Source organism: Streptomyces sp. NRRL WC-3605 (genome assembly GCF_001509795.1).
Taxonomy (GTDB): domain Bacteria; phylum Actinomycetota; class Actinomycetes; order Streptomycetales; family Streptomycetaceae; genus Streptomyces; species Streptomyces viridochromogenes.
Map to the genome: position 1 here is coordinate 1 of NZ_LLZN01000049.1, position 56,787 is coordinate 56,787.

A 56,787-nucleotide genomic window follows, 5' to 3' on the forward strand; every position below is an offset into this window, starting at 1 on the left:
CGAGAAGATCGTCGTCACGGCCAGCCCGGACGCGGCCGGGGCCGGGTCCTCCACCGTGACGCCGAAGTCGGTGGCGATGCCCGCCAGGCCGTTCGCGTAGCCCTGGCCGACCGCGCGGGCCTTCCACTGCCCGTTGCGCAGGTAGATCTCCATGACCACCAGCGCGGTCTCGTCGCCGAGCTGCGGGGGAGTGAAGGTGGCGAGGACGGCCTGGTCGTCGGCGCCGCGGAGGGTGGCTGTGGGCTCGATGCCCCGGAAGGTCTGCCCGGCCGCGTCCGGGCTGGCCGTGACGACGATCTTCTCGATGCCGGGGGGTACGGCCGAGGTGTCGACCGTGATCGAGTCCGGGGAGGTGCCGCCGCCGGAGCGGTAGGTCACGCCCGGGCCGGCCGGCTGGTTGTAGAAGATGAAGTCGTCGTCGGAGCGCACCTTGCCGTCGGCGGTGAGCAGCAGGCCCGATACGTCGAGCCGCACCGGGGCGGCGACGTCCACCGTCACGCGCGCGGTGGGAAGAGGGATGTTCGAGCCGGGGGTCATAGCTGTCATGCCGGGTCAACGAGCGAGGTCGTTTTACCGTTCCCTTACCCAGGGCCAAAACGATGGACGCCGGAGACTTTTCTCGCCCCCGCCGCCCCTGCCCGTCCCATCCCCGAGGGCCGCCGCCCCCGGACCCCCGCTTCGCCCCTGGACGGGCCTCGTCCTCACACGCCGGACGGGCTGAACCGGTCAGCCCCGGTTCCGGGGGTGGGCTCGCGCGGTGCGCTCGTTGCCGCGGCGGTAGTTGCCGGTCCAGCGGGCCATGACGAGCTGCGGGTCGGTGGTGGCGACCTCGCCGAGGAAGCGGGCGGCCCGGTCGCCCCGCAGGACGGTGGCGCCGCGGCCGTGGTGGGTGATGTGGACGGTCCCGTCGGGGTGGGCCTCGTACGCGAAGCCGTTCGGTCTGACCATGCCGGGGATGGTACGGGCGCGGGGCGCGGGCTCCTAAGGGTTTTCCCCTGGGCGCCCGGCCCCTTACCCGTCCCCGTCCTGGGGCCGCTGCCGCCCCCGGACCCCCGCTTCGGCCCTGGACGGGCCTCGTCCTCAAACGCCGGACGGGCTGAAATCAGCCCCTCCGGCGTTGGAGGAGCGGGGTCTGGGGCGGAGCCCCAGGAGGATGGGACGTAGGGGCGGCGGGGGCGAGAACCGCTACGGCACCACCACGATCTTGCGGCCCACGCCCGAGGCGAACTGGTCCAGGGCCTGGGGGTACTGGTCCAGGGGGAGGCGGTCGCTGATGAAGACGTCCGGGTCGAGGACGCCGTTGGCGAAGAGTTCCGCCGCGCGTTCGTAGCTGTGCAGGACGGCCATGGACCCCGTGATGGTGATCTCCTGGTTGTAGATCCGGTACGGGTCGATCTCCACCCGGGTCGCGTAGTCGGCGACCCCGAACTGCAGGAACGTGCCGGCCTTGGCGACCCGGCCGAGGCCGTCCTGGATGGCCGCAGCGTTGCCCGTCGCGTCGATCACCAGGTCCCAGCCCTGCGGGCGGTCCAGCTCGTCGGGGGTGGCCGCGGAGGCCGAGACGCCGAGACGGCGGGCGGTATCCAGGCGCGTCGGGTTGAGGTCCACCATGTCGACGCTCGCCGCGCCGGTCCGCTTGGCCAGCTCCAGCATCATCAGGCCCATCGTCCCGGAGCCGTAGATCAGGACGTGGGCGCCGAGGCGGGACTGGAGGACGTCGTAGCCGCGTACCGCGCAGGACAGCGGCTCGATGAGGGCCGCGTCCTGCGTGCGCACGTGCTCGGGCAGCCTGACGCAGTTCGCCACCGGCGCGACCGCGAACTGCGCGGCCCCGCCCGCCGTGGTGACGCCGATCGCCGCCCACCGTTCGCACAGGTTGTTGTGGCCGGTACGGCAGTAGCGGCACTCATGGCAGTACAGGGAGGGGTCGACGGCGACCCGGTCGCCCACGGACAGCTCGGTGACACCGGTGCCGACCCCGACGACCTCGCCCGCGAACTCGTGCCCGGGCACGATCGGCAGCTTCGGCGCGAACTCGCCCTGGAGGATGTGCAGATCGGTGCCGCACAGGCCGCACGCGGCGACCTCGACGACGACCTCGCGCGGGCCGGGCGTCGGGTCGGGGACCTCGGCGACGACGGCCTTGCCCACGGACTCGATGACGGCGGCCTTCATTTCACGGCTCCCAACGACAGGCCCTGGACCAGCTTGTCCTGGGCGGCGAACCCCGCGGCGAGCACCGGCAGGGAGATGACGAGCGACGCGGCGCACACCTTGGCCAGGAACAGGCCCTGGCTGGTGATGAAGCCGGTCAGGAAGACGGGCGCGGTCTCGGCGACGACGCCGGTCAGCACCCGGGCGAACAGCAGTTCGTTCCAGCTGAAGATGAAGCAGATCAGAGCCGTCGCGGCGATGCCCGGGAGGGCGATCGGGGCCACCACGCGGGTCAGGATCGTCGGCAGCCGTGCCCCGTCCACCCGGGCCGCCTCGATCACCGCGACGGGGATCTCGGCGAGGAAGGACTGCATCATCCACACCGCGATCGGCAGGTTCATGGAGGTGTAGAGGACGACCAGCAGCCAGATGTTGTCGAGCATGCCGGTGTTCTTCGCGAACAGGTACAGCGGCAGCAGGCCCGCCACGGCCGGCAGCATCTTCGTCGACAGGAAGAAGAACAAGACGTCCGTCCACTTCCGCACCGGGCGGATCGACAGGGCGTAGGCCGCCGGGAGGGCGAGGACCAGGACGAACAGGGTCGACGCGATCGACGCCACCGCCGAGTTGATCAGTGAGGGCCAGGGGCTGGCGCCGCCGCCCGCGCCGAAGAACTCCCGGTAGCCGTCCAGGGTCAGGGACGCGGCGAAGGACGGAGGGTTGGTCGCCGCGTCCTGCTCGGAGTGGAAGGACGTCAGCGCCATCCAGGCGATGGGCAGGAAGAACGCGATCCCGAGCAGCCAGGCCACCAGGCCGAGGCCCGTTCCCTTGCGGCGGCTGCGAAGTCGTACGGCCACGGCGCTCATGCGCGTGACACCTCCTCGCGGAACAGGGACGACACCACGCGCAGCGCGAAGGTGGCGATGATGATCGAGCCGATGACCACCAGGACGCCGGCGGCCGAGGCGAGGCCGTTCTCATGGGCCTGGTAGAAGCTCTGGTAGACGGTGTAGGGGAGGTTGGCGGTGCCGAGGCCGCCGGACGTGATCGTGAAGACCGCGTCGAAGTTCTGCACGATGTAGATCGAGCCGAGCAGGGCGCCGAGTTCGAGGTAGCGGCGCAGATGCGGCAGCGTGAGGTGGCGGAAGATCTGCCAGTCGCTCGCGCCGTCGACGCGGGCCGCCTCGATCTGCTCGTGATCGCGGCTCTGCAGGCCGGCCAGCAGGATCAGCATCATGAACGGTGTCCACTGCCACACCAGGGATGCCTCCACCGCGAGCAGCGGGGTGTTGGATATCCAGTCCGGCTGTGGGCCGCCCACATAGTGCAACAGCCCATTGAACAGGCCGTACTCAGGGTTGTAGAGCACGTGCTTCCAGAGCAGCGCCGCGGCGACGGGCACCACCAGGAATGGCGCGATCAGCAGGGTGCGGACCACACCGCGCCCCTTGAACCTGCGGTCGAGCAGCAGGGCGAGCACGAGGCCGAGGACGAGGCTGGCCAGCACCACCGCGACGGTGAGGAGCACGGTCGTCCACACCGAGTGGCGCAGGTCGGCGTCGGTGAGGACCTCCCGGTAGTTCTCCAGGCCGGCGAAGTGCCGGGCGTCCGGGTAGAGGGAGTTCCAGTCGAAGAACGAGATGACCAGCGTCGCCACGAACGGCAGCTGGGTCACCACGATCATGAAGATCAGCGCGGGCAGCAACGGGGCCCGGGTCGCCCAGTTGCGGAGCCGGGCGGAGGGCGGACGGGTGGTGCGTACGGATGGCGTGGCCACGGGGGCCGTGGTGGTCGCTGTCATCGCCCCTCGTACTCCTCGGAGATCTTCTCGGCGAGCTGCTGGGACTTCCTCAGGGCCGACTCGACGGACTGGCGTCCGGCGATGGCCGCGCTGATCTCCTGGGAGACCTTGGTGCCGAGGTCGGTGAACTCGGGGATGCCGACGAACTGGATGCCGGGCGCGGGCCGCGGCTGCACCCCGGGATCCTTCGGCCGGGCGCCCTCGATGGACTCCTTCGTCATCTCCTGGAAGGCCGCCGCCTCCGCGCGGTAGTCCGGGTTGGCGTAGGTGGAGGCGCGCTTGCCGGCCGGGATGTTGGACCAGCCGAACTCGTCTCCGACGAGCTGCTCGTAGCGCTTGCCCGACGCCCAGGAGACGAACTTCCAGGCCTTGTCGGGGTTGCGGGAGGCGTCCTGGATGCCCCACGCCCAGGTGTAGAGCCAGCCGGCTGAATCGGTCTTCTCGACGGGCGCCGGGGCGTAGCCGACCTTGCCCTTGACCGGGGACTTCGCCGCCTCCAGGGAACCGGCCGCCGAGGTGGCGTCGTACCACATGGCGACCTTGCCCTGGGTCATGTTGTTCAGGCACTCGGCGAAGCCGGACTGGGCGGCGCCGGACTCGCCGTGCTCACGGACCAGGTCGACATAGAACCTCGTCGCCTTCTTCCACTCGGGGGAGTCCAGCCGCGCCTTCCAGTCCTTGTCGAACCAGGTGCCGCCGAAGGTGTTCACGACGGTCGTGAGCGGGGCCATCACCTCGCCCCAGCCGGGGAGTCCGCGCAGGCAGATGCCCTTCATGCCGGGCTCGGCGCCGTCCGTCCTCTCCGCGAACTCGGCCACCTGCCGCCAGGTGGGGTGCGCGGGCATGGTCAGGCCGGCCTTCTCGAAGACGTCCTTGCGGTACATCAGGAAGGACGACTCGCCGTAGAAGGGCTGGCCGTAGAGCTTGCCGTCGTCGCCGGTGAGGGACTCGCGCATGGGCTTGAGGACGTCCTGCTCGTCGTAGCCGGGGTCCTCGGCGACGTAGGAGTCCATCTCCTTCAGCCAGCCGTTGCGGGCGTAGATGGGTATCTCGTAGTTGGAGAGCGTGGCGACGTCGTACTGGCCGGCCTGGTTGGCGAAGTCCTGGCTGATCTTGTCGCGGACGTCGTTCTCGGGGAGCACGGTGAAGTTGACCTTGATGCCGGTCTCCTGGGTGAAGCGCGGCGCGAGCTTCTGCAGCTCGGTCATCTGGGGGTTGTTGACCATCAGGACGTTGATGGCGTCGCCCCCGGAGCCGGCCCCGCCCGCTCCGGTCCAGCAGCCGGAGAGCAGCGGGGCGAGCAGCGTCCCTGCGGCGGCCGCGGCGAGCGTGGCTCGCGGTGGCCGTCGTCGGCTCTGGGTTCGCATGGATCGCTCCTGGACGTATTGGGTTTATGGGGAGGTAAGGGGCGGCCGGTGGTGTGGCGGTGCCCCTCGGGGAGGTGGGTGGTGCGTCAGACGCGGATGACCTGCGGCCCCATGAGCGCGTAGCGGTGGGCCTCGGTGGACGGGAGCAGCGTGCTCGTGACGATCGTCTCCAGTGCGCCGATGTCGGCGAACCGGCAGAAGCTGACCGCCCCGAACTTGGTGTGCACGCCCGCGAACACCGTGCGGCGGGCGGCGCGGATGGCCTGTGCCTTGACCTCGCTGACCGCCGGGTCGGGCGTGGTGAGGCCGTGTTCGCGGGAGATGCCGTTGGCGCCGATGTACGCCAGGTCGATGACGAAGCCGGCCAGCATCTTGGTGGTCCAGTGGTCGACCGTGGCCAGGGTGCCGGACCGGACCCGCCCGCCGAGCAGGAGCACGGAGACGTGCTCGGCCCCGGCGAGGGCGCCCGCGACCGGCAGGGACGCGGTGACCACGGTGAGCGGCCGGTCGGTGGGCAGGGCCTCGGCGATGAGCTGCGGGGTGAAGCCCTCGTCGACGAAGACCGTCTCGGCGTCCCCGGCCAGCTCGGCCGCGGCGGCCGCGATCCGGCGCTTCTCGGGGACATGGCTGGTGGCGCGGAAGGCGAGCGTCGTCTCGAAGCCGGCGCTCTCCACGGGGTAGGCGCCGCCATGGGTGCGCCGGAGCAGGCCGTGGTCCTCCAGGACCCGCAGGTCCCGTCGCACGGTCTCCTTGGCCACGCCCAGCTCGGCGGCGAGCGCGGTGACGTCCACGGAGCCGTCGCGCCGTGCGGCCAGCACGATCTCGCGCTGGCGGTCCTCGGCCGTTCTCGTACTCATGCCGCCCCTTGCCCTTCGCCGCTGATGGTCCGGCCCGTTCGCCTCCGGAGGAGTCCGGCCGGTGCCCGTTCGGGCCCGGTGGCGTCCCTGGGGGAAAGTTCTACAGCGGGTGTGCGGGCCTGACCAGCTCTGTTGCGCGCCCGATGCTGCCCGCATGTGCCCGTTCGCGGTGCGGTGTGCCCGTCTCGGACCTGCGGGGTTGTGCGCGGCGGCGGGCGGGCCCGTTCGGTGCCCGCCCGCCGCTTTCCGGTCACGTTTTCCGGTCAGTACGGCCAGATCGGGGGGTCGCTGACGAAGTGGCCGCCCAGGTAGGCGTGCGCGATGTTCTCCGGGTCGAGCTCGCCCTGCTCGGCGATCAGCTTCCCGGCGTACGGCTCGGAGTCGTCCCGCGGCTCGTAGCCGAGGGCGCGGGCGCTCGTGAGGTCCCACCACAGGCGGGTGTTGGCGGAGGAGCCGTGGACGACGGTGTGCCCGACGTCCGGCGCGGTCAGGGCCGCGTGGAAGAGCCGCGCCCCGTCGGCGGGGCTCATCCAGACCGACAGCATGCGCACGCTGGTGGGCTCGGGGAAGCAGGAGCCGATGCGCACGGACACCGTCTCCAGGCCGTGCTTGTCCCAGTAGAGCTGGGCCAGGTCCTCGCCGAAGCACTTGGACAGGCCGTAGAAGGTGTCCGGGCGGCGCGGGGTGTCGACGGGGATCAGGGGGTCGTCGCCCTGGGGGCGGGGGGTGAAGCCGACGGCGTGGTTGGAGGAGGCGAAGACGATCCGTCCGACGCCCTCCTCGCGAGCGGCCTCGTAGAGGTGGTAGGTGCCCTCGATGTTGGCCCGGAGGATCTTCTCGAACGAGGCCTCCAGGGAGATCCCCGCGAGGTGGATGATCGCGTCGACGCCCCGCACGGCCTCGCGCAGCGCCTCCCGGTCGGCGAGGTCGGCGACGATCGCGTCCGGCTCGTCCTCGATGGGCCGCATGTCGAGCAGCCGCAGTTCGTAGCCGTACGACGGGAGCAGGCCGCGCATCAGGGTGCCGAGTCCGCCGGCGGCGCCGGTGAGCAGAACGGTGCGGGGTGCGGGCATCCTCGGGCTCCTAGGCTCGGCGCTGCACGGTCGGGGCTCGGGCAGGGATCGCGGCGAGCGATCACCCGACCGCATGCTTGGACCGCATTCACATGCGTGGACACGCTAAGGAGCGGTCGCCGACCGCGTCAAGTCTCCCGCGAAGGGGGCCGATTCGCCGCCGGTCGGGCCGTATGCGCGCTTGACCGGCCTCGATGGCGCTCCTTAGGCTGACGTCGTTCAAGAATATGGACGTGGATCAGAAACGTGACGCTGATCAGAAACGTGAGCGCCTGTTCTAGGGAGAGCCCGTGACGCCAGCCCCTCTCGCCGCACGCCTGAGCCTTCCCGGCGGGCCGCTGTTCTTCCCCGTCACGGCCTACGGCCCCGACGGATCGGTCGACCTCGACACCTACCGCACCCACGTCCGGCGCGGTGTCGACGCCGGCGCGGCGGCCGTCTTCGCCTGCTGCGGGACCGGGGAGTTCCACGCCCTCACGCCCGAGGAGTTCCAGGCGTGCGTCCGGGCCGCCGTCGAGGCCGCCGAGGGGCGGGTGCCGGTCGTCGCGGGGACCGGCTACGGCACCGCTCTCGCCGTCCGCCACGCGGCGCTCGCCGAGGACGCGGGCGCCGACGGCCTGCTCGCGATGCCGCCGTACCTCGTGGTCGCCGGACAGGAGGGGCTGCTGCGCCACTACCGCACGCTGGCCGCCGCGACCGCGCTCCCCGTCATCGTGTACCAGCGGGACAACGCCGTCTTCACCCCGGACACGGTCGTCGAACTGGCCCGCACGGACGGGATCATCGGCCTCAAGGACGGCCTCGGCGACCTCGACCTCATGCAGCGGATCGTCAGCGCCGTCCGCTCCGAGGCGCCCGGCGACTTCCTCTACTTCAACGGCCTGCCGACCGCCGAGCAGACCCAGCTCGCCTACCGTGCCCTCGGCGTCACCCTCTACTCCTCCGCCGTGTTCTGCTTCGCCCCCGAGATCGCCCTCGCCTTCTACCAGGCCCTGCACGACGGAGACGAGGACATGGTGGGCCGGCTCCTGGACGGCTTCTACCGCCCGTTCGTCGAACTGCGCGCCCAGGGAGCGGGGTACGCCGTCGCCCTCGTCAAGGCCGGTGTACGGCTGCGCGGCCTGGACGTGGGGGAGGTGCGGCCCCCGCTGCACGAGCCGGGCGAGGACCACGTCAAACAGCTCGCGCAGCTGATCGAACGCGGCCACACCCTGCTGGACCCGGAGGAGGCCCGGTGAAGGCGTCGGCGTTCGTCTACCCCTGGGACATCGGCGGGGACCCGGAGGCCGCCGGGCGGATCGCGGGGCTCGGCGTGCGGCAGGCGACCCTCGCCTCGGCCTACCACTCCACCCGCGCCCTCACCCCCCGCCACCCCCGCCACCGCGTCGTGACCGCGGACCACGCGGCCGTGCTCTACCCGGCCGGCGCCCGCTGGGAGGGCCGTGAGCTGCGCCCGTACCCGGCGGGCGACTGGGCGCCCGGCGACGCCTTCGGCGAGGCCGCCGCCGCGCTCACGGAAGCCGGTCTGGAGGTGCACACCTGGGTGGTGCTCGCGCACAACTCCCGGCTGGGCACCGAGCATCCGGCCACCTCGGTCGTCAACGCCTACGGCGACCGCTACCCGTGGGCCCCGTGCATCGCGCAGCCCGCCACACGCGCGTACCTCGTCGATCTCGCCGCCGAGGCCGCCGTACGGCCGGGCGCGCGCGGCACCGAACTGGAGTCCCTCGGCTGGTACGGGCTCCAGCACCTGCACGCCCACGACAAGACGGCCGGAGTGGCGCTCGGGGACGCCGGGCAGTACCTGATGTCCCTCTGCTTCTGCCCGGACTGCGCGCGGGGCTACGCGGCACAGGGCGTCGACGCGGACGCGCTGGCCGCCGCCGTGCGCGCCGCCCTCGAGCCGCTCTGGCGCGGCACGGCCGCCGACGAGGGCTGGGCCGGCGTGGAGAAGCTGCTCGGCGAGGAGTACGCGACGGCCACGCGCGCGTGGCGCGACACGACCGCGCGCACCCTCCAGGAGGCCGCGGTCGCGGCGGTCCGCCGGGCCGCCCCCGCCGGGTTCCAGGTGCTGCTGCACGCCGACCCGGTCACGTACCACTGCGGCGCCAACGCCGGCGTCGACCCCGCGCACATCCTCTCCGTCGCGGACGGCGTCGTGGTGCCCTGCGCGGGCGGCCCCCACCTGCTCGCCCCGTTCGCGGAGCAGGGCCGCGCGGACGCGGTCCTCGCCGCGAACCTCCAGGTGGTCGCCGGCATGGGCGGCAGCCCCGGCACGCTCGCCGAGGACGCGGCCCGCGCGCGGGACCGGGGCGCCACCGAACTGCGGCTCTATCACGCCGGGTTGGCGTCGGACGACGACCTGTCGGCGGTGCGGGAGGGGCTCGCCGCGCTCTGACGCAGGAGTGCCGCGCTCGCCGCCCGGACCACGCCGAGGCGGCACCACGACGGCGGCGAGGTGGAGGCGGGCGTCGGCATGCCGCAGGACTGTGCGGCTGAGGCGGGGGCGCGGGCATCGGCAACCGCCTTGGAGCGTGCCCCGGGTCAGTCCTTGTCGTCCTCCGCGGCTCCGTCCGGCTTCGTATGGAGGACCTCGCGGGCCTGCTCGGCGGCGCGGACGAGGCTCTCGGCCACGTACTGCAGGAACCGGCCGACGTTCTCCAGCCGGACGGCCGCCGGGGTGCCGGGACCGAGCACGTCCACCCCCTCGAGGGCCAGCTGCACCTGCTCCTCCAGGGACCGGGCGCTGGCGATCATCGACTGGTACCAGAGGTCGTCGTCGATGACGTACCGCTCGCGCCGGCGTTCGTCGCGCTCCCGGCGCACCAGGGACTGGCTCTCCAGGAAGGTGATCGACTTCGAGACGGTCGCCGGGCTGATCCGCAGGCGCCCGGCCAGCTCGGCCGCCGTCATGCCGCCGGTGTCGCTGGTGAGGAGGCAGACCATCACCCGGGACATCGACTTGGCCAGGCCCGACGCGATCATCACGGTCGTGAACCGCTCCTCGTAGTCGGCGACGGCGTCCGCGTCGCGCCCGTACGGCAGCGGTTCGGACACCGGGCCCGGCGACGCGGCCGGCCGGCGCCGGTGCGCCCGGCGCTCCGCCGCGCGGTGGGCGAGGTCCGCGCGGTACTCGGTGGGGCCGCCGTTGCGCATGACCTCACGGGTGATCGTCGAGGTCGGGCGGTCGAGACTCCTCGCGATCTCCGCGTAGGCCAGCCCGTCCGCCAGCCCCAGGGCGATCCGCTGACGTTCCTGCTGGGTGAGCCTGCCTCCCGGCATCGCGTCCTCCTGGTTCGTGTGTGCAGGACGCCAGCGTAGCGTTCGGGCCATCTCATTGCAACGCCCGTCCCTCTTTCCGTTGCATTGCGGTCAGGTTCGTTGCAACGAAATCGGTCTCCTGAGCTGCGATTACTGGATTGGCATGCAACAAGTATGTTGCCCACTCCGTGAATGCAACGTAGCGTTTCGAGCGTTGGAAACGACAGAACACACCCCGAGGAGAACACCGTGCACACCTTCCACGCCCCCGCCCCGATCGCCCTCGTCCTCGACGTCCCGGCCGGCCGCCTCCAGCTCATCGCCGGTGACCGTGACGACGTCACCGTCGAGGTGCGGCCCGCCGACGCGGCCCGCGACCGTGACGTCCGGGCCGCCGAGCGGATCGACGTCGGCTGCGCCGACGGCGTCCTCAAGGTCACCGCCGCCCCGCTGACCGGCGCCCGCGCCCTGCGCGACCCCGGCTCGGTCGAGGTGACGGTCCAGCTCCCCGCCGGCTCCCGCGTCGACGCCAAGGCCGCCCTCGCCGAACTCCGCGGCGTCGGACGCCTCGGCGACCTCGCCTTCGAGGGCGCCCAGGCCACCGTCAAGGTCGACGAGGCCGAGAGCGCCCGCCTCAGCCTCCAGGCCGGCGACATCACGGTCGGCCGGCTGCGCGGCGCCGCCGAGATCAGCACCCAGAAGGGCGACATCGACGTCACCGAGGCCGTCGGCGGCCGGGTCACCCTGCGCACCGGGCACGGGGCCGTCACCGTCGGCGCGGCCCGCGACGTCTCCGCCTCGCTCGACGCCGGCACCGGCTTCGGCCGCGTCCACAACAGCCTGCGGAACGCCGACGGCTCCGGCGCCGCCCTCCAGATCCACGCCACCACCGGCTACGGCGACATCACCGCCCGCAGCCTCTGACATCCGCACCCGGACCACACAGGGGGAACCCGCTCATGACCGACGCGGCCATCACCGCACACGACCTGCGCAAGTCCTACGGCGACACGACCGTCCTCGACGGCATCGACCTGACCGTCCCCCGGGGAACGATCTTCTCCCTGCTCGGACCCAACGGCGCCGGGAAGACCACCGTCGTCAAGATCCTGTCCACCCTCATCCAGCCCGGCCCCGGCAGCGGCCCGATCCGGGTCGGCGGCCACGACCTCGCCGCCGACCCCCAGGCCGTGCGCGCCGCCATCGGCGTCACCGGGCAGTTCTCCGCCGTCGACGGCCTGATCACCGGCGAGGAGAACATGCTGCTCATGGCCGACCTGCACCACCTCCCCAAGCGGGAGGGACGCCGGGTCGCCGCCGGCCTGCTGGAGCGCTTCGACCTCACCGAGGCCGCCAGGAAGCCCGCGTCCACCTACTCGGGCGGCATGAAGCGACGCCTGGACATCGCCATGACGCTGGTCGGCGACCCGAGGATCATCTTCCTCGACGAGCCGACCACCGGCCTCGACCCGCGCTCCCGGCACTCCATGTGGCAGATCATCCGCGCACTGGTCGCCGACGGCGTCACCGTCTTCCTCACCACCCAGTACCTGGAGGAGGCCGACGAACTCGCCGACCGCATCGCCGTGCTGAACGACGGCACGATCGCGGCCGAGGGGACCGCCGAGGAACTGAAGCGGCTGGTCCCCGGCGGCCACGTCAGGCTCCGCTTCACCGACCCGGCCGCCTACCGGCGTGCCTCCGCCGCGCTGGGCGAGGTCCACCGGGACGACGACGCCCTCGCGCTGCAGATCCCGAGCGGCGGCAGCCAGCGCGAACTGCACGCGCTCCTCGGCCGGCTCGACGCCCTCGGCGTCGAGGCCGACGAGCTGACCGTGCACACCCCCGACCTCGACGACGTCTTCTTCGCCCTGACCGGCGACGCCGTCATCCCCGGACAAGCCAAGGAGACCGCCCGATGAGCACCCTCTCCCTCGCCGTACGCGACTCCTCGACCATGCTGCGCCGCAATCTGCTGCACGCCCGGCGCTATCCGTCCCTCACGCTGAACCTGCTGCTCACGCCGGTCATGCTGTTGCTGCTCTTCGTCTACGTCTTCGGCGACACGATGAGCGCCGGCATCGGCGGCGGCGGCGCCGACCGGTCCGCGTACGTCGCGTACATCGTCCCCGGCATCCTGCTCATGACCATCGGCAGCACCACGGTCGGCACCGCGGTCTCCGTCTCCAACGACATGACCGAGGGGATCATCGCCCGCTTCCGCACCATGGCGATCCACCGCGGCTCCGTGATCGTCGGGCATGTCGTCGGCAGTGTCATCCAGTCCGTGGCCAGTGTGGTCGTCGTCGGCGCGGTGGGCCTGGCCATCGGCTTCCGCTCCACCGACGCCACCGTGCTGGAGTGGGTCGCCGCGTTCGGGCTGCTCGTGCTCTTCGCCACCGCGCTCACCTGGATCGCGGTCGGCATGGGCCTGGTCAGCCCGAACGCCGAGGCCGCGAGCAACAACGCGCTGCCGCTCATCCTGCTGCCCCTGCTGTCCAGCGCGTTCGTGCCGCTCGACGCGATGCCGGGCTGGTTCCGGCCGATCGCCGAGTACCAGCCGTTCACCCCGGCCATCGAGACCCTGCGGGGGTTGCTCCTGGGCACCGGGATCGGTCACCACGGGTGGCTGGCCCTGGCCTGGTGCCTGGGCCTCGCGGTCCTCGGGCACCGCTGGTCGGCGGCCCGGTTCGACGCCGAGCCGAAGTGACCCTGGCGGGAACCCGTCGGAAGCTGTCGATCACCCCTCTGGGACCGGCCGGGAGCCGGTCCTAGCGTGGTGAGCCGTCCAACCGGTCCACGGGAAAAGGCACTTACGAAATGCAGTACGTCGCGCCGATCGGCGTCGGTCTCGTCTACGTCCTCCTGATGTCCCTCATCCGTGAGCCGCACCGGCGCCGCTTCAACGCCGTCATGGTGGCCGGCGCGGGCGCCGCCTACCTGAGCGGCGGCGGGCTGGGCGGCTGGGAGTTCGCGTTCACGGCGGTGGCCACCTGGGTCGCGTACCGGGGACTGGACTCCTGGACCTTCGTGGGTGTCGCCTGGCTGCTCCACACCGCGTGGGACGCCGTCCACCACCTCAAGGGCAACCCGATCATCCCCTTCGCCCACACCTCCTCGCTGGGCTGCGCGATCTGCGACCCGGTGATCGCCCTGTGGTGCTTCGCGGGCGGCAGGACCCCGCGCGAGCTCTGGGCGGGGCTGCGGGGAACGCGGGAGCGGGCCGAGGACCCGGCGGGCGCGGCCGCCCTCACGACGCGCCGACCCCGCCGGGCGGGCACCGATGAGTTCCCCCCGGCGCCGGCGCACCGATGAGTTCCGCCCCCGCCGCCGGTCCACCCTTCACACGATCGATCTGTGAGGAGCCGGCTCATGACGGACACCACGCTCGACCTCGGACCGCAGACGCTGGCGGTCGCCCGTCTCGCCCTGGCCGTCCGCGACGACCAGCTCGCCGCGCCGACGCCCTGCCCGGACCTCGCCGTCCGTCATCTGCTGGGCCACCTGCTCGGCCTGTCCGTCGCCTTCCGCGACGCCGGCCGCAAGGACCTCGGCGTCACGACCGACACCAGCCCGGACTCGGCCGTCCCGGACGTCGGGCCCGGCTGGCGCGAGGAACTGCCCAAGGTCCTCGACGAGCTCGCCGAGGTGTGGCGGGCCCCCGGCCCGTGGACCGGGACGACCCGCGCGGGAGGCATCGACATGCCCGGTGCCGTCGCGGGCGCTGTCGCCGTGGACGAACTGGTGATCCACGGCTGGGACCTGGCCCGCGCCACCGGGCAGCCGTACGACCCCGACCCCGCGGCGGTGCGGGCCTCCTACGAGTTCCTGTGGGCCGCGGCCGAAGAGAACGGCCGGGACGGCAGCGGCATCTTCGGTCCCGTCGTCCCGGTTCCGGACGGGGCGCCCCTGCTGGACCGCGCGGTGGGCCTGAGCGGGCGGAACCCCGGCTGGAGCCCGGCCCGGTAGGAGACCCGGCACTCGGACCCGAGAGCGAGCGAACGCCCCGCCGGTCGTCACCGGCGGGGCGTTCGGCGCTGCCGGGCCGAGGGGGGCTCAGGCCGGCAGGTCCCGGGGCGGGTGGTGGCCGCTCCGTGAAGTCAGATGACGAGAACGGGAGTTCGGTTGCCTCGGCGGCCGCGGACGCGCGGGGAGGTCTTCCGCCGATGCCCTTCCGTAACACGGGGAAAACCTGAAACCCCCGCGGCGGGGGAACAATCCAGCCAGCATCCGCACCGTGATCCTTCGGGCGACGAGGAGTGACGCCATGTCAGAAGCGCAGAAGGTGGACGACCGGGCAGGAGCGCCCGAACCGGGCGTGAACAGCCTCGACCGGTTCTTCCGGATATCCGGGCGAGGCTCCACGCTGTCCCGGGAGATACGCGGAGGCTTCGCCACCTTCTTCACGATGGCCTACATCCTTGTCCTGAACCCCATCATCCTGGGCAGCGCCAAGGACAAGTTCGGCCATCAGCTCGACCCCGTCCAGCTCACCACCGCCACCGCCCTGGTCGCCGCGGTCATGACCGTCATCATGGGCGTCGCCGGCAATCTGCCCCTCGCGCTCGCCGCCGGTCTCGGCCTCAACGCCGTCGTCGCCTTCCAGATCGCGCCCCTCATGTCGTGGGACGACGCGATGGGACTGATCGTCCTGGAGGGCCTGCTGATCTGCGGCCTCGTCGTCACCGGGCTGCGCGAGGCCGTCATGCACGCCATCCCGCAGCCGCTCAAGCAGGCGATCAGCGTCGGCATCGGCCTGTTCATCGCGTTCATCGGCTTCGTCGACGCCGGCTTCGTCAGCCGTATTCCGGACGCCGCGAACACCACCGTGCCGGTCCAGCTCGGCGGCACCGGTGCTCTCGCTGGCTGGCCGATCCTGGTGTTCTGCCTCGGCGTCCTGCTGACGATCGCCCTGCTCGCCCGCAAGGTGAAGGGCGCCATCCTCATCAGCATCGTCACCATGACGGTCGTCGCGATGATCATCGACTCGCTGGCGGACATCAAGAGCTGGGGCCTCACCACCCCCGCCTGGCCCGACAAGGTGGTGGACACCCCCGACTTCGGCCTCCTCGGGCACTTCAGCCTGTTCGGCGCCTTCGGGGAGACCACCGCCATCACCGTGGTCCTGCTGATCTTCACGCTGATCCTGTCGGACTTCTTCGACACCATGGGCACGGTCGTCGGCGTCAGCGCGGAGGCCGGGCTCCTCGACGAGCAGGGCAGGGTGCCGAACCTCGGGCGGGTGCTGCTCATCGACGGCGCCGCGGCGGCCGCGGGCGGCGCGGCCTCGGCGTCCTCCGCCACCTCCTACATCGAGTCGGCGGCCGGCGTCGGGGAGGGGGCCCGCACGGGCTTCGCCAACCTGGTCACCGGGGGTCTCTTCGCGCTCGCGCTGTTCTTCACCCCGCTGCTCACGATCGTCCCGCTCCAGGCCGCCGCCCCCGCCCTGGTCGCCGTGGGCTTCCTGATGATGACGCAGGTCAAGAGCATCGAGTGGGACAGGTACGACATCGCCATCCCGGCGTTCCTGACCATCGCCGTCATGCCCTTCACGTACTCGATCACGAACGGCATCGGCGCGGGGTTCGTCGCCTACGTGCTGATCAAGATCGTGCTCGGCCGGGCCAGGGAGGTGCACTGGCTGCTGTGGGGGACCTCGGCGCTGTTCCTGGTGTACTTCGCCATCGACCCGATCGAGCAGATCCTCGGCGTACGGTGACGCTGCCGTACCAAGGGCTGTCAGCCGCGCAGAGCCGCCTCCATCACCTTCCGGGCCACGGGGGCGGCCAGGCCGTTGCCGCTGACCTCGGAGCGGGCGGCGTTCGACTGCTCCACCAGCACCGCCACGGCGACCTCCTTGCCGTCCGCCTTCGCGTAGGACGTGAACCAGGCGTACGGCGTCTTGCTGTTCTTCTCGCCGTGCTGGGCGGTGCCCGTCTTGCCGCCGACCGTGGCGCCCGCGATGCGCGCGTTGGTGCCGGTGCCGTCCTCGACGACCGTGCGCATCGCCGACTGGAGCTGCTCGGCGGTGCGGGAGCTGACGATCTCCTCGCTCCCCGCGGTGTCGTCGTAGTCCTCCAGGACGTCGCCGCCGCCGTCGGTGATCTGCGCGACCATGTGCGGCGAGACCAGCTCGCCGCCGTTGGCGATGGCGGCCGACACCATGGCCATCTGCAGGGGCGTCGCGGTGACGTCGAACTGCCCGATGCCGGACAGCGCGGTCTGCGCCTCGTCCATGTCCGCCGGGTACACGCTCTCGTACGCCCGCACCGGCACGTCCTGCTTCTCATCGTTGAAGCCGAACTTCTCGGCCATCGCGCGGACCTTGTCCTGGCCCAGGTCGACGGCGACGCTCGCGAAGACGTTGTTGCACGAGTACCGCAGGGCGACACGGAGGGAGGCGTCCTCGCAGGGCGCCGAGGGGTTCTCGTTGGTCAGCTTGCTGTTCGACTGCGCCAGCGGGTACGGGTCCGGGCTGTCCGTCGGGTCGTCCACCGACTCGTACAGGCCGTCCTCCAGCGCGGCCGCCGCGACGACCAGCTTGAACGTCGAGCCGGGCGGCAGCGGCTGGCGCAGCGCGCGGTTCGTCATCGGCTTGTCCGGGTCGCCGGTCAGCTGCTTCCAGGCGTCCGCGTCACCGGTGGTGATCTTCGAGGGGTCGTACGACGGGGTGGAGGCGACCGCAAGGATGCGGCCCGAGGACGGGTCGATCGCGACGGCGGCGCCCTTCTTGTCGCCCAGTGCGTCGTAGGCGGCCTTCTGCACGGCGGGGTCGATCGTGGTGACGACGTTGCCCGGGTCGGACCGCTTGTTGGTCACTGTGTCCAGCACGCCCTTGAGGCGGTTGTCGGTGCCGTCGAGCAGGTCCCGGTAGACGCCCTCCAGCTGCGTGGCCCCGAACGCCTGCGAGCTGTAGCCGGTCACGGCCGAGTACAGCGAGCCGTCCCGGTACGTCCGCTTGTACGCGAGGTCGCCGCCCGTCGTCCGGGCCGAACCGGTGACCGGCTTGCCGCCCACGATGATGTCCCCGAGCGGCGCGCTGTACAGCGCGATCGTGTTCCGCCGGTTGTCCTTGTCGTCCGCGAGGGCCCGTCCGTCGTAGAACTGCACCCAGGTCGCCCTGACCAGCAGGGCGAGCACCAGGAGCAGCGTGAAGACGGAGGCCCGCCTGATCGTCTTGTTCATCCCACTTCCAGGGACGAACGGATCGGGTCCGATCGTTCCATGCGTCCCGATTTCTCATCGGACGTTCATGGAAGGGAGCGGAGCCGCGCCGTCAGTCCTCCAGGTGCAGGACGAACTCGTCGATCTCCGTGCCCCGCGCGTGGGCGAAGCCGCGCGCCTTCGCCGTCACCCGGAACCCGCACTTGAGCAGCACCCGCAGCGAGCCCTCGTTGTCGGCGGCCGCGCGCGCGTACAGCGGGCGCTCGGGCACCTCGTCGAGCAGCCGGCGCAGCGCCGCCGTGGCGATGCCGCGGCCCCAGTACGCGCGGTCCACCCAGTAGGTCACCTCACGCTCGCCGGGCTCCCCGTAGACGGCGGCGCTGCCGACCACGTCCCCGTCGGCCAGGATCGTGCGCGGGACGTCGGAGGAGGCCAGGACGCGCCGCCAGTGCGCGTCGAAGGCGGCCCGGTCGGTCGGATCGGCGGGGGTGAAGGCCGCCATGCGCAGGGCCTCCGGATCGTTCAGCTGGCGGTAGAAGACCGGCAGGTCGCTGTCGTGCACCGGGCGCAGTTCGACGTCCATGACGTCAGAGCCTACGGGTGGCCAGGGTCAGCCGGTCGCGCGCGTCGAACAGCGCGTCCTTCACCAGCTGCTCGTGCGCGGGCGTCAGCCGCGCCACCGGGACCGAGCAGCTGATCGCGTCCCGGGCCGGGGTGCGGTAGGGGATCGCCACGCCGAAGCAGCGCAGCCCCAGCGTGTTCTCCTCGCGGTCGACGGCGAAGCCCTGCTCACGGACCTGGTGCAGCTCCTCGATGAACTTCTCCCGGTCGGTGATCGTGTTCTCCGTCAGCGCGGGCAGCGTCTCCGGGAGCATCTTGCGGACCTGCTCGTCGGAGTACGTGCTCAGCAGCGCCTTGCCGAGGGACGTCGAGTGCGCGGGCAGCCGGCGGCCGACCCGGGTGAAGGGCCGCAGGTAGTGCTGGGACTGGCGGGTGGCCAGGTACACCACGTTCGTGCCGTCGAGGCGGGCCAGGTGGATCGTCTCGGTGGTGTCGTCGGAGAGCCGGTCCAGGGTGGGCCGGGCCGCCGCGACGACCTCGTCGCCGTCGATGTAGGAGGTGCCGACCAGCAGGGCCCGGACGCCGATGCCGTACCGGGTGCCCGTCGCGTCGGTCTCCACCCAGCCCAGCTCGACCAGGGTGCGCAGCAACATGTAGAGGCTGGACTTGGGATAACCGACGGCCTCCTGGACCGCCGCGAGGGAGTGCATGCCGGGGCGCCCGGCGAAGTACTCCAGCAGTTCGACCGTCCGTACCGCGGACTTGACCTGCGCCCCGCCGCCCGTCTCGCCAGCCGCCATCGCCATGGACCCCTTTGTTCGACGAGGATCTGCGGATATGGTCTCCGCAGCATGTTCATCATCAGAGACAGTGTTCAGTATATCGAACGAGCCTCGTGGATGATCGTGCAGATTCATACGTGTGGCAATACAGGTGGAGGGACCCGCGGTGGCAGCAGCACCAGTCTGGAGTGTCGACCCCCGAACCGGGAAGCAGCGTGAACAGGTTGCGGTCGAGGCCACAGCCCACGAGGTGGACACCGCGGTCCGCGCCGCGCACGAGGCGCGCGCCGCCCTCGCCGACCGCACCGTCCGCGCCGCCTTCCTGCGCACCGCCGCCGACCGGCTCCAGGCCGCCGGGGACCGGCTCGTCGAGGCCGCCGACGCCGAGACCGCGCTCGGCCCGGTCCGGCTCACCGGCGAACTCGCCCGCACCTGCTTCCAGCTGAGGGCCTTCGCCGACATCGTCGACGAGGGCGCCTTCCTCGGCGTCGTCATCGACCACCCCGACGACACGGCGACCCCGCCCATCCCCGACCTGCGTCGCTACAAGGTCCCGCTCGGCGTCGTCGCCGTCTACTCGGCGTCCAACTTCCCCTTCGCCTTCTCCGTCGCCGGCGGCGACACCGCGAGCGCCCTCGCCGCGGGCTGCCCGGTCGTCGTCAAGGCCCACCCCGACCACCCCGCGCTCTCCGAGCTGGTCGCCCACGTGCTGCGCAACGCGGCCGCCGAGCACGGCGTCCCGGCCGGCGTCGTCGGCCTGGTGCACGGCTTCGAGGCCGGACTCGAACTCATCCGGCACCCGCTCGTCGCCGCGGCCGGCTTCACCGGCTCGGTGCGCGGCGGGCGCGCCCTGTTCGACGCGGCGGCCGCCCGCCCGGTCCCGATCCCCTTCCACGGCGAACTGGGCTCGCTGAACCCGGTGCTGGTCACCGAGGCGGCGGCGGCCGAGCGCGGCGAGGCCATCGGCACCGGGCTCGCCGGATCGATGACCCTGGGCGTCGGGCAGTTCTGCGTGAAGCCGGGCCTCGTCCTGGTGCCGTCAGGCGCGGCCGGCGACGGCCTGGTCAAGTCGCTGACGGACGCCGTCAGCAACTCCGAGGCGGGCGTCCTGCTCGACCACCGGATGCGCGACAACTTCCTCGCCGGGGTGGCCGAGCGCACGGGGCTGCCCGAGGTGGACTCGCCGGTGACGCCGGGCGCGGGCGGCGAGCACACCGTCAGCGCCGGGTTCCTCACGGTCGCCGCGAGCGCGCTGGCCGAGGAGGGCGCCCACGACGTGCTCCTCGAGGAGTGCTTCGGGCCGGTGACGGTGGTCGTCCGCTACGACGACGAGGCCGAGGCCACCCGGGTGCTGTCCCGGCTGCCGGGCAACCTGACGGCGACCGTCCACCTGTCCGCCGAGGAGGCCGCCGGCGAGGGACGCGGGGCCGCCGTCCTGGCGGAGCTGACGCCGCTGGCCGGACGCGTCCTGGTCAACGGATGGCCGACGGGTGTCGCCGTCGCGCCGGCCCAGCACCATGGCGGGCCCTACCCGGCGACGACCTCGACGTCCACGTCCGTCGGCGGCACGGCCATCGAGCGCTGGCTGAGGCCCGTCGCGTACCAGGGAGCGCCCGAGGCGCTGCTGCCCCCGGAGCTGCGCGACGACAACCCGCTCGGGCTGCCCCGCCGCTTCAACGGCGTGATGGAGGTCTGACGGCCCTGGGCGGTCCTGGGGCACGGGGTCGCGGGGCACGCGGTCTTGGGGCAGAGGGTCCTGGGGCACGGGGTCCTTGGGCACAGGGGCGGGCGCCCGGGCCTGGCGCCTGGAAGAATTCCGCCATGGACCTGGAGATACCCGAACTGCCCTTCCCGCTGCGCACCTACGGCCCCGACGGTCACTGGGCCTACGAGGACGGCATCCTCTCCGGATGGGCCGGCCCGCGGCAGGACCGCTTCGTGCCGCCCACCGGGGAGGCCCTGGACGCCGCCTCCGACGCGCCGCGGCTGCTGGGCGCGCCCGAGGGCGACTTCCAGCTGATCGCCCGGGTCACCGTCGGGTTCGCCGGCGCCTTCGACGCCGGGGTGCTCTACGTCCACGTCGGCGAACGCGCCTGGGCCAAGCTGTGCCTGGAGTACTCCCCGGACGTCCCCACCGTCTGCACGGTCGTCACCCGCGGCCACTCCGACGACGCCAACTCCTTCACCGTGGACGGGAGTTCGGTGTGGCTGCGGGTGAGCCGCACCGGACGCGCCTTCGCCTTCCACGCCTCCCGCGACGGCGAACGCTGGACCTTCGTCCGTCTCTTCACCCTCGGCGACGAGAAGGAGACCGGCGCAGCCCAGGTCGGGTTCATGACCCAGTCGCCGCTGGGGGAGGGGTGTGTGGTGACCTACGACCACCTCGCCTTCCGGCCCGAGTGGCCCAAGGATCTGCGCGACGGGAGCTGACCCGGCTTCCGGCCGCCCGCAACCAGGACCCACGCCGGCCACGTCCCTCGAGGCATGATCCATGACCGAGTCCCGGCGGGCCGCGTGATCCGCCCCGCCCTGCCCGCCGAACTGGGCCACGTCGTCGCCCTGCACGCCCGCGCCCGCGCGACCTACTACCCGGACGGGCTCCCGCAGGACGGCACCGACTGGGCGGCGGCCTGGCGCACCGCCGTCGAACGGCCCGACGGGCGGGTGCTGTGCGTCGTCGAGCAGGGCCGCCTCATCGGCCTGGCCTCGTTCCGCACCCCCGAGGGAGCCCCCGCCGACCTGGTCAAGCTGTACCAGTTCCACGTCGACCCCGATCACTGGCGCCGGGGCGTCGGCAGCGCCCTGCACCGGGCCTGCGCCGAGGAGTGGGCGGCCGACCGCCGCAGCACGGCCGTCCTCGACGTGCACGTGGACAACCGGCGCGCCCAGGACTTCTACGCCCGCCAGGGCTGGCGGCCCGACCCGGACAACCCGCCCGCCGACGGCGACCACCACCGTTACCTGCGCTTCACCGTCCCGGCCGTCTGACCCGAGCGGCGGGGAATGAAACCGGCTGCTTGAACGTTCACCGACCGGGCGGAGGGAGTCTCCGCATCCGCGGAGGGAGTCTCCGCACCCGAACGAACCGGAGAGAGCCTCACCCATGCGCGTCGAGATCTGGAGCGACATCGCCTGTCCGTGGTGCTACGTGGGCAAGGCCCGCTTCGAGAAGGCGCTCGCCGCCTTCCCGCACCGCGACCAGGTCGAGGTCGTCCACCGTTCCTTCGAACTGGACCCCGGGCGCGCCAAGGGCGACATCCAGCCCGTGACCACCATGCTCACCAGGAAGTACGGCATGAGCGCCGACCAGGCGAAGGCCGGCGAGGAGAACCTGGGCGCGCAGGCCGCCGCGGAGGGCCTCGCCTACCGCACCGAGGGCCGCGACCACGGCAACACCTTCGACATGCACCGCCTGCTGCACCTCGCCAAGCGGCACGGCCGCCAGGACGAGCTGATCCAGATCCTGTACCGGGCGAACTTCGCCGAGGAGCGGTCCGTCTTCGCCGAGGGCGACGACCGTCTCGTGGAGCTGGCCGTCGAGGCCGGACTCGACGCAGGCGAGGTGCGCCGGGTCCTCGCCGACCCGGACGCCTACGCCGACGAGGTCCGGGCCGACGAGCGCGAGGCCGCCCAGCTCGGCGCCACCGGCGTCCCCTTCTTCGTGCTCGACCGCGCGTACGGCGTCTCCGGCGCCCAGCCCGCCGAGGTCTTCACGCAGGCGCTCACCCAGGCGTGGGGCGACCGCTCGCCGCTGACGCTCCTCGACACGGGCGACACCGATGACGCTCACGCGTGCGGCCCCGACGGGTGCGCGGTCCCACAGGCCTGACGAAAGCGCAGGTCAACGCCTATACATAAGCGTTGCTTAGATGAACGACGTAAGAAATCGCAATGGACCAGCACGGTCCGCAGGGCTCAGAGTGGGGTCATGGAGACCTTCGAGAGCCTCGTCCGCGCAGAGTTCGCCCCGAAGAACGTCTATCTGAACACCGCCAGCAACGGCCTCCTCCCGGCCCGCACCGTCGCCGCCCTCGACCGGGCCGCGCGGATGCGGGCCGACGGCGTCGCTCTCGGCTCGCTCTACGAGGACGTCGAGGCGGTCCGGGCGTCCTTCGCCCGGCTGGCCGGGGTCCCGGTCGAGCGGGTCGCGCTCGGCGGTTCCGTGGCCGAGTACGGCGCGCTGATCGCCGCCTCCCTGCCCGAGGGCGCCGAAGTCCTCACCGCCGACGCCGACTTCGCCTCCCTGGTGAACCCCTTCCACATGCGCGGCGACCTCAAGGTGCGCTCCGTCCCGCTGGAGCGCCTCGCCGAGTCCGTCCGCCCGGACACCGCGCTCGTCGCCGTCAGCTCCGCGCAGTCCGCCGACGGGCGGCTCGCCGACCTGCCCGCGGTGCGCCGCGCGGCCCGGGCGCACGGTGCCCGCACCTACGTCGACGCCTCCCAGTCGCTGGGCTGGCTGCCGCTGGAGGCCGCCGAGGACGACTTCACCGCCGCCGTCGCCTTCAAGTGGGTGCTGGGCCCGCACGGCATCACGTTCTTCGTCGCCCCGGAGGACTTCGGCGGGCTGACGCCGTTGCTCGCCGGCTGGATCGCCGGAGAGGTGCCGTGGGAGAGCTGCTACGGCCCGGTCCAGGAACTCGCCCGGTCCGCACGGCGGTTCGACATCAGCCCCGCCCTGTTCGGCTTCGCCGGGCTGCGCGCCTCCCTGGACCTGATCGAGCGGCTGGGCGTGGACGCCGTCCGGGCCCACGACCTCGCGCTGGCCGACCGCTTCCGCGCGGGCCTGGAACGCCTCGGGCACAGCCCGGTGCCCGCGCCGGGCTCCGCCATCGTGTCCGTGCCCGGACTCGGCTCCCGGCAGGGCGAGTTGAGCCGCGCGGGCATCGAGGTCTCCGACCGCGCGGGCAATCTGCGCGCCGCCTTCCACCTCTACAACACCGCCGGTGACGTCGACCGGCTGCTGGACGCGCTGTCCGGCTGAGCCCCGCGCACACGGCGACGCGGCCCGCCCCGTACCAGAAGTACGGCCGGGCCGCGTCGCCGCGTGCGCGCGAGAGGTCACCTCACCGGGGTGAAGTCCCTCGCGCCGATGAACTCCGGCCGCCGGACCGGAGCCGCGAAGGGCTCCACGGCGGTGTTCTCCACGCTGTTGAACACGATGAACACGTTGCTGCGCGGGAACGGCGTGATGTTGTCGCCGGAGCCGTGCATGCAGTTGCAGTCGAACCAGGTCGCCGAACCGGCCTTGCCGGTGAAGAGCCTGATGCCGTACTCGGACGCCATCTTGGTCAGCGCCTCGTCGGACGGCGTGCCCGCGTCCTGCATCTGGAGCGACTTCTTGTAGTTGTCCTTCGGCGTCTCTCCCGCACACCCGAGGAAGGTCTTGTGCGAGCCGGGCATGATCATCAGCCCGCCGTTGGTGTCGTGGTTCTCCGTCAGCGCGATCGAGACCGAGATGGTGCGCATGTTCGGCAGGCCGTCCTCGGCGTGCCAGGTCTCGAAGTCGGAGTGCCAGTAGAAGCCGCTGGCCCCGAAGCCGGGCTTGACGTTGATCCGCGACTGGTGGACGTAGACGTCCGAGCCGAGGATCTGCCGGGCCCGGCCCACGACCCGCTCGTCGCGCACGAGGTTCGCGAACACCTCGCTGATCTTGTGCACCTCGAAGACCGACCGGATCTCCTTGGTCTTCGGCTCCACGATGGAGCGCTCGTCCGCGCGGATCGCCGGGTCGTTCACGAGCCGCTCCAGCTCGCGCTGGTAGACGGCGACCTCGTCCGGGCCGATCAGCTGGTCGATGGCGAGGAAGCCGTCGCGGTCCAGGGCCTGCAGGTCAGCGGCCGGGACCGGGCCGGGCGTGTCCGGGGACCCCCAGACGACGGGGTCCTGCCGCGGGGTCGCCACCTCGGTGGCACCGCGGGTCGGGTAGAGATCGGTGACGTGCGTGGTCGTGGTCACGGTGACTCACACCTCCTCGGTGAGCAGCGGGTAGACGCCGTTCTCGTCGTGGTCCTCCCGTCCGGTGACGGGCGGGTTGAACACGCAGATGCAGTGGAAGTCCTCCTTGACCTCGAGCGTGTGCCGCTCGTGGCCGTTGAGGAGGTACATGGTGCCGGGGGTGATGTGGTACTTCTCCCCGGTCTCGCGGTCGGTCAGCTCGGCATCGCCCTTGGTGCAGACCACGGCCTCGATGTGGTTGGCGTACCACATGTCGGTCGTCGTGCCCGCGTACAGGATCGTCTCGTGCACGGAGAAGCCGACCCCCTCCTTGGCGAGGACGATGCGCTTGCTCTCCCAGGTGCCGGACGCCGATTTCACGTGGCGGTCGGTGCCTTCGATCTCCTTGAACGAACGGACGATCACGGTGCTGCGATGCCTCCTAGGTGGTGGTGTTCCCTGCCGGGTACCGGTCAGGCGGTCTCGCGGACGGCGCGGGCGAGGATGCTGAGTCCCGCCTCCAGCTCGTCCGGGGTGATGGTCAGAGCGGGCAGCAGCTTCACGACCTCGCTCTCGGGGCCGGACGTCTCGATGAGCAGCCCGAGCTCGAAGGCGCGGTGGGCGACCCGGCCGGCGCGCTCCTTGTCGTGGAACTCCATGCCCCACACCAGGCCGCGGCCCCGGTACTCCTTCACGTCGGGCAGGTTCTCCTCGCAGATCGCGATCAAACCCTGCTCGACCTGCTCGCCGCGGGTGCGGGTCTGCTTCTCCATCGCCGAGCCGTCGGCCCAGTACGACTCCAGCGCCGCCGTCGCCGTGACGAAGGCGGGGTTGTTGCCGCGGAAGGTGCCGTTGTGCTCGCCCGGCTCCCAGATGTCCAGCTCGGGCTTGAACAGGCACAGCGACATGGGCAGGCCGTAGCCGCTGATGGACTTGGACACGGTGACGATGTCGGGGGTGATGCCCGCCTCCTCGAACGAGAAGAAGGCGCCCGTGCGGCCGCAGCCCATCTGGATGTCGTCGACGATGAGCAGCATGTCCTGGCGCTCGCACAGCTCGGCGAGCGCGCGCAGCCACTCGGGGCGGGCCACGTTGATGCCGCCCTCCCCCTGCACGGTCTCCACGATCACGGCCGCGGGCTTGTTCAGGCCGGACCCCTGGTCCTCGAGGAGCCGCTCGAACCAGAGGAAGTCCTCGACCGTTCCGTCGAAGTAGTTGTCGAACGGCATGGGGGTGCCGTGGACCAGCGGGACGCCGGCGCCGGCCCGCTTGAAGGCGTTGCCGGTGACGGCCAGCGAGCCCAGCGACATGCCGTGGAAGGCGTTGGTGAAGGACACGATGGCCTCGCGGCCCTTGACCTTGCGGGCCAGCTTCAGCGCGGACTCGACGGCGTTGGTGCCCGTCGGGCCAGGGAACATGACCTTGTACGGCAGGTCGCGCGGCCGCAGCACCAGGTCCTGGAAGGTCTGCAGGAAGGCCCGCTTGGCGCTGGTGGACATGTCGAGCCCGTGCGTGACGCCGTCGCGCTCCAGGTAGTCGATCAGTGCCCGTTTCAGGACCGGGTTGTTGTGCCCGTAGTTCAGTGATCCGGCACCGGCGAAGAAGTCCAGATACTCGTGGCCGTCCTCGTCGTACATGCGGCTGCCGCGCGCACGGTCGAAGACAGTGGGCCAGCCGCGGCAGTAGCTGCGCACCTCGGACTCGACGGTCTCGAAGACGCTGAGGTCGGGCTGGGTGATGGTCACGACGAATCGCTCCTCGTGGGGGTGGGGGAGGGGTCAGACGGAGAGGGGACCGATGCGGTACAGCACTTCGGGGTCGTGCGGCCCGTCCGGGAACAGTCCCGCCGGGAACAGCACCTCGCGCTCGAGCGCGGCGCCGTGGCGCTCGGCGAAGGAGGCGAAGAGGCGCTCGGAGGCCGTGTTGCCCGGGGTGATGGTGGTCTCGACGCTCGTGACGCCGTGCTCGCGGTGGACGCGTGCGGCGAGCTGGTCCAGCAGGGACGCGGCGAGTCCGCGTCCGCGGTAGGCGCCGTCCACGGCCACCTGCCAGACGAGCAGGGTGTGCGGGCGCTCCGGCCGCACGTATCCGGTGACGAAGCCGACCGGTTCGCCGCGCTCGTCACGCGCGACGGCGGATGTGCCGGCGAAGTCCCGGCACCACAGCAGATAGCTGTACGACGAGTTCAGGTCGAGCGCCTCGGAGTCGCGGGCGATGCGCCACAGCGCGGCGCCGTCGGCTGTCGCCGGACGGTCGATTTGCAGGTCGGCTTGTGCGGCAGTCATGCAAATTGAATTTACCGAGAGAATTTGAAAAATGCATGGCCGGAAGGGGTTACGTCTATCGTCGGCCTGTGTTATCACGCGGGCGTGAGCAGAGCCGTTCAGCCGCAGAGAATCGCCCGGTTTGCTAGGTTAATACCGGACAAAATGCCTTCGATGTGGAACGTGTCACAGCCATGTAACTTGCGTGGAGCGTGGCCGGAATAACTCTTTCCGAGGTTCACGAAATCTCTGCGTTTAAGGTCCGGGAAACCGGGCAGAAGCCTTAGGTGAGTTGCCCCCGATAAAGAATTCGAGAATTACCCCTGAATTCAGGCTGCATTGATGTCGTCGACAGCTCGCAGAGCCGCCTCCACATCCACCGTCAGCCCCTTCTCGGCCAGCGCGGCCCCCAGCGCCGCGAGGCTGCCGCGGACCACGCCCGCCGTGGCGTCCTTGCCGTAGTGGTTGACCCGGATCATCTCCTTGGCCAGCGCCCCGCCCCCGGCCGCCAGCGGCAGCGCCGGATCGGACGCCAGCGCGCGGGCCACCACCTCGGACGCCTCGACACCGGCCGGCGTCCGCAACGTCGTCGCCACCGGAGCGGCGTCCCGGGCCTCGCGCACATACGGCTCCAGGCCGCCGCCCAGCGCCACGGCCCCCGCCCGGGTGGCCAGCGCCGCCGCGCGGTGCCGCGCCATCACGACGTCCGGGCCGTCCGCCTCGATCCGCTCCACGCACGCCTCCAGCGCCAGCATCTCCAGCTGGGCGGGCGCGTGCAGCAGCGCGCGGCGGCCGCCGTCGATCCACCGCTCCTTCCAGTCCAGGAGCGACAGGTACGACCGGCGCGGCGCCCCGGGGTTCGCCGCCATCCGGGCCCACGCCCGCTCGCTCACGGACACCGCCGACACCCCGGCCGGACCGCCCATCGCCTTCTGCGCCCCGATCACGCACAGGTCCACGCCCCACGCGTCCGGCAGCACCGGCTCCGCCCCGATCGACGCCACGGCGTCCAGGTAGAACAGCGCCCCGTGCTTCCGCACCACCTCGCCGATCTCCGCGACCGGGTTGGTGTTGCCGGTGGCCGCCTCCGCGTGCACCAGGGACACGAAGTCGATCTCCGGGTGCCTCTTGAAGGCGTCATGGATCTGCCGCGCCGTGACCGCCGTGTGGAACGGCACCGCCAGATCGATGACCCGGGCGCCGCAGTCCCGCAGCCAGTCCCCGAAGGTCTGCCCGTACGGGCCGGTGATCACGTTCAGTGCGGTCGTGCCGGGCCCGGCCGTGCCACGGATCGCCCCTTCCAGCGGCAGCAGCGCCTCACCCTGCATGATGACGACGTCCTGCCGGGTCCCGAGCAGCCGTGCCACACGGTCCTCCACCGCGGCGAAACGGGCGGCGGTCAGCGGGGCCAGATCCAGGAAGGGGTGGGTCACGGCGGAACTCTCTTCGCTCTCGGCGCTCCGGCTCTTCACTCCGAAGCCGACCCCACGAGCGTAATCCCGTCGCGTACGGGCACATCTACACCCTGGGCCCCAGCCGGGCACAGCCGTGTCCGCTCCCCACTTCTCAGGTCGAACGGCCCCCAGGCCATCGGTTTGGTTTGAGGACCTCAAACTTCTCCTTATAATCGGAACTCTCAGTTCCCCCACAGGAGGCTCCCCCGTGAAGACGACCTTCGGGCGCCGGACCCGCGTCCTGGCCGCCACCACCGCGACGGCCGGGCTGGTGCTCGTGGCCGGCTGCTCCTCAGGCGACGACGGTGGCAGCGGCACCAAGACCGCGGCCGGTGGTGTCGAGCTCGTCAAGGCGGGCCAGCTGACCACCTGCACCCACCTGCCGTACCCGCCGTTCCAGTCCGAGATCGACGGCAAGGTCCAGGGCTTCGACGTCTCCCTCGTCGACCTGGTCGCGGACGACCTCGGAGTGAAGCAGGCGATCCTCGACACCCCCTTCGAGAACTTCAAGACCGGCGCCTTCCTCAACTCCGGCGAGTGCGACCTCGCGGCCGCCGGCATGACGATCACGGCCGAGCGCAAGAAGAACGTCGACTTCTCCGACCCGTACTTCGAGGCCACCCAGGCCGTCCTCGTCGACAAGAAGAGCGGCATCACGTCGTTCGCCGACCTCAAGGGCAAGAAGGTCGGCGCCCAGGCCCAGACCACCGGCGAGGACTACGCCAAGAGCAAGGGCCTCGACCCGGTCTCCTTCGAGTCCTCCGACGCCGTCCTCAACGGACTGCGCACCGGCCAGGTCCAGGCCGTCGTCATCGACTACCCGGTCGTCCAGGGCTGGCTGAAGGACAAGGCCAACGCCGACGCCTTCCAGGTCGCCGAGCAGATCAACACCGGCGAGCAGTACGGCTTCACGGTGAGGAAGGGCAACACCAAGCTGCTCGCGGCGGTCAACAAGGCGCTCTCCGAGGCCAAGGCCGACGGCACCTACAAGAAGCTGTACGAGAAGTGGATCGGTCCGTACGACGAGTCCGCCGCCTCTCCGTCGCCCGCCGCCTGACCCCGATGAGCGGCACAGAGGTACCACTCCAGCCGAAGAGGAAGGGCCTGACCCGGCGGCAGAAGCGCAGCCTGTCGCGCGGCGTCCAGTACGTCGTCTTCGTCGCGGCCGTGATCGCCTTCGCGGTCGCGGCCGACTGGGACCGGCTGAAGAACCAGTTCGCGCAGGGGTCCATCGCCCGGGAGATGTTCCCGGACGTCATCACCCTCGCGCTGAAGAACACCGTGCTCTACACGGTGTCCGGCTTCGTCGTCGGACTCGTCCTCGGCATGGTGATCGCGCTGATGCGGCTGTCGTCCGTAGGGCCCTACCGCTGGCTCGCCGGCATCTACATCGAGATCTTCCGCGGCCTGCCCGCCCTGCTGATCTTCATCTTCATCGGCGTCGCCGTGCCCCTGGCCTTCCCCGGCACGCAGATCCCCGGCGGCACGTACGGCAAGGTCGCCCTCGCGCTCGGCCTGGTGGCCGCCGCCTACATGGCCGAGACGATCCGGGCCGGCATCCAGGCGGTGCCCAAGGGGCAGATGGAGGCCGCGCGCTCGCTCGGCTTCTCGCCCGCCCGCGCGATGATCTCCATCATCATCCCGCAGGCGTTCCGGATCATCCTGCCGCCGCTCACCAACGAACTCGTCCTGCTGTTCAAGGACTCCTCGCTGGTGCTGTTCCTCGGGGTGACCCTGGAGGAGCGGGAGCTGTCCAAGTTCGGCCGCGACCTCGCCAGCCAGACCGCCAACTCCACGCCGATCCTGGTCGCGGGCCTGTGCTACCTGCTGATCACGATCCCGCTCGGCTTCGTCGTCCGCCGCATGGAGGCCAAGGCCCAGGAGGCCGTCAAGTGAGTACCACGGCAGAGATCCAGGTCCGCGACCTGCACAAGTCCTTCGGCGACAACGAGGTGCTGCGCGGCATCGACCTGGAGATCGGGCAGGGCGAGGTCGTGTGCGTCATCGGCCCCTCCGGCTCGGGCAAGTCGACGCTGCTGCGCTGCGTGAACCTGCTGGAGGAGCCGACCAAGGGCCAGGTCTTCGTCGGCGGCGCCGAGCTCACCGACCCGGACGTCGACATCGACGCCGTACGCCGCCGGATCGGGATGGTCTTCCAGCAGTTCAACCTGTTCCCGCACCTCACGGTGACCGAGAACCTCACCCTGCCGCAGCGCCGGGTGCTCCGCCGCGGCAAGGAGGCCGCCGCGAAGGTCGCCGCCGAGAACCTGGAACGGGTCGGCCTGGCCGAGAAGGCCGGCGCCTACCCCGCCTCCCTCTCCGGCGGCCAGCAACAGCGCGTCGCCATCGCCCGCGCCCTCGCCATGGGCCCCCAGGTCATGCTGTTCGACGAGCCGACGTCCGCGCTGGACCCCGAACTCGTCGGCGACGTGCTCGCCGTCATGCGCATGCTCGCGAACGAGGGCATGACGATGATGGTCGTCACCCACGAGATGACGTTCGCGCGCGAGGTCGCCGACCGGGTCGTGTTCATGGACGGCGGCGTGATCGTCGAGGACGGCACCCCCGACCAGGTCATCGGCAACCCCCGGCACGAACGCACCCGGCACTTCCTCTCCCGGCTCCTCGACCCGGCGATGGCCGACGTCGAGGAGGACGTCCCGGACCAGGTGGGCAGGACCGAGTAGCCGCTCACTAAGGTGCAGAGCATGAGCGAACGCGCGGTGCTGCACGTGAGGGGCCGGGTCCTCGCCGGCCCGGACGACGTCCGGGACGAGCTGTGGGTCGTCGGCGGACGGATCACCTACGACCGTCCCGCCGGTGCCCGCGACGTGCGCACCGTCGACGGCTGGGCCCTGCCCGGCCTGGTCGACGCCCACTGCCACGTGGGACTCGGCCCGCACGGCCCCGTCGACGCGGGCACCGCCGAGAAGCAGGCCCTCACCGACCGCGACACCGGCACCCTGCTGCTGCGGGACGCCGGCTCGCCCTCCGACACCCGCTGGATCGACGAGCGCGAGGACCTGCCGAAGATCATCCGGGCCGGCCGGCACATCGCCCGCACCCGTCGCTACATCCGCGGCTTCGCGCACGAGATCGAACCCGAGGACCTGGTCGCCTACGTCGCCCAGGAGGCCCGGCGCGGCGACGGCTGGGTCAAACTCGTCGGCGACTGGATCGACCGGGACCTCGGCGACCTGGCGCCCACCTGGCCCCGCGAGGCCGTCGAGGCGGGCATCGCCGAGGCCCACCGGCTGGGTGCCAGGGTCACCGCGCACTGCTTCGCCGAGGACTCCCTCCAGGACCTCGTGGAGGCCGGCATCGACTGCGTCGAGCACGCCACCGGCCTGACCGCCGAGCTGATCCCCCTGTTCGCCGAGCGCGGGGTGGCGATCGTGCCGACCCTCGTCAACATCGCGACCTTCCCGAAGCTGGCCGACGGCGGCGAGGCCAAGTTCCCCCGCTGGTCGGCCCATATGCGCCGGCTGTACGAGCGCCGCTACGACACCGTCCGCGACGCCCACGACGCCGGTATCCCCGTCTTCGTCGGCACCGACGCGGGCGGCACCCTGCCGCACGGGCTGGTCGCCGCCGAGGTGGCCGAGCTGGTCACCGCCGGCCTGCCCGCCACCGACGCCCTCGCCGCGACGACCTGGGCGGCCCGCGCCTGGCTCGGCCGCCCCGGCCTGGACGAGGGTGCCTCGGCCGACCTCGTCGTCTACGAGACGGACCCCCGCGCCGACGTCCGCGTCCTGGCGGCCCCCCGCCGCATCGTCCTGAACGGCCGCGTCGTCGGCTGACGCATCCCGGTGACATCCGGCGCCCCGGCCGCCCCGGTGCGCGCGGGCGGGGCGGTGCGCCGGTACGGGCGCTCGCCCGGATGAGGGTACGGAGGTGACTTCGGGGAACACCCGTGCCGCGAAATTCGAAAAGGTTCACGGGAAAGTCACGTTGGAGTGAAGTGGCGGCGGAACGCTGACTGTTCACCCGAGGTGCGCGATTCTTGCCGAGTCCCGAGCACGTTTCTTCTGGGGGTCCCCACCTTGAACGGCAAGAACTTCCGCATGCCCGCACGCCGGTTCGCCACTCTCGCGACGGCCACCGCGCTGGCCGCAGGACCAGCGGCCCTGGGCGTGGCGGGCCCGGCCCAGGCGACCGGAGACGAGGGCCGGGCGAGCGCCGTCGTCCTGCGCACCGGGCTCGACGTCTCCCTGCTCAACAAGACCGTGAACGTCCCGCTCGCCGTCTCCCTCAACGAGGTGCAGGCACCGCGCAGCGCCGAGAAGACGGCGCTGACGGCCCGCCTCGACGGGGTCGACGGCGGCGAGCCCTTCAGCGTCGTCAAGGCCGACGTCGCGAAGGCGAGCGCCACGGTCGAGGACGGCAGGGCCGAGGGCCTCATCGAGCTCGCCCGCGCCAAGGTCCACGTCCCGGGCCTGCCGCTGCTGTCGCTCATCGAGGTCGGCCAGGTCACGTCCAAGGCGACCTGTGTGGCGGGGGAGGAGCCGACCGCCACGTCCAACCTGCTGGGCGACGTCACCGTCCTCGGCAAGAAGGTCAAGCTCACGGCGGGCGGCACCACGCGCGTCGAGGTCCCGGGCGTGGGCGAGGTCCGCCTGGACTACTCCAAGACCGAGCAGACCTCGCGGACGGCCGCCGCCACCGCGCTGGAGCTCAACGTCTCCGTCAACCCGCTGAAGCTCAACGTGGCCGAGGTCGAGGGCACCCTCACCCTGGCGAAGGCCACCTGCAAGACCCCGGCCGCCCCGGAGCAGGAGGCGGCCCCGGGCGACGAGCCGGCCGGTGAGATCGAGCCGCAGGGCGAGAAGGCCGACGAGGGCCTCGCCGAGACCGGCGGCAACTCCATGACGCCGTACATCGCGGGCGGCGCGCTCGCCCTGCTCCTCGCGGGCGGCGGCGCAGTGGCCCTGGCGAAGCGCGGCCGCAACTGACGCCACCCACCTGAACCGGCCCCCGGGCACCGCCACTGCCGGCGCCCGAGGGCCGTCCGGTGCCCGCCGACGGCAGCAACTGCCGCAGGGCGCGCCGGAGGCCGTCACCCGTCACGCGCCCCGTATCACCGGCCGCCGCGAGCCCGGGAAGGCATCCGCGACCGCGCGGTTCCCGGCGCATCGCGAACCTGGGCGGTCCGGTGAGCCCGGGCGTCGGGTGTCGGGGCGGCGGGGGCATCCGGTGCGCGGTGCGCGGCTCCCTGTGCATCGCGACCCCCGGGCGGTCCGGTGGGCCCGGCGGGCGTCCGGTGTCAGGACGGCGGCAGCGCCCGGCGCAGGGCGTGCAGGAAGCCGTCCGTCGTGGCGCGGTCCCGGACCGCCAGGCGCAGCCAGTTCTCGTCCAGGCCGGGGAACGTGTCCCCGCGGCGGACGGCGTAGCCGAGGGCGCGGAGTTCGTGGCGGATCGCCGCCGCGCCCGGCAGGCGTACGAGGACGAAGGAAGCGGCGGCCGGACCGGTCACACGCACGCCGGCCGGGGCGAGCGCCTCGAGTCCCGCGACCAGATGGGCCCGGTCGGCCGCGATGCGGTCGGCGGCCTCCGCCGCCTCCGCCAGGGCGCGCGGCGACACGCACGCCTCGGCGGCGGCCAGCGCCGGTGTGGACACCGGCCACAGCGGCTGGGCCCGCTCCAGCGCGGCCACGGTCTCCGGGGCGGCGAGGACGTAGCCGATCCGCAGCCCCGCCAGCCCCCAGGTCTTCGTCAGGCTGCGCAGCACGACCAAACCCGGCACGTCGGTCCGCCCCGCCAGAGCCTCCCGCTCGCCCGGCACCACGTCCATGAACGCCTCGTCCACGACCAGCGTCCGCCCCGGCCGGGCGAGCGCGGCGATCGTCGCGGCCGGGTGAAGGACCGACGTCGGGTTCGTCGGGTTGCCGATCACCACCAGGTCGGCGTCCTCGGGGACGGCCGCCGGGTCGAGCCGGAAGCCGTCCTCCGCCCGCAGCAGCACCCGGCCGACGGTGTGCCCGGCGTCCACCAGGGCCGCCTCCGGCTCCGTGAACTGGGGGTGCACCACGACCGGCCGGCCCACCTTCAGCGCGCGGGCCAGCAGCACGAACGCCTCCGCCGCCCCCGCCGTCAGCAGCACCCGCTCGGCCGGCAGCCCGTGCCGGGCCGCCACCGCGGCCCGCGCGGCCCGCCCGTCCGGGTAGGCCGCCAGCGAGTCGAGCGTCCCGGCGATCCGCTCCCGCAGCCAGGCCGGAGGGGTGTCCGTCCGGACGTTCACCGCGAGGTCGACCAGCGCCGACCCGTCGTCGCGGACCTCGGCGTCGCCGTGGTGCCGCAGATCGTGCCCGCTCTCAGTGCGCATGCGCGTGACCGCCGTGGTGATGCCCGTGCCCATGGTGGTGCCCGTCGTCGTCCGGGTGGAAGTGCGGCTGCTGCGGCAGACCCACCTTGTCCTCGAAGCCCGGCAGGGCGATCCGGTACACGCAGGAGTCGCAGTTCATCCGCAGATCGCCCCGCACCGCCTCCTCGTACCGCTCCCACACCAGGTCGAGCAGCTCCGGCTCCGGGCCGATGACGTCCGCCGAGCGCACCTCGGTCTCCGGGTGCGCCGCCGCCCACTCCTGCGTCTGCCGCCGCACCCGGTCCGGCAGGATGCCGGTGAACAGGAAGTACGGCAGCACGACGATCCGGCGCGCCCCGAGCCGCGCGCACCGGTCCAGTCCGGCCGGCACGTCCGGCGCGGCCAGCGACACGAACGCCGTCTCGACCCCGGCGTACCCGCGTCCCTCCCAGAGCAGCCGGGCCGCCTTGTGCACCTCGGCGTTGGCGTCCGGGTCGGTGGAGCCGCGGCCCACCAGCAGCACGGTGACGTCCGCGCGGTCGTCCGCCGAGCCCAGCGCCTCGTCGAGCCGCCGCTCCAGGACCCGCAGCAGCGACGGGTGCGGGCCGAGCGGACGGCCGTAGGTGTACGTGATGCCCGGGTGCCGTTCCTTCTCGCGGGCCAGCGCCGCCGGGATGTCGCCCTTGGCGTGCCCGGCCGACACCAGCATCAGCGGCACGGCGGCGAACCGCCGTACCCCCCGCTCGACGAGGCCGGCGACCGCGTCGCCCAGCGGCGGCGGCGACAGCTCGATGAAGCCGCCCGCGACGGGCAGTTCCGGGTGCCGGTCCCCCAGCTCCCGGACGAAGGCGCGGAACGCCTCGGCTCCGGCCTCGTCCCGGGTGCCGTGGCCGGCGATGAGCAGGGCGGGCGGGGAGGGGGTCACGATGTCTCCTCGGACGAAGGGGAAGGTGGAACGGAGTGGTACAGCAGGGCGTTGAGCGCGGCCGAGGCGACCGCCGAACCGCCCTTCTCGGACACGTTGCTGACGGCGGGCAGCCCGCTCGCGCGCAGCGCGGCCTTGGACTCGACCGCGCCGACGAACCCGACGGGCAGGCCGATGACGAGCGCGGGCCGGGCGTCCAGCGTCAGCAACTCCTCCAGGGCGGTGGGCGCGTTGCCCACCACCCAGATCGCGCCGGGGCCGACCTGCTCGTACGCCAGCCGGACGGCGTGCGCGGACCGGGTCAGCCCGGGTCCGGACCGGGCGTCCCTGATCCGGCAGACGGTCTCCCGGCGGGTGATCCCGGCCGCGACCATCTCGACGTCCACGACCACGGGCGCCCCGGCGTGCAGCGCCGCGTGCCCCCGCTCCAGGGTCCGCTCGTCCAGGACGAGGTCTCCGGCGTAGTCGAGGTCGGCGGCGGAGTGCACCACCCGCTCGACGACCGCCCGGGTCAGCGGCGGGAGGTGCGAGGTGTCCAGCCGGGCGCGCATCCGCCGGTAGGACTCCTCCTCGATGGGATGGACGACGCGGTTCACCTCGGCACCTCCTCGGTGTTCTGCCAGCGGTAGCCGCGCGGGGTCACCATGCGGCCGGCGACCTCCCGGGAGGCGGTGTTGCCGACGGTGACGACCGTCATCATGTCGACCGTCGCCGGGTCGAGGCCGCCGAGCGTGGTGAGCCGGACGGACTCGTCGGGGCGGGACGCGTTGCGCACGACGCCGACCGGCGTGGTGGGCACGCGGTGCTTCGCGAGGATCGCGAGCGCCTCGGGGAGCTGCCAGTTCCGGCCGCGCGAGCGCGGGTTGTAGAAGGTGACGACGAGGTCCGCCTCGGCGGCGGCCCGCACCCGCCGCTCGATGACCTCCCACGGGGTGTGCAGGTCGGACAGGCTGATCGACACATGGTCGTGCCCGAGCGGGGCGCCGAGGACCGCGGCCGCCGCGAGGGCCGCCGTCACCCCGGGCACGCCCACCACGTCGATGTCGTCGGACGCCTCGGCCAGCGCGGGGGAGGCCATGGCGTACACGCCCGCGTCGCCGCTGCCGATGAGAGCGACGGCCCGCCCCTGCCGGGCCTCCGCGACCGCCGTCCGCGCCCGCTCCTCCTCCGCGCCGAGGCCGGACTCCAGCACCCGTGTGCCGGGCCGCAGCAGATCGCGGATCTGGTCGACGTACTGGTCCAGCCCGACCAGCACCGAGGCCCGCCGCAGCTCGGCCTTGGCGCGCGGCGTCAGCAGGTCGCGGGCGCCCGGCCCGAGGCCCACGACGGCGAGCCGGCCGCGTCCCTGCCGCCGGGCCACCGCGCAGGTGGCCATCGCCGGGCTCCCGTCGGCCCGTTGGGACTTCCGCTTCGGTACGAGCAGGTCGCCGCCGCCTACCAGGGCGGCGGCCTCGGCGACCGAGGGGGTGCCGACGGCGGCCAGCGGCGCGTCGGAGGGGTGGGGGACCGGGACGGCGGCCAGCCGCTCCGGGGCGTGCGTGACGAGAGGGACGCCGAGGCGGGCCGCGGCCTCCACGATGCCGGGTTCGCCGGCCTTCGCGTCGACGGTGGCCAGCTCCGCCACGGACGCGGCGGACAGTCCGGCGTCGCGCAGCGCGTCCCGTACGAGCGTCAGCACCTCGTCGGCGGGGGCGCCCCGCGAGGCCCCGACCCCGACGACCAGCGTCGGCGGACGCAGTACCGCCTCGCGCTCCGCCGGCTTCACGAGCCGGTCCGTCACCCGGATCGTGTACGCCCCCTCGGCGCCGGCCGGCAGCGCCGGCAGCGGCCAGGTCACCTCGGCCCGCAGCGCCACCGGCTCCCCGTCGAGCAGGGCCCGGGACACCCCGGCGACATCGCCCTCGACCGGGAGGCCGAGTGTGTCCAGACCGGGCAGCCCGACCGCGTCCGTGGCCGTCGTCACCACGGGCTGCGCACCGAGCAACTCGCCTACCTCGTCGGCGAGTTCGTTGGCGCCACCACCGTGCCCGCCGGTCAGCGCCACGGCGAACCGCCCGCCCTCGTCGACGCACACCACACCGGGGTCGGCGGCCTTGCCGTCGAGCAGCGGGGCGATCAGCCGGACGACCGCGCCCGTGGCCAGGAAGCACACCAGCTGCCCGCACTCCCCGAACGCCCGCCGCACGGCGTCCCCGACGGGCCCGTCGTACACGCGGGTGCGGTCCGGCCACGCCGCGGCCAGCCGGTCCCGCGCCGCCGCCCCCGCCGCGGTGGCGGAAATCAGGCCGATCACTGAGCAACTCCCTTGCCGTCCACGGGGCTTCTGAGGCCCCACAACAAAAAGACCGGATTGGCGGCCGCCAGCCGGGTCACATCCCCGGGCAGCGGCGCCAGCCGGGACGACTGCAACAGCACCCCGTCACAGGCGAATCCGGCGCCGTTGAGCGCCGCCCGCGCGGCCGGCACCCGGTCCAGCGCCGCCATGGCGACCACGACCGTGCGCCGAGCCCGGCGCGCGCACGCGGTGACGACGGCGGGCAGCTCCCGCCCCCCGCCCCCGACGAACACGGCGTCCGGGTCGTCCAGTCGGCGCAGGGCCTCCGGAGCCGTCCCGTGCACCACCTGGACGTCCACCCCGTGCGCGGCCGCGTTGTCCCGGATCCGCGCGGCACCGTCCGCCGTCTTCTCCACGGCGGTGACGGCGGCCCCGAGCCGCGCGCACTCCACGGCCACCGACCCGGAGCCCGCGCCGACGTCCCACACGAGATCGCCGAGCCGCGGCCCGAGCCGGGCCAGCGCGAGCGCCCGCACCTCGAACTTCGTGATCATCGAGTCCCGGTGCGCGAACGCGTCCTCGGGCAGCGCCCAGGAGGCGGGACCCCGGCCCGGCCCGGCGACCGTGCGCGCGGCGGTCGGCACAGGGGAGCCCGCGAGGCACAGGACGACGCTCACGGCGTCACCCCAGTCCCGGGCGGCGGCCTCGGCCGGGGCGACCCGCTCGACCCGCTCGTCCCCGGACCCCAGCGCCGAGGCGACGACGAGCGTGCGGTCCGCGTCGGCGCGCGCCAGCGCCGCACCGAGTTCGGCGGGACCGGCGCCGGGCCCGGTCAGCACGGCCACCTTCGGACGTGCCCGGCAGACCTGCACGGCTGTCCGCGCGTCCCGTCCATGGGCGCTGACGACCACCGCGTCGTCCCAGGTCAGCCCCACCCGCGCGAACGCCGACGCCACCGAGGACACCCCCGGCCGCACATCCAGGCACTCCGGCCCGAACCGCTCCGCCAGCGCCCGCGCGATCCCGAAGAACCCCGGATCACCCGAGGCCAGCACGACCACGCGCCGCTCCTTCCCGACGTACGCGGCGATGGTGTCCAACGCCGGCGCGAGCGGACCGAGCACGACCCGCTCCGCCCCGTCGGGCAGCCGTACGGCGTCCAGGTGGCGCCGACCGCCGACCACCAGCTCGGCACCGGCCAGGACGTCCTCGGGCGGCGGCGCCCCCGTCCCCGTGCCGACCACCGTGATCATGTACTGGCCCCCCGCTCGCGCAGCGCCCGGCGGGCCGCCGGGTCCGCCTTGCGGTACCCGTGGAAGTGGCCCGGGTGGTACAGGTGCGAGCGGGTGCCGTGGGCCTCCAGGGCCGGGCCGACCAGGAAGAGCGTGTGCTTCCAGAGCTTGTGCTCCTTGACGGTCTCCTCCAGCGTGCCGATCGTGCACCTCACGACCAGCTCCTCAGGCCAGGTCGCCTGGTAGGCGACGACGACCGGGGTGGAGGTCGGGTAGCCGCCCTCCAGCAGCTCCCGCACCAGCTGCCCGCTGCGGGCCGCCGACAGGAAGATCGCCATCGTGGTGCCGTGCTTGGCGAACTCGCGCACCTCCTCGCCGGGCGGCATGGGCGTCTTGCCCCCGCCGAGCCGGGTGAGCACCACGGACTGGGCGACCTCGGGGATCGTCAACTCACGCCGGGCGAGCGCCGCCACGGCGGAGAACGCCGAGACGCCCGGCACCACCTCGGTCGCGAGGCCGAGCGCGTCGCACCGGTCCAGCTGCTCCTGCGTGCCGCCCCACAGGGCGGGGTCCCCGGAGTGGATGCGGGCGATCCTCAGGCCCTCGTCGCGGGCCCGCTCGTAGACGGCGACGACGTCCTCCAGGGACAGCGCCGCCGAGTCCAGGATCTCGGCGTCCTCGCGTGCGTGCTGGAGGACCTCCGCCTGGACCAGGCTGGCCGCCCAGATCACCACGTCGGCCTCGGCGATGGCGCGCGCGGCACGGAACGTCAGCAGATCGGCGGCGCCGGGGCCGGCACCGACGAAGGTCACCTTGCCGGTTCGGGCATCGGCCATGGGATGGGGTCCTCTCACAAGCGGCGGAACGAAGGGGGATTCAGAGCTTTCCGCCCCGGCCGCCGTCACGGCGGGGCGGCGCGATGAGCGTCGACAGATAGGGCAGCGGGGCGTCGTCGAGATCGGCGGCCGGGCGGATCGACTCCTCCGGCAGCCCCAGCGCCGACCCCCACACCGCGCCGGCCGTGCGCCCGCTCTCGCGCAGCGCCTCGGCGACCTCGCGTGCCTGCCGCCCGAACTTGTACGCGACGACCGTGCCGGGACCGGCCAGGGCCTCCTTGAGCACCGCGGACCCGGCCGTCACCGGCACCAGCGTCAGCGGCTCGGTGCCCTCGGTCAGGACGGCGCCGGAGCGTGCCGCGAGGTCCTGCATGGCGGTGATGCCCGGGACCGTCTCGACGACGGTGCCCGGCACCGCCGCGACGATCGTCTGCGCGAGATAGGTGAACGTCGAGTACACGTTGGGGTCGCCGATCGTGGCGAAGGCGACCGCCGCGTGCTCGGCCAGCAGCCCGGCGACCCGGTCACCGGCCGCGTCCCAGGCGGCCTCCCGCCGCGACCGGTCCGTGCGCTCGTTCAGCGCGAACACGACCCGGACGACCTTCTCCTCGGGCACGTAGTGCAGCACGGTCGCCTCGGCCCGCCCCCGCTCCCCGCTGTCCATGACGGGCACGACGACCACGTCGGCGGCGCGCAGCGCGTTGACGCCCTTGACGGTCACCAGCTCCGGGTCGCCGGGGCCCACCCCGACTCCGATCAGCCTGCTGCTCATGACGTCCGGCACCTCTCGACGAACCGACGGGCCACACCGGGAGCGGCGGCCCAGTGCGTGTGCAGATAACTCGCGTGCACGCCCCCCTGCACGAACCCCTCGACGCGCCGTGCGGGCGTGCGCACCCCCCAGGCGGGGGCCGCCCCCGCGCCCGGCTCGACGACGGTCCGGTGGAACTCGTGGGCCCGCATCCGCGTGCCGGCGGCGGCCAGCGCGCTGTCGCCGACGGCGACGGCGTCCCGGTAGCCGAGGGTGAGCCGTTCGGTCATCCGGGCCGTGGCGTCCAGCACCCCGCACATGGGAAGCCCGTCCAGCTCACGGCACAGGTACAGCAGACCGGCGCACTCGGCGGCCACCGGGGCGCCGCTCGCCGCGAGGTCGGCGACGGCCTTGCGCAGCGGCTCGTTGGCGGACAGTTCGGCGGCGTACACCTCGGGGAACCCGCCCCCGATCACCAGCCCCGCCGTGCCGTCCGGCAGACACGCGTCCCGCAGCGGATCGAAGGGGACGACGTCGGCGCCGGCGGCGGTGAGCAGTTCGGCGTGCTCCGCGTAGGAGAACGTGAACGCGGGACCGCCGGCCACGGCGACGACCGTCCGCCCGCCCGGCGCGGCGGCCGGCGACTCCCAGGCGTCGCAGGCGGCGGCCGAGGGTTCCCAGGTGTCGCACGCGGCCGCCGAGGGCTCCCAGGCGTCGCACGCCAGGTCCCCGGCGCCGCGCGCCAGCGCCAGCAGGGCGTCCAGATCGCATCCCGCCTCGACCTGTGCCCCCATCGCCGCCACGGCCTCCACCGCGTCGGTGTGCCGTTCCGCGGCCGGCACCAGCCCCAGGTGCCGGGACGGCGTGTCCACGCCCGCGGCCCGGCGCAGCACACCCAGCACCGGCACGCCCGCCGAGTCCAGCGCCTCCCGCAGCAGCTCCTCGTGCCGGTCGGAGGCCACCTTGTTGAGGATCACGCCGCCGATCCGCACCCGCGGGTCCCAGGACGCGAACCCGTGCACGAGGGCCGCGACCGAACGGGACTGCGAGGACGCGTCCACGACCAGCACCACCGGCGCCCGCAGCAGCCGCGCCACCTGCGCCGTGGACGCCAGCTCGCCCTCGCCCGCGGCCCCGTCGAACAGCCCCATCACGCCCTCCACCACGGCGAGGTCGCAGCCGCGGGCCCCGTGCCGGAACAGCGGGCCGATCAGCTCCGGTCCGCACAGGTAGGCGTCGAGGTTGCGGCCGACCCGCCCGGTGGCGAGCGCGTGGTAGCCGGGGTCGATGTAGTCCGGTCCCACCTTGTGCGGGGACACGGTGAGGCCCCGCGCGGCGAACGCGGCCATCAGCCCGGTCGCGACGGTGGTCTTGCCGCTGCCCGAGGAGGGCGCGGCGACGACCAGCCTGGGAACGGATGGGCTCACCACTCGATACCCCTCTGGCCCTTCTGGCCGGCGTCCATCGGATGCTTCACCTTGGACATGTCGGTCACCAGGTCGGCGTACGCGACCAGCTTCTCCGGCGCGTTCCGCCCGGTGATCACGACGTGCTGGATGCCGGGCCGGGCCCGCAGCACCTCCACCACCTCGTCGGTGTCGACCCACCCCCAGTGCAGCGGATAGGCGAACTCGTCCAGTACGTACAGCCTGTACGTCTCGGCGGCGAGGTCCCGCTTGACCTGCTCCCAGCCCTCCCGGGCCTTCTCCTCGTTGTCGAGTTGCGCGTCCCGCTGCACCCAGGACCAGCCCTCGCCCATCTTGTGCCAGTCGACGGTGCCGCCCTGGCCCGAAGCGCCCAGCACCCGCAGCGCGTTCTCCTCGCCTACCTTCCACTTGGCCGACTTCACGAACTGGAACACCCCGATGGGCCACCCCTGGTTCCAGGCGCGCAGCGCGAGCCCGAAGGCCGCGGTCGACTTGCCCTTGCCGATGCCCGTGTGCACGATCACCAGCGGCCGGTTGCGCCGCTGACGTGTCGTCAGCCCGTCGTCCGGCACCACACTCGGCTGTCCCTGCGGCACTACGCGGCCCTCCTCTGCACGTCCTTCACCAGTCCGGCGATGCTGTCCGCGCGCAGCTCGTCCAGCGTCACGGCCGTACCGCCCAGTTCGCCCGCCAGCTGCCCGGCGAGACCGAGCCGCACCGGGCCCGACTCGCAGTCCACGACGACCGAGGCGACCCCGTCGGCCGCGAACAGCCGCGCCGCGCGCCCGGCCAGCGCGACCGGCTCGGGACCGCCGGTGGCCCGCCCGTCCGTCACCAGCACCACCAGCGGCCGGCGCGCGGGATCGCGCAGCCGCTCCACCCGCAGCACCTCGTGGGCCCGCAGCAGCCCCGCGGCGAGCGGGGTGCGCCCGCCGGTCGGCAGGGTCTCCAGCCGGGCCGCGGCCGCGTCCACCGACGAGGTCGGCGGCAGGGCCACCTCGGCGGCCGACCCCCGGAACGTCACCAGCCCCACCTTGTCCCGCCGCTGGTAGGCGTCCAGCAGCAGCGACAGCACGGCGCCCTTCACGGCGCCCATCCGCTGCCGTGCCGCCATCGACCCGGAGGCGTCGACGACGAAGAGCACGAGGTTGCCCTCGCGGCCCTCGCGGGTGGCCTGCCGCAGATCGTCCCGGCGCACGACCAGGCCCGGCCCGGACCGTCCGCGAGCCCGCTGGTGCGGGGCCGCCGCCCGCACGGTCGCCGCGAGGTGCAGCTTCGTCAGCGCACCCCGGGGGCGCCGGGCGCCCGTCGTCCGCCCGTGCTCGGTCCGCGCCCGGGACCGCCGGCCGGCGGCGCCCTCACCGATCCCGGGCACGCTCAGCACCTTGGTGCGGAAGGGCTCCGAGGCCCGTGCGGGCGACTGCTCACCCGCCCCTGACGGCTGCGGCTGCCCGTTCTCACCGGCCTCGGGCCGGGCCGCGGTGTCGCCGTCGCCCTGGGGCGCGTCGTCGGGGTCCGGCCGGCCGCCGCCCCCGCCGGGCCCGTCCGGACCGGAATCCGGGTCGGGGTCGTCGTCCGGTCCGCCGAACTCCTCCAGCGTCTCGTCGAGCTTGTCCTCGTCCAGGCCGGGCGCGTCGAAGGGGTTGCGGCGCCTGCGGTGCGGCAGCGCGAGCAGCGCCGCCTGCCGGACGTCCTCGGCGAGCACGTCGGTGCGCCCCGCCCACGCGGCCAGCGCGGTGGCCGTGCGGGCCATCACGATGTCGGCGCGCATCCCGTCCACCTCGAACGCGGCACAGGTCGCCGCGATCTGCCGCAGCGCGCCGTCGCCGAGCCGCACCGACGGCAGCAACTCCCGCGCCGCGACGATCCGTTGCCGGACGGCCGCCTCCTCGTCCGCCCAACGGGCCGCGAAGCCGGCCGGGTCGTCGTCGTACGCGAGGCGCCGCCGGACGACCTCGACCCGCTGGTCCGGCTCCCGGGACGCCGCGACCTCGACGGTCAGCCCGAACCGGTCCAGCAACTGCGGCCGCAGCTCGCCCTCTTCGGGGTTCATGGTGCCGACGAGCAGGAACTTCGAGGCGTGCCGCACGGAGACGCCCTCGCGTTCCACGTACGACGCGCCCATCGCCGCCGCGTCCAGCAGCAGGTCGACGAGGTGGTCGTGGAGGAGGTTCACCTCGTCGACGTAGAGGATGCCCCGGTGTGCGTCGGCGAGCAGGCCCGGCTCGAACGCCTTGACGCCCTCGGCGAGCGCCCGCTCGATGTCCAGGGCGCCGACCAGCCGGTCCTCGGAGGCGCCGACCGGCAGCTCCACCATGCGGGCCGGCCGGGACGCGCCGGCGGTGTCCTCGTGCGGCCCGTCCGGGCAGCCCGGGTCGGGAGCGGCCGGATCGCACGAGAACCGGCACCCGGCGACCACCGGCACCGCGGGCAGCAGCGCCGACAGCGCCCGTACGGCCGTCGACTTCGCCGTGCCCTTCTCGCCGCGCACCAGCACCCCGCCGACCGCCGGGGAGACGGCGTTCAGCAGCAGCGCGAGCCGCAGGTCGTCCTGGCCGACGACGGCCGTGAAAGGAAAGGGGGTCGTCACTTCTCGTCGCCCTCCAGATCGCCTTCGAGCTCCAGATAGGTGGCCCGCAGCCGCTCCAGCGTCTCCGCGTCCGGCTCGGCCCACAGGCCGCGGTCGGCGGCCTCCAGCAGCCGCTCGGTGATGCCGCGCAGCGCCCACGGGTTGGACTTCTTCATGAAGTCCCGGTTCTCCGCGTCGAAGACGTACGCGGCGCTGAGCTTCTCGTACATCCAGTCGTCGACCACGCCGGCCGTCGCGTCGTAGCCGAAGAGGTAGTCGACGGTCGCCGCCATCTCGAAGGCGCCCTTGTAGCCGTGCCGGCGCATGGCCGCCATCCAGCGCGGGTTGACCACCCGGGCCCGGAAGACCCGGTGGGTCTCCTCGCCGAGGGTGCGGGTGCGCACCTGGTCGGGGGTGGCCGAGTCGCCCACGTACGCCTCGGGGCTGCTGCCCGTCAGATGCCGCACCATGGCGACCATGCCGCCGTGGTACTGGAAGTAGTCGTCGGCGTCCACGAGGTCGTGCTCGCGGGTGTCGACGTTCTTCGCGGCGACCGCGATCCGCTTGAACGCCGTCTCCATGTCGCCGCGCGCGGCCCGCCCGTCGAGCCCGCGTCCGTAGGCGTAGCCGCCCCAGACCGCGTACACCTCGGCGAGGTCGGCGTCCGAGCGCCAGTTGCGGGCGTCGATCAGCGGCAGCAGTCCGGCGCCGTACGCGCCCGGCTTGGAGCCGAAGACCCGGGCCGTGGCACGCCGCCGGTCGCCGTGCGCGGCCGTGTCCTCGTCGGCGTGCGCCTTGACGAAGTTGTGCTCGGCGGGCTCGTCCAGCTCGGCGACCGCCCGCACCGCGTCGTCGATCAGCCCCACCACGTGCGGGAACGCGTCCCGGAAGAACCCGGAGATCCGGACGGTGACGTCGATGCGGGGCCGCCCCAGCTCCGCGAGTCCGACCACCTCGAAGCCGGTGACCCGGCGCGAGGCGTCGTCCCACACCGGGCGGCAGCCCAGCAGTGCCAGGATCTCCGCGATGTCGTCGCCCTGGGTGCGCATGGCCGAGGTGCCCCAGACCGTCAGGCCGACGGACTTCGGGTACCCGCCCGTGTCCTGGAGGTACCGCTGGACCAGCGAGTCGGCGAGCGACTGCCCGACCTCCCAGCTCAGCCGGGACGGGATCGCCTTGGGGTCGACGGAGTAGAAGTTCCGGCCGGTCGGCAGCACGTTGACCAGACCGCGGGTCGGGGAGCCCGAGGGGCCCGCCGGGACGTAGCCGCCGTCGAGCGCCTTGAGGATGTGGCCGATCTCGTCCGTCGTACGGGCCAGCCGCGGCACGACCTCGGCGCACGCGAACTCCAGCACCCGCAGGGCGTCCGGGAGTTCGGTGCCGAGAACCGCGCGGAGCACGCCCCCGCTCTCGGCGACCGCCCAGTCCCGGTCCTCCAGGCCCTCCGCGATCCGCCGGCACAGCTGCTCCAGCAGGTCGATCGCGTCGGACGCCGTGCGCGCCGGGCCGTCCACCAGGTCCGTCAGCTCGGCCGGGACCTTCACCGGCGCTCCCGGCTCGGCCAGCAACTCCGCCTCGACCAGCCCGAAGTGGGCGGCCAGCGAGGCCCGCAGCCCCGGGATCGCGTTCGCCTGCCCGCCCCACACCTGGGACGCGCGCAGCACCGCCAGCACCAGGTTCACCCGGGGTTCGCCCACGGGACCGCCGCCCAGGATGTGCAGCCCGTCGCGGATCTGCACGTCCTTGATCTCGCACAGATAGCCGTCGATGTGCATGACGAACTCGTCGAACGCGTCGTCGTCCGGCTGCTCGTCGACATGCAGGTCGTGGTGGAGCTCGGCCGCCTTCACCAGCGTCCAGATCTGCGCGCGCACCGCCGGGGCCTTGGCCGGGTCCAGGTCGGAGACGAGCGCGTACTCGTCCAGCAGCTGCTCCAGCTTGGCCAGGTCGCCGTAGGTGTCGGCGCGGGCCATCGGCGGGACGAGGTGGTCGACCACGGTGGCGTGCCCGCGCCGCTTGGCCTGGGTGCCCTCGCCGGGGTCGTTCACGATGAACGGGTAGACCAGCGGCAGTTCGCCGAGGACGGCGTCCGGGGCGCAGCCGCGGCTCAGCCCGAGCCCCTTTCCGGGCAGCCACTCCATCGTGCCGTGCTTGCCCATGTGCACGATCGCGTCGGCGCCGAAACTGTTCTCCAGCCAGCGGTAGGCCGCCAGGTAGTGGTGCGAGGGCGGCATGTCCGGGTCGTGGTAGATCGCGATGGGGTTCTCGCCGAAGCCGCGCGGCGGCTGGATCATCACGACGACGTTCCCGAACCGGAGCGACGCCAGCACGATGTCGTCGCCGTCGACGTACAGCGAGCCCGGCGGCTCGCCCCACGCCTCGGTCATCGCGTCCCGCAGCCCCGGGTCGAGCGTGGCGAACCACTCCCGGTAGTCGGCGAGCGGCACCCGCGCGGGCGCCGACGCCAGCTGCTCCTCGGTCAGCCACTCGACGTCGTGGCCGCCTGCCTCGATGAGCCGGTGGATCAACTCGTCCCCGTTGTCCGGGTATTCGGTGAGCGCGTAGCCGGCCTCGGACAGCGCGTCGAGCACCCGTACCGCCGAGGCGGGCGTGTCCAGGCCGACCGCGTTGCCGACGCGGGAGTGCTTGGTCGGATAGGCGGTGAAGACGAGCGCCAGCTTCTTGTCGGCGTTCGGCGTGTGCCGCAGCCGCGCGTGACGGACGGCGATCCCCGCGACCCGCGCGGCCCGCTCCGGGTCGGCCACGTACACCGGCACGTCGTCCGGGCCCTGCTCCTTGAACGAGAACGGCACGGTGACCAGGCGCCCGTCGAACTCGGGGATCGCCACCTGCATCGCCGCGTCCATCGGGGACAGGGCCGCGTCGGACTCCTCCCAGGCCGCCCGCGAGGACGTCAGGCACAGCCCCTGAAGGACGGGCACGTCCAGCTCGGCCAGTCTGCCGACGTCCCACGCCTCCTCGTCGCCGCCCGCGGACGCCTGCGAGGCATGGGTGCCGCCCGCCGCGAGCACGGTCGCGACCAGGGCGTCGGCCCGGCCCAGGATCTCGTACAGCCCGGCGTCCGCGCCGCGCAGCGAACCGCAGTACACGGGCAGCGCGTTGGCGCCCCGCTCCTCGATCGCGTCGCACAGCGTGTCCACGAACGCGGTGTTCCCGCTGAGGTGGTGGGCGCGGTAGAAGAGCACGCCCACCGTCGGCCGGCCCTCCACCCACGCACGGGAGCCGTGCACGCCGTACTCCGGCATGGGGCGCGGCTCCAGGAAGCCCTCGCCCGTCAGCAGCACGGTGTCCGACAGGAACCGGGCCAGCTCGGTGAGGTTGGCGGGGCCGCCCGCCACCAGGTACTTCAGCGCCTCCGCCACCACGCCGGCCGGCACCGACGACTCGGCCATCAGCTCCGCGTCCGGCACGGACTCGCCGCCCAGCAGCACCGTCGGCACCCCCGACGCCTTCAGCACGGCGAGGCCGTCCTCCCAGGCCCGCTTCCCGCCCAGCAGCCGTACGACGGCGACGTCGGCGCCCTCGATCAGCGCGGGCAGCTCGGAACCGACGTCCAGACGGGTCGGGTTGCCGATCCGGTACGCGGCCTCGCCGGCGCGTGCCGCCAGCAGGTCCGTGTCGGCGGTCGACAGCAACAACACTGTGCTCATGCGGGCGCTCCCGGGGAGATGAAGGGCAGTCCTCGCGGCGCGCCCGACTCGATGAGCCGCCACAGCGCGTCCGTGTCCGCGTGCTGTTCGATCAGGTCGCCGAGCCGGTCGAGCTGCTCCTCGCGCAGCGCGGCGAACGACGTGCCGGGCGCCGGTACGAAGCGGCGGCCCGCGGCGGCCGCCACCTCCCGCAGGAAGGCGCGCCGGAAGGCGTCCGACTCCAGGGAGCCGTGCCAGTGGGTGCCCCAGGTCTGACCGACCCGGCAGCCGTCCAGGAAGGGTTCACCCGCCAGGACCTCGGCGACCCCGTGATGGATCTCGTACCCCTCGACCCGCTCGCCGAGCGCCTCACCGGTCGGCCGGGTCAGGGTCTTCTCGCGGGCGAACCGCACCCGCACGGGCAGCAGGCCGAGGCCGTCGACATGCCCGGCGCGGCTCTCGACGTCGTCCTCGATGTGCTCGCCGAGGAGCTGGAAGCCGCCGCAGACACCGAGGATCGGGCGGCCCTCGGCGGCCCGGCGCACCAGGGCCTTCGCCAGCCCCCGCTCCCGCAGCCACGCCAGGGCACGGACCGTGCCCCGGGTGCCGGGCACCACCACGAGGTCCGCGTCGGCCAGCTCCTCCGGCCGGTCCACGAACCGCACGACGACGCCCGGTTCGGCGGCGAGCGCGTCGACGTCCGTGAAGTTGGACATCAGCGGCACCGCGCACACGGCGACCCGCAGCACGTCCTCGCCGACCGGGGCGCTCACCTCGGACTCGCGCACCGCCCCGCGCAGCGAGACCCGCAGGCCGTCCTCCTCGTCGATGCCGAGACCGTGCCGGAACGGCAGCACGCCGTACGTCCGCCGTCCGGTGAGTCCGTGCAGCATGTCCAGGCCGGGTTCGAGCAGCGAGACGTCGCCGCGGAACTTGTTGACGAGGAACCCGGCGACCAGTTCCTGGTCCTCGCGCGACAGCAGCGCGACGGTCCCGAAGAACGAGGCGAAGACACCGCCCCGGTCGATGTCGCCCACGACCAGCACCGGCAGCCGGGCCCCGCGCGCGATCCCCATGTTCACGATGTCGGTGCGCCGCAGGTTGATCTCGGCCGGGGAACCGGCGCCCTCGCAGATCACCGCGTCGTAGGAGGCCCGCAGTTCGGCGAGGGAGTCCAGCACGGTGCCGAGCAGCCGCTGCTGCCGTCCGCCGTGGTAGCCGCGCGCGCTCATCTCGCCCACCGGCCTGCCCAGCAGCACCACCTGACTGCTCTGGTCCCCACCCGGCTTCAGCAGGACGGGGTTCATCAGCGCGGTCGGCTCGATTCGGCACGCCTGGGCCTGCATGGCCTGCGCCCGCCCGATCTCCGCGCCCTCGCGGGTGACGAACGAGTTCAGCGACATGTTCTGCGCCTTGAACGGCGCGACCTTCACACCCTGCCGGACCAGCCAGCGGCAGATTCCGGCGGTGACGACGCTCTTGCCCGCGTCGGAGGTCGTTCCGGCGACGAGGAGTCCGCCCTTCACGAGGCACGTCCTCTCACCGCGCGACGCCCGAGCAGGAGCCGCGCCCCGGCGCACACTCCCAGCGCGAGCACCCCCACCCGCTGTGAGAGCCGCACGGCCCGCTCGATGTCGGTGACCTGGACGGCCCGTCCGGCGGCGCCGTTGAGCACGGGCCGGTGCTCCACCCGCCCGCCGTACGACAGCGTCCCGCCGAGCCGCACTCCGAGCGCGCCCGCGAACGACGCCTCCACGGGGCCCGCGTTGGGGCTCGGATGCCGGTGGGCGTCGGCGCGCCAGGCCCGTACGGCACCCCGGGGATCGCCGCCGGCGACGGCGGCCAGCGCGGCGGTCAGCCGGGCCCCCGGCCAGCCGGCGACGTCGTCCAGACGGGCCGAAGCCCAGCCGTAGCGGCGATACTTGGGGGAGCGATGCCCGACCATGGCGTCGAGCGTGTTGACGGCCCGGAACCCGGCGAGGCCCGGCACCCCGGCGACGGCCCCCCAGACGAGGGCGCCGACCACGGCGTCCGAGGTGTTCTCGGCGACGGACTCGACGACGGCCCGCGCGATCCCGTCGGCGTCCAGCGCCTGCGGGTCCCGGCCGCACAGATGCGGCAGCCGCGCCCGAGCCGCCTCGACGTCCCCGGCCTCCAGGGCACGTCCGATCGCCCGGGCCTCCCGGGCGAGCGAGGTGCCGCCGACGACGGCCCAGGTGACGGCTCCGGTCAGGGCGACGGAGGCGGCGGGGGAGGGGCGCACGGTGCGTGCGCCGAGCGCGGCGGCCGCCACGGCGCCACCGGCGCACACGGCGGTGTGCAGCACACCCCAGGCGCGGTGGTCGCGCCACAACACTTGTTCCACGGCGCCCGCGGCACGTCCGAACGCGGCGACCGGATGCCCACGGCGTGGATCGCCGAGCAGCAGGTCACCGAGGAGTCCGGCGGCGGCGCCGTACGCGAAGACGCGTTCGGCACGCATCGGGTTCAGCCGGTGGTGGCGTCAGACAGAGGTCCGGTACTGCGTGACGATCGGCAGGCGAGCATCGCGTGATGTCCTCACTCAGGGTGTCCACGCCCTGGTTCGACGAGACCGGCGGCGAGAGTTCCTGGCTCCCGGGGGTTTCTACCCCGGTGACAGTGGCGGGACCGCGCCGGATTCGCACCGGCTTCCTCTTCTGCCGCCGTAGATGGCTCCGGAAGTCCACCACGGGTCGCGACGGCCGTCAACTTGCCTGTGACCTGCGACGGGAGAGTGTGCGCAGGCCCACACACACCGAAGGTGCGCGACGGTGTCCCGTCACGCACCTCAGGAGTCACGCGCCGTACGTCAGGCCACGATGAGGTAGATGCCGTACGCCACGGCCGCCGTGCACGCCGCGAAGCACGCGTAGGCGCCGGCGACGGCGAGCGCGGCCGAGTCGCCCTGCGTGACCGCCCGTTCGCGGCGCGAGAGGCCCGCGATGCCGAGGGTGAACAGGCCCACCAGGACCACCGTGACGACGAGACTGACACCGAAGACGGAGCCGAGGGCCGCCCAGTCGATCTTCATGCTGCTTCCTTGTGTTGCCGGGAGGGGTGACCGGGGGTCAGACCGCGGCCTTGGAGGGCTCGGGTCCGGGGGCCGGTGCCGGGAGGGTGACGGCGAGGTCCTCGGTCACCGTGCCCGCGGGAGGCGGGGTGACGGCGGCCATGGCGGTGGTGACCACTCCGGCCGGCTCGTCGTCGGTGACGTTGGTGTGGTCGACGATCTCGCGGCGGGAGATCTTCCAGATCGCGAAACTGGAGGCGACCAGGAAGACCGCGACGGCGGCGGTGCCCCAGCTGCCGAGGCCCGTCACGTACTCGGCGAGCGCGGCGACCAGCGCGGCGGCCGGCAGGGTCAGGGCCCAGGCGACGAACATCCGGGTGGCCGTGGACCAGCGGACCACACCGCCCTTGCGGCCGAGGCCGGCGCCCATCACGGAGCCGGAGACGGAGTGCGTGGTGGACAGGGAGAAGCCGAGGTGGGAGGAGGCCAGGATGACCGTCGCGGCGCTGGTCTGGGCGGCGAAGCCCTGCTGCGGCTGGAGGTCGGTCAGGCCCTTGCCCATGGTGCGGATGATCCGCCAGCCGCCGAGGTAGGTGCCGAGCGCGATGGCCAGGCCGGCGGAGAGGATGACCCAGGTGGGCGGGTCGGACTCGGGGGCGAGGGCGCCGCCGGCGACCAGGGCGAGGGTGATGATGCCCATGGTCTTCTGGGCGTCGTTGGTGCCGTGGGCGAGCGAGACGAGGCCCGCGGAGGCGATCTGGCCGGCGCGGTAGCCCTTCTTCGCGGCCTCGCCGTCGGCCTTCCTGCCGAACGTGTAGGTGAGCCGGGTGGCCAGCAGGGCCGCGACGCCCGCGACGATCGGGGCGGCGACGGCCGGGAGCAGGACCTTGGTGACGAGCACGTCGCCGTGGACGGCGCCGACGCCCGCCGAGGCGATGGCGGCGCCGATCAGGCCGCCCATCAGGGCGTGCGACGAGCTGGAGGGCAGACCCACCAGCCAGGTGAGGAGGTTCCAGAGGATCGCGCCGACCAACGCGGCGAAGATGACCTCGGGACGGATGCCGGTCTCGTCGACGAGACCCTTGGAGATCGTGTTGGCGACCTCCACCGAGAGGAAAGCGCCTACAAGGTTGAGCACGGCGGACATGGCCACCGCGACCTTGGGCTTGAGCGCACCGGTCGAGATGGTCGTGGCCATCGCGTTGGCGGTGTCGTGAAAACCGTTCGTGAAATCGAACGCGAGCGCGGTTACCACCACGATCGCGAGGATCAGCGAGAAGTTTTCCATTTACCCAGGCAATCGTTCGAGGTCATTGGCTCGATGAACGTAGGAAACCTGAGTGAACGGAAGGTGAACTGGGGCGGGCCGCGTGGTGTCCGGGAGGGAGGGTTTCCCCTATGAACGGAAGCCCTCCCTCCGAGGCGCCGGGACGGGGGCGCGGCGAGGCCCGCGGGGGGCCCGTGCGGCGCCCGGCCCCACGGCCGCCGGCGAACGGACTCGGCCGTGCCGGAGACGCGTCGAAGAGATTTTGGTCACCTGTTCCACGAGCGGCGGGCTGTGTCGCACATCACCGGGCGGCGGCCGAGATGTCCGAGAGTCTCCCTTCGCTCCGAAGTGCCCCACGCACCGGCGACTTCGCGCACCGCGCCTGGCAGGATCGCCGCATGGCTGACGAACGGTGGGAGCAGGGGGACGAGGGCGTCCCGTACCGGCGCACGGTGCGGCCCGAGGAGGCGGCGGCCTGGGAGGCCCTGGTCGCGACGGCCCGCCGGACCGTCGCCGACGGACTCGTGGTCGGCACGTCCGGGAACGTCTCGGTGCGCGTGGGGGACACGGTGCTGGTCACGCCCTCCGGCGTGCCCTACGACCGGCTCACGCCCCAGGACGTCACGGGCGTCGGCCTCGACGGCCGGCAGGTGCTGGGCGCGCTGGTGCCGACCAGCGAGCTGCCCATGCACCTCGCCGTCTACGGCGCCACCGACGCCCGCGCCGTCGTGCACACCCACGCCGTCCACGCGACGGCCGTGTCGGCCCTGGTGCCCGAGCTGCCGCTGATCCACTACATGGCCGCCGCCCTCGGCGGACCCGTCCGGGTCGCCCCCTACGCGACCTACGGCACCGAGGAGTTGGCCGAGAACATGCTGCGGGCCCTCACCGGCCGCACCGCCTGCCTCCTGCGCAACCACGGCACCGTCGCCCACGGCGCCACCCTGGACCAGGCGTACGACCGCACGGCCCAGCTGGAATGGATGTGCCGCGTCTGGCTCACGGCCTCCTCGGTGCCGGGCCTGACCCCTGCCCTCCTGTCCGAGGAACAGGTGGCGGAGGTGGGGGAGCGGCTCCAGGGGTACGGGCAGAGGGGCTGACGGCCCGGGGGCGGCCATCCGCAGCCGCCCCTCCCCGCTCGGCGGCGTGCACGTCACCCCGCCCCGCCCTCCCACTGGCCGTCGGGCCGGTCGTTCCGGACACTGGACGGGTGCGCACTGTCCGAACGACGGCCGCAGCCGTCACCGTGGCCCTGGCCGCCGGCGCCGCGAGCGTCGCCGCCGGGCGGCTCGCCAGCGGCGCCGCCCTGACGGCGACCCCCGGCCGCCCGCTGCCCACCGAACCCCGGCTCACCGTGCACGCCACGGCCGCCGGGCAGATCACCCTCACCCGCGACCTGGCCTCGCTGCGCCCCGGCACGTACGGCCTGGCCGGAGACGGCTCGCACGCCGTCGTCGGCCCGGTCCTCGACGACGCGCCGCACTCCGCCGACACCGTGGTCCGGCGCCTGGAGCGCGTCACCCACGGCACCCTCGAGCCCGGCGACAGCGTCTGGTTCACCCCGAACGTGTACGTCGGCAACCCGAGCGCCACCCTCGGCCTCGACCACGCCGACATCGACATCCCGGGCGAACTCGGCCCGCTGCCCGCCTGGTTCGTACCCGGCGCCCGCGGCACCTGGGTCATCGCGGTGCACGGCCTGGGCACCACCCGCGAACACGCCATGAACCTCATGCGGCCCCTCAACGCCCGCCACGTCCCGGTGCTCGCCCTCGCCTACCGGGGCGACCTCGGCGCGCCCCGCCCGCCGGACGGCCTGCACCACCTCGGCGAGACCGAGTGGCGCGACGTCGACGCCGCGATGCGCTACGCCGTGCGCTACGGCGCCCGGAAGATCGTCCTGCTCGGCTGGTCCACCGGCGCCACCATGGCTCTGCGCGCCGCCGCCCGCTCCAGCCTGCGCGACCGGATCGCCGGGCTCGTCCTGGACTCCCCGGTGCTGAGCTGGGAGACCACGCTGCGCGCCCTCGCCTCCGCCCGCCACACCCCGAGCGCCCTGCTGCCCCTCGCCGTCCGTGCCGCCCAGGGCCGCGCGAACCTGACCGCCGACCGCCCCGGCACCGACGCCTTCGAGGGCGTCACCGTCCCCACGGTCGTCTTCCACGGACCCGGCGACCGGGTGGCCCCCTGGACCCTGTCCCGCCGCCTGGCCAGGGCCCACCCCGACCTGGTCACCCTGCACACCGTGCGGGACGCCCCGCACGCCGCCATGTGGAACGCCGACCCGGGCTTCTACGAGGAGTCGCTGCGCCGCTTCATGACGCCGCTGGTCTGAGACGCCCTCACGGGACCGGCCCTCCCGGCCGGTCCCGTCCCATTCCGTTCAGGGCCGTACGACCGGCCTGTTCACGGCGCCTGGCACACGTCGGACGCCTCGCGCCGACCGTGCCCGGAGCCGCTCACGGCATTCCGTTTGGGTTTTCGGACCATCAACCGGAAGACTGCACCCGTGACGTCCCGTATCCCGCGCGACTCCAGGCTCCGACTCGTCCGCCCGCGACCCCTGGCCGCCGCCCCCGGAGCAGTGAACCAGCGGCGCCCGCGCCGACCCGCGCCCCGGCCTCCGGAGGGCACACCGGCCCGGTCCGAGCTGGCCGGAATGGCACGCTCCCTCCTCGCCGGCGCGGTGCGCGTCGCCCTCTGGGCCGATACCGCCCTGCGCCCCGGCCGCACGAACGCGAACCCCGACGGCAAAGGCACCCTCTCGGACGAGACCGCCGAACGGGCCTCCCGCGCCCTCGGCCTGACCGCCGCTCAGATCCGCGCCGACTGGGACACCGCCCGGCTGGCCGGCCTCGTCGAGGTGCACGGCGACAGCGCCCGCCCCAGCTGGCGGCTGCGCGCCTGGGACCGCGACGACAGCGCCGTCCTGCGCGGCTGGGTCGCCCTGTTCGACGCCTGGTCGCTGGCCCACCCCGAGCCCGCCGACCTCGCCCACGCGGCCGTCGCCGACATCGTGTCGGCCCTGCCCCAGGTGCTGTCCTTCCTCCAGCTGTCCGCCGGGCCGGTCCCCGTCGAGCAGCTCCTGGACCTGCTGGAGCAGCGCGTCACCGAGCTGCGCACCGAGCGCTGCGAGATCCCGTACGGGCCCGGCGCCCAGCCGCTGCCCGACGCGAGACCCGCCGAGGACACCCCCCTCGCCCCCCTGCTCGACTGGGCCCTCACCGCCCTCGCCTCCGTCGGCGCCCTCACCTACGGCGACGGCCAGGCCACTCTGACCCCGCTCGGCAGCTGGGCCGTCTGGGTCAAGCTGGAGCAGATCTGCGTGGCCGCCCAGAGCCCCGCCGGGAACATCGAGCAGTCCGCCGAGGACATGCTGCGCGGCTGCGCCCAGCTGCGCCCCAACGCCGCCCGCGACGAGTACCGCGCCTGGCTCGCCGCCCGCCCCGTCGGCAGCGCCGTCGCCGAGCTGCTGGCCGCCGCCCGCGGCGACGACGCCCTGCTGCGCGGCCTGGCCTTCGAGGCGCTGCGCGTGGTCGGCGCCCCCGCCGAACCCGACGTGCGCGCGATCGCCGACGAGCCCGCCCTTCGCCCCTACGCCCTGCTGTGGCTCGCCGAGCACGACGGCGCCGACCCCGAGGACGCCCACGAGGTGCTGACCCGGGAGGAGGCCACCTGGCTGTGGGTGGACACCGCCGCCGCCGTCACCGACCACGGCGAGGCCCCCATGCTGGTGCGGCACCTGGAGTCCGCCGTCCAGCCGACCGTGCCCGCCCTCCTCGACGAGGTGCGGGCCGTCGGCCACCCCCGCACCGTGCAGGTCCTGGTCGCCCTCGCCGCGGCGCACCCCG

The 56,787-nt window shown here is 73.0% G+C and carries 53 protein-coding genes and 1 riboswitch (1 of these 54 only partly in view); of the genes, 21 read left to right on the top strand and 32 right to left on the bottom strand.

Annotated features, from left to right (window positions below; genetic code table 11):
- The 8 genes from ADL34_RS13145 to ADL34_RS13180 form a co-directional block, all read right to left on the bottom strand.
- A partial coding sequence (locus ADL34_RS13145) for a TerD family protein (protein WP_199835567.1) occupies window positions 1–537 on the bottom strand: 537 nt, incomplete at its 3' end.
- A gap of 189 nt (window positions 538–726) precedes the next feature.
- On the bottom strand, window positions 727–948 hold the full coding sequence (locus ADL34_RS13150) for a hypothetical protein (protein ID WP_062671199.1): 222 nt from the start codon (window positions 946–948) through the stop codon (window positions 727–729).
- A 237-nt stretch (window positions 949–1,185) separates the two neighbouring features.
- Window positions 1,186–2,175, bottom strand: a complete 990-nt coding sequence (locus ADL34_RS13155) for a zinc-dependent alcohol dehydrogenase family protein (RefSeq protein WP_062671201.1) — start codon at window positions 2,173–2,175, stop codon at window positions 1,186–1,188.
- Window positions 2,172–3,020, bottom strand: a complete 849-nt coding sequence (locus ADL34_RS13160; RefSeq protein ID WP_062671203.1) for a carbohydrate ABC transporter permease — start codon at window positions 3,018–3,020, stop codon at window positions 2,172–2,174. Before ADL34_RS13160 ends, ADL34_RS13155 begins: the two co-directional genes overlap by 4 nt.
- A complete protein-coding gene (locus ADL34_RS13165) occupies window positions 3,017–3,955 on the bottom strand; it encodes a carbohydrate ABC transporter permease (protein WP_062671205.1) in 939 nt (312 codons plus the stop codon). The genes ADL34_RS13160 and ADL34_RS13165 overlap by 4 nt, the downstream gene beginning before the upstream one ends.
- Window positions 3,952–5,322 (bottom strand): ABC transporter substrate-binding protein, encoded by a 1,371-nt coding sequence (locus ADL34_RS13170; protein WP_062671207.1) that lies wholly within the window; start codon window positions 5,320–5,322, stop codon window positions 3,952–3,954. Before ADL34_RS13170 ends, ADL34_RS13165 begins: the two co-directional genes overlap by 4 nt.
- 86 nt (window positions 5,323–5,408) lie before the next feature.
- Complete coding sequence (locus ADL34_RS13175; RefSeq protein WP_062671209.1) at window positions 5,409–6,179, bottom strand: DeoR/GlpR family DNA-binding transcription regulator; 771 nt, start codon at window positions 6,177–6,179, stop codon at window positions 5,409–5,411.
- A gap of 263 nt (window positions 6,180–6,442) precedes the next feature.
- On the bottom strand, window positions 6,443–7,252 hold the full coding sequence (locus tag ADL34_RS13180) for an NAD-dependent epimerase/dehydratase family protein (RefSeq protein WP_062671211.1): 810 nt from the start codon (window positions 7,250–7,252) through the stop codon (window positions 6,443–6,445).
- 290 nt (window positions 7,253–7,542) lie between these two features.
- Here ADL34_RS13180 and ADL34_RS13185 point away from each other — a divergent pair, with 290 nt between their 5' ends.
- A complete protein-coding gene (locus ADL34_RS13185; RefSeq protein ID WP_062671213.1) occupies window positions 7,543–8,490 on the top strand; it encodes a 5-dehydro-4-deoxyglucarate dehydratase in 948 nt (315 codons plus the stop codon).
- On the top strand, window positions 8,487–9,650 hold the full coding sequence (locus ADL34_RS13190) for a hypothetical protein (RefSeq protein ID WP_062671215.1): 1,164 nt from the start codon (window positions 8,487–8,489) through the stop codon (window positions 9,648–9,650). The genes ADL34_RS13185 and ADL34_RS13190 overlap by 4 nt, the downstream gene beginning before the upstream one ends.
- Before the next feature lie 146 nt (window positions 9,651–9,796).
- Here ADL34_RS13190 and ADL34_RS13195 read toward each other — a convergent pair whose 3' ends face one another.
- Complete coding sequence (locus tag ADL34_RS13195) at window positions 9,797–10,534, bottom strand: helix-turn-helix domain-containing protein (protein ID WP_062671217.1); 738 nt, start codon at window positions 10,532–10,534, stop codon at window positions 9,797–9,799.
- 228 nt (window positions 10,535–10,762) lie between these two features.
- Here ADL34_RS13195 and ADL34_RS13200 point away from each other — a divergent pair, with 228 nt between their 5' ends.
- The 6 genes from ADL34_RS13200 to ADL34_RS13225 all read left to right on the top strand — a co-directional run bounded on the left by ADL34_RS13200 (window position 10,763) and on the right by ADL34_RS13225 (window position 16,232).
- Window positions 10,763–11,437, top strand: a complete 675-nt coding sequence (locus tag ADL34_RS13200) for a DUF4097 family beta strand repeat-containing protein (RefSeq protein ID WP_062671219.1) — start codon at window positions 10,763–10,765, stop codon at window positions 11,435–11,437.
- Between the two features lie 35 nt (window positions 11,438–11,472).
- Window positions 11,473–12,435, top strand: a complete 963-nt coding sequence (locus ADL34_RS13205) for an ATP-binding cassette domain-containing protein (protein ID WP_062671221.1) — start codon at window positions 11,473–11,475, stop codon at window positions 12,433–12,435.
- Window positions 12,432–13,223, top strand: a complete 792-nt coding sequence (locus ADL34_RS13210; protein ID WP_062671222.1) for an ABC transporter permease — start codon at window positions 12,432–12,434, stop codon at window positions 13,221–13,223. Before ADL34_RS13205 ends, ADL34_RS13210 begins: the two co-directional genes overlap by 4 nt.
- Before the next feature lie 110 nt (window positions 13,224–13,333).
- The gene (locus ADL34_RS13215; RefSeq protein WP_234375006.1) at window positions 13,334–13,828 is read left to right on the top strand and encodes a DUF6010 family protein; all 495 of its coding nucleotides are present in this window, start codon (window positions 13,334–13,336) and stop codon (window positions 13,826–13,828) included.
- A gap of 57 nt (window positions 13,829–13,885) precedes the next feature.
- Complete coding sequence (locus tag ADL34_RS13220) at window positions 13,886–14,482, top strand: TIGR03086 family metal-binding protein (protein ID WP_062671224.1); 597 nt, start codon at window positions 13,886–13,888, stop codon at window positions 14,480–14,482.
- 298 nt (window positions 14,483–14,780) lie between these two features.
- Window positions 14,781–16,232, top strand: a complete 1,452-nt coding sequence (locus ADL34_RS13225) for an NCS2 family permease (RefSeq protein WP_062671225.1) — start codon at window positions 14,781–14,783, stop codon at window positions 16,230–16,232.
- 20 nt (window positions 16,233–16,252) lie between these two features.
- On the opposite strand, the gene ADL34_RS13230 is transcribed toward ADL34_RS13225, so the two are convergent.
- The 3 genes from ADL34_RS13230 to ADL34_RS13240 form a co-directional block, all read right to left on the bottom strand.
- Window positions 16,253–17,698 (bottom strand): peptidoglycan D,D-transpeptidase FtsI family protein, encoded by a 1,446-nt coding sequence (locus ADL34_RS13230; RefSeq protein ID WP_062671228.1) that lies wholly within the window; start codon window positions 17,696–17,698, stop codon window positions 16,253–16,255.
- A gap of 91 nt (window positions 17,699–17,789) precedes the next feature.
- Entirely contained in the window at window positions 17,790–18,260 is a 471-nt protein-coding gene (locus ADL34_RS13235) for a GNAT family N-acetyltransferase (protein ID WP_062671230.1), read from the bottom strand.
- Window positions 18,261–18,264: 4 nt separating this feature from the next.
- Entirely contained in the window at window positions 18,265–19,038 is a 774-nt protein-coding gene (locus tag ADL34_RS13240) for an IclR family transcriptional regulator (RefSeq protein WP_062671389.1), read from the bottom strand.
- Window positions 19,039–19,186: 148 nt separating this feature from the next.
- Here ADL34_RS13240 and ADL34_RS13245 point away from each other — a divergent pair, with 148 nt between their 5' ends.
- The 5 genes from ADL34_RS13245 to ADL34_RS13265 all read left to right on the top strand — a co-directional run bounded on the left by ADL34_RS13245 (window position 19,187) and on the right by ADL34_RS13265 (window position 24,001).
- Window positions 19,187–20,716 carry an aldehyde dehydrogenase (NADP(+)) gene (locus ADL34_RS13245; protein ID WP_062671231.1) on the top strand — a complete coding sequence of 510 codons (1,530 nt, stop codon included), beginning with the start codon at window positions 19,187–19,189 and terminating at the stop codon, window positions 20,714–20,716.
- 125 nt (window positions 20,717–20,841) lie between these two features.
- Complete coding sequence (locus tag ADL34_RS13250; RefSeq protein ID WP_062671233.1) at window positions 20,842–21,450, top strand: DUF1349 domain-containing protein; 609 nt, start codon at window positions 20,842–20,844, stop codon at window positions 21,448–21,450.
- Window positions 21,451–21,504: 54 nt separating this feature from the next.
- Window positions 21,505–22,008: a GNAT family N-acetyltransferase gene (locus ADL34_RS13255; RefSeq protein WP_199835565.1), complete on the top strand. Its 504-nt coding sequence runs from the start codon at window positions 21,505–21,507 to the stop codon at window positions 22,006–22,008.
- A gap of 115 nt (window positions 22,009–22,123) precedes the next feature.
- The gene (locus tag ADL34_RS13260) at window positions 22,124–22,849 is read left to right on the top strand and encodes a DsbA family oxidoreductase (RefSeq protein ID WP_062671235.1); all 726 of its coding nucleotides are present in this window, start codon (window positions 22,124–22,126) and stop codon (window positions 22,847–22,849) included.
- A gap of 99 nt (window positions 22,850–22,948) precedes the next feature.
- Window positions 22,949–24,001, top strand: a complete 1,053-nt coding sequence (locus ADL34_RS13265) for an aminotransferase class V-fold PLP-dependent enzyme (protein ID WP_062671237.1) — start codon at window positions 22,949–22,951, stop codon at window positions 23,999–24,001.
- A gap of 77 nt (window positions 24,002–24,078) precedes the next feature.
- On the opposite strand, the gene thpD is transcribed toward ADL34_RS13265, so the two are convergent.
- From thpD to ADL34_RS13290, 5 genes are all read right to left on the bottom strand, one after another.
- The gene (gene thpD, locus ADL34_RS13270; protein WP_062671239.1) at window positions 24,079–24,975 is read right to left on the bottom strand and encodes an ectoine hydroxylase; all 897 of its coding nucleotides are present in this window, start codon (window positions 24,973–24,975) and stop codon (window positions 24,079–24,081) included.
- 6 nt (window positions 24,976–24,981) lie between these two features.
- On the bottom strand, window positions 24,982–25,380 hold the full coding sequence (locus ADL34_RS13275) for an ectoine synthase (RefSeq protein ID WP_062671240.1): 399 nt from the start codon (window positions 25,378–25,380) through the stop codon (window positions 24,982–24,984).
- Window positions 25,381–25,427: 47 nt separating this feature from the next.
- Window positions 25,428–26,699 carry a diaminobutyrate--2-oxoglutarate transaminase gene (gene ectB, locus ADL34_RS13280; protein WP_062671242.1) on the bottom strand — a complete coding sequence of 424 codons (1,272 nt, stop codon included), beginning with the start codon at window positions 26,697–26,699 and terminating at the stop codon, window positions 25,428–25,430.
- Between the two features lie 33 nt (window positions 26,700–26,732).
- Window positions 26,733–27,239, bottom strand: a complete 507-nt coding sequence (ectA, locus tag ADL34_RS13285) for a diaminobutyrate acetyltransferase (protein ID WP_062671244.1) — start codon at window positions 27,237–27,239, stop codon at window positions 26,733–26,735.
- Between the two features lie 308 nt (window positions 27,240–27,547).
- Window positions 27,548–28,651, bottom strand: a complete 1,104-nt coding sequence (locus ADL34_RS13290; RefSeq protein WP_062671246.1) for a pyridoxal-phosphate-dependent aminotransferase family protein — start codon at window positions 28,649–28,651, stop codon at window positions 27,548–27,550.
- Window positions 28,652–28,880: 229 nt separating this feature from the next.
- On the opposite strand from ADL34_RS13290, the gene ADL34_RS13295 reads away from it, so the two are divergent.
- The 5 genes from ADL34_RS13295 (at window position 28,881) to ADL34_RS13315 (ending at window position 33,624) form a co-directional block, all read left to right on the top strand.
- The gene (locus ADL34_RS13295) at window positions 28,881–29,729 is read left to right on the top strand and encodes a transporter substrate-binding domain-containing protein (RefSeq protein WP_062671247.1); all 849 of its coding nucleotides are present in this window, start codon (window positions 28,881–28,883) and stop codon (window positions 29,727–29,729) included.
- Between the two features lie 5 nt (window positions 29,730–29,734).
- Window positions 29,735–30,568, top strand: coding sequence for an amino acid ABC transporter permease (locus ADL34_RS13300; protein ID WP_062671249.1), 834 nt, complete (start codon window positions 29,735–29,737; stop codon window positions 30,566–30,568).
- Window positions 30,565–31,359, top strand: a complete 795-nt coding sequence (locus ADL34_RS13305; protein WP_062671251.1) for an amino acid ABC transporter ATP-binding protein — start codon at window positions 30,565–30,567, stop codon at window positions 31,357–31,359. Before ADL34_RS13300 ends, ADL34_RS13305 begins: the two co-directional genes overlap by 4 nt.
- Window positions 31,360–31,380: 21 nt before the next feature.
- Complete coding sequence (locus tag ADL34_RS13310; RefSeq protein WP_062671253.1) at window positions 31,381–32,472, top strand: amidohydrolase family protein; 1,092 nt, start codon at window positions 31,381–31,383, stop codon at window positions 32,470–32,472.
- A 243-nt stretch (window positions 32,473–32,715) separates the two neighbouring features.
- Window positions 32,716–33,624 (top strand): SCO1860 family LAETG-anchored protein, encoded by a 909-nt coding sequence (locus tag ADL34_RS13315; RefSeq protein ID WP_062671255.1) that lies wholly within the window; start codon window positions 32,716–32,718, stop codon window positions 33,622–33,624.
- A 311-nt stretch (window positions 33,625–33,935) separates the two neighbouring features.
- Here the strand turns inward: ADL34_RS13315 and cobC are convergent, their stop codons facing one another.
- The 15 genes from cobC to ADL34_RS13390 form a co-directional block, all read right to left on the bottom strand.
- The gene (gene cobC / locus ADL34_RS13320; RefSeq protein WP_062671393.1) at window positions 33,936–34,994 is read right to left on the bottom strand and encodes an Rv2231c family pyridoxal phosphate-dependent protein CobC; all 1,059 of its coding nucleotides are present in this window, start codon (window positions 34,992–34,994) and stop codon (window positions 33,936–33,938) included.
- Complete coding sequence (locus ADL34_RS13325) at window positions 34,984–35,898, bottom strand: sirohydrochlorin chelatase (RefSeq protein ID WP_062671257.1); 915 nt, start codon at window positions 35,896–35,898, stop codon at window positions 34,984–34,986. Before ADL34_RS13325 ends, cobC begins: the two co-directional genes overlap by 11 nt.
- Window positions 35,895–36,494, bottom strand: coding sequence for a precorrin-8X methylmutase (locus ADL34_RS13330; protein ID WP_062671259.1), 600 nt, complete (start codon window positions 36,492–36,494; stop codon window positions 35,895–35,897). The genes ADL34_RS13325 and ADL34_RS13330 overlap by 4 nt, the downstream gene beginning before the upstream one ends.
- On the bottom strand, window positions 36,491–38,191 hold the full coding sequence (gene cobJ / locus ADL34_RS13335) for a precorrin-3B C(17)-methyltransferase (RefSeq protein WP_062671261.1): 1,701 nt from the start codon (window positions 38,189–38,191) through the stop codon (window positions 36,491–36,493). Before cobJ ends, ADL34_RS13330 begins: the two co-directional genes overlap by 4 nt.
- Window positions 38,188–39,426, bottom strand: a complete 1,239-nt coding sequence (locus tag ADL34_RS13340) for a bifunctional cobalt-precorrin-7 (C(5))-methyltransferase/cobalt-precorrin-6B (C(15))-methyltransferase (RefSeq protein WP_062671263.1) — start codon at window positions 39,424–39,426, stop codon at window positions 38,188–38,190. The genes cobJ and ADL34_RS13340 overlap by 4 nt, the downstream gene beginning before the upstream one ends.
- Window positions 39,423–40,241: a precorrin-4 C(11)-methyltransferase gene (gene cobM / locus ADL34_RS13345; protein WP_062671264.1), complete on the bottom strand. Its 819-nt coding sequence runs from the start codon at window positions 40,239–40,241 to the stop codon at window positions 39,423–39,425. Before cobM ends, ADL34_RS13340 begins: the two co-directional genes overlap by 4 nt.
- 40 nt (window positions 40,242–40,281) lie before the next feature.
- Complete coding sequence (cobI, locus tag ADL34_RS13350) at window positions 40,282–41,013, bottom strand: precorrin-2 C(20)-methyltransferase (protein ID WP_086868302.1); 732 nt, start codon at window positions 41,011–41,013, stop codon at window positions 40,282–40,284.
- Window positions 41,010–42,419 (bottom strand): cobyrinate a,c-diamide synthase, encoded by a 1,410-nt coding sequence (locus ADL34_RS13355; protein ID WP_062671395.1) that lies wholly within the window; start codon window positions 42,417–42,419, stop codon window positions 41,010–41,012. The genes cobI and ADL34_RS13355 overlap by 4 nt, the downstream gene beginning before the upstream one ends.
- Window positions 42,416–43,015 carry a cob(I)yrinic acid a,c-diamide adenosyltransferase gene (gene cobO / locus ADL34_RS13360; protein WP_062671274.1) on the bottom strand — a complete coding sequence of 200 codons (600 nt, stop codon included), beginning with the start codon at window positions 43,013–43,015 and terminating at the stop codon, window positions 42,416–42,418. Before cobO ends, ADL34_RS13355 begins: the two co-directional genes overlap by 4 nt.
- On the bottom strand, window positions 43,015–45,009 hold the full coding sequence (locus tag ADL34_RS13365; RefSeq protein WP_062739787.1) for a putative cobaltochelatase: 1,995 nt from the start codon (window positions 45,007–45,009) through the stop codon (window positions 43,015–43,017). Before ADL34_RS13365 ends, cobO begins: the two co-directional genes overlap by 1 nt.
- The gene (gene cobN, locus ADL34_RS13370) at window positions 45,006–48,659 is read right to left on the bottom strand and encodes a cobaltochelatase subunit CobN (protein ID WP_062671276.1); all 3,654 of its coding nucleotides are present in this window, start codon (window positions 48,657–48,659) and stop codon (window positions 45,006–45,008) included. The genes ADL34_RS13365 and cobN overlap by 4 nt, the downstream gene beginning before the upstream one ends.
- Window positions 48,656–50,164, bottom strand: a complete 1,509-nt coding sequence (locus tag ADL34_RS13375) for a cobyric acid synthase (protein ID WP_062671277.1) — start codon at window positions 50,162–50,164, stop codon at window positions 48,656–48,658. The genes cobN and ADL34_RS13375 overlap by 4 nt, the downstream gene beginning before the upstream one ends.
- A complete protein-coding gene (locus ADL34_RS13380) occupies window positions 50,161–51,120 on the bottom strand; it encodes a cobalamin biosynthesis protein (RefSeq protein WP_062671279.1) in 960 nt (319 codons plus the stop codon). Before ADL34_RS13380 ends, ADL34_RS13375 begins: the two co-directional genes overlap by 4 nt.
- A 98-nt stretch (window positions 51,121–51,218) precedes the next feature.
- Window positions 51,219–51,362: riboswitch (cobalamin riboswitch) on the bottom strand.
- A gap of 106 nt (window positions 51,363–51,468) precedes the next feature.
- Window positions 51,469–51,690 carry a hypothetical protein gene (locus ADL34_RS13385; protein WP_062671281.1) on the bottom strand — a complete coding sequence of 74 codons (222 nt, stop codon included), beginning with the start codon at window positions 51,688–51,690 and terminating at the stop codon, window positions 51,469–51,471.
- Window positions 51,691–51,727: 37 nt separating this feature from the next.
- Entirely contained in the window at window positions 51,728–52,957 is a 1,230-nt protein-coding gene (locus ADL34_RS13390; RefSeq protein ID WP_062671283.1) for an inorganic phosphate transporter, read from the bottom strand.
- A gap of 377 nt (window positions 52,958–53,334) precedes the next feature.
- On the opposite strand from ADL34_RS13390, the gene ADL34_RS13395 reads away from it, so the two are divergent.
- From ADL34_RS13395 to ADL34_RS13405, 3 genes are all read left to right on the top strand, one after another.
- Entirely contained in the window at window positions 53,335–54,036 is a 702-nt protein-coding gene (locus ADL34_RS13395) for a class II aldolase/adducin family protein (protein WP_062671284.1), read from the top strand.
- Between the two features lie 110 nt (window positions 54,037–54,146).
- Entirely contained in the window at window positions 54,147–55,271 is a 1,125-nt protein-coding gene (locus tag ADL34_RS13400; RefSeq protein ID WP_062671286.1) for an alpha/beta hydrolase, read from the top strand.
- Window positions 55,272–55,445: 174 nt separating this feature from the next.
- Window positions 55,446–56,787, top strand: the 5' portion of a protein-coding gene (locus ADL34_RS13405; protein WP_199835566.1) for a hypothetical protein. It continues 62 nt past the right edge of the window; the window shows 1,342 of its 1,404 coding nt (coding positions 1–1,342); it begins with the start codon at window positions 55,446–55,448; its stop codon lies beyond the right edge, outside the window.

Excerpts from the sequence above, each read along its gene's own strand:
- ADL34_RS13165 (WP_062671205.1), bottom strand. The coding sequence starts at position 3,955 with ATGACAGCGACCACCACGGCCCCCGTGGCCACGCCATCCGTACGCACC.
- ADL34_RS13250 (WP_062671233.1), top strand. The coding sequence starts at position 20,842 with ATGGACCTGGAGATACCCGAACTGCCCTTCCCGCTGCGCACCTACGGC.
- ADL34_RS13210 (WP_062671222.1), top strand. The coding sequence starts at position 12,432 with ATGAGCACCCTCTCCCTCGCCGTACGCGACTCCTCGACCATGCTGCGC.
- ectA (WP_062671244.1), bottom strand. The coding sequence starts at position 27,239 with ATGACTGCCGCACAAGCCGACCTGCAAATCGACCGTCCGGCGACAGCC.
- ADL34_RS13395 (WP_062671284.1), top strand. The coding sequence starts at position 53,335 with ATGGCTGACGAACGGTGGGAGCAGGGGGACGAGGGCGTCCCGTACCGG.
- ADL34_RS13340 (WP_062671263.1), bottom strand. The coding sequence starts at position 39,426 with ATGATCACGGTGGTCGGCACGGGGACGGGGGCGCCGCCGCCCGAGGAC.
- cobI (WP_086868302.1), bottom strand. The coding sequence starts at position 41,013 with ATGAGCAGCAGGCTGATCGGAGTCGGGGTGGGCCCCGGCGACCCGGAG.
- ADL34_RS13170 (WP_062671207.1), bottom strand. The coding sequence starts at position 5,322 with ATGCGAACCCAGAGCCGACGACGGCCACCGCGAGCCACGCTCGCCGCG.
- ADL34_RS13235 (WP_062671230.1), bottom strand. The coding sequence starts at position 18,260 with ATGGACGTCGAACTGCGCCCGGTGCACGACAGCGACCTGCCGGTCTTC.
- ADL34_RS13225 (WP_062671225.1), top strand. The coding sequence starts at position 14,781 with ATGTCAGAAGCGCAGAAGGTGGACGACCGGGCAGGAGCGCCCGAACCG.
- cobN (WP_062671276.1), bottom strand. The coding sequence starts at position 48,659 with ATGAGCACAGTGTTGTTGCTGTCGACCGCCGACACGGACCTGCTGGCG.
- ADL34_RS13390 (WP_062671283.1), bottom strand. The coding sequence starts at position 52,957 with ATGGAAAACTTCTCGCTGATCCTCGCGATCGTGGTGGTAACCGCGCTC.
- ADL34_RS13175 (WP_062671209.1), bottom strand. The coding sequence starts at position 6,179 with ATGAGTACGAGAACGGCCGAGGACCGCCAGCGCGAGATCGTGCTGGCC.
- ADL34_RS13205 (WP_062671221.1), top strand. The coding sequence starts at position 11,473 with ATGACCGACGCGGCCATCACCGCACACGACCTGCGCAAGTCCTACGGC.
- ADL34_RS13195 (WP_062671217.1), bottom strand. The coding sequence starts at position 10,534 with ATGCCGGGAGGCAGGCTCACCCAGCAGGAACGTCAGCGGATCGCCCTG.
- ADL34_RS13380 (WP_062671279.1), bottom strand. The coding sequence starts at position 51,120 with ATGCGTGCCGAACGCGTCTTCGCGTACGGCGCCGCCGCCGGACTCCTC.
- ADL34_RS13230 (WP_062671228.1), bottom strand. The coding sequence starts at position 17,698 with ATGAACAAGACGATCAGGCGGGCCTCCGTCTTCACGCTGCTCCTGGTG.
- ADL34_RS13260 (WP_062671235.1), top strand. The coding sequence starts at position 22,124 with ATGCGCGTCGAGATCTGGAGCGACATCGCCTGTCCGTGGTGCTACGTG.
- ADL34_RS13385 (WP_062671281.1), bottom strand. The coding sequence starts at position 51,690 with ATGAAGATCGACTGGGCGGCCCTCGGCTCCGTCTTCGGTGTCAGTCTC.
- ADL34_RS13150 (WP_062671199.1), bottom strand. The coding sequence starts at position 948 with ATGGTCAGACCGAACGGCTTCGCGTACGAGGCCCACCCCGACGGGACC.
- cobC (WP_062671393.1), bottom strand. The coding sequence starts at position 34,994 with ATGCGCACTGAGAGCGGGCACGATCTGCGGCACCACGGCGACGCCGAG.
- ADL34_RS13300 (WP_062671249.1), top strand. The coding sequence starts at position 29,735 with ATGAGCGGCACAGAGGTACCACTCCAGCCGAAGAGGAAGGGCCTGACC.
- ADL34_RS13155 (WP_062671201.1), bottom strand. The coding sequence starts at position 2,175 with ATGAAGGCCGCCGTCATCGAGTCCGTGGGCAAGGCCGTCGTCGCCGAG.
- ADL34_RS13310 (WP_062671253.1), top strand. The coding sequence starts at position 31,381 with ATGAGCGAACGCGCGGTGCTGCACGTGAGGGGCCGGGTCCTCGCCGGC.
- cobM (WP_062671264.1), bottom strand. The coding sequence starts at position 40,241 with ATGGCCGATGCCCGAACCGGCAAGGTGACCTTCGTCGGTGCCGGCCCC.
- ADL34_RS13160 (WP_062671203.1), bottom strand. The coding sequence starts at position 3,020 with ATGAGCGCCGTGGCCGTACGACTTCGCAGCCGCCGCAAGGGAACGGGC.
- ADL34_RS13240 (WP_062671389.1), bottom strand. The coding sequence starts at position 19,038 with ATGGCGGCTGGCGAGACGGGCGGCGGGGCGCAGGTCAAGTCCGCGGTA.
- ADL34_RS13180 (WP_062671211.1), bottom strand. The coding sequence starts at position 7,252 with ATGCCCGCACCCCGCACCGTTCTGCTCACCGGCGCCGCCGGCGGACTC.
- ADL34_RS13265 (WP_062671237.1), top strand. The coding sequence starts at position 22,949 with ATGGAGACCTTCGAGAGCCTCGTCCGCGCAGAGTTCGCCCCGAAGAAC.
- ADL34_RS13220 (WP_062671224.1), top strand. The coding sequence starts at position 13,886 with ATGACGGACACCACGCTCGACCTCGGACCGCAGACGCTGGCGGTCGCC.
- ADL34_RS13215 (WP_234375006.1), top strand. The coding sequence starts at position 13,334 with ATGCAGTACGTCGCGCCGATCGGCGTCGGTCTCGTCTACGTCCTCCTG.
- ADL34_RS13255 (WP_199835565.1), top strand. The coding sequence starts at position 21,505 with ATGATCCATGACCGAGTCCCGGCGGGCCGCGTGATCCGCCCCGCCCTG.